Genomic DNA, 55,870 nt, shown 5'->3' on the forward strand with positions numbered 1-55,870 from the left:
AACCTTTGCCGCATCTGCATCATCGATGAGCGCGAGCAGCAAATGTTCAAGCGTCGCATATTCATGCGCACGGTCGCCAGCGTGTTTCAAAGCGTTGTGAAGCGTTGCTTCCAGCGACTCCGCAAATGATGGCATGTTATCGTCTCCCTTAAATGAGTCGCTGTCGCTTGAACTCTATATTGGCGCGGCCTTCTTTGCTTTCAAGCAACATGAGCGAGATAACGGTTTTCATCCCCAGTTTCTTAATCCTATGGGCCGGATTTACGCCATCTGCCGTTTATTTTTTGAACAAAGCGTCGGCAACACTGCGATGCTTGCTGGCAAAGGCTATCTTACCCTCACAGCGCACAATTTCCGCCTTTAAAGCCGCGATACGGAATTCAAGTTCTGCAACAGAAAGGGAATCAATATCTTGCTTAACAAGAGTATTGAGCGGGTCGTCCCGGCGTAACGGTAGATTGTCGTCGATTTCCATGGTTCATATTTTACCCATGAGCGGTTGCTGTCAATATGATGCTTCCCTAAAAGGCATCTCAATTGACATGGGGATGCAATAGACATGGAAAAACTGCCTGAATTGATGACGGCTATCGAGATTTCGACGTCGGGTGGCCCTGAAGTACTGATCGCGGCGGAGCGGCCAGTGCCAAGCCCTGGCGACGGTGAGCTGCTTTTGAAGGTCGCCTTTGCCGGCGTAAACAGACCCGATGTCATTCAACGCAAAGGTCTATATCCGCCGCCGCCCGGCGCGAGCGATCTGCCCGGATTGGAAGTATCGGGCGTGGTCGTTGCGGTGGGCGCGGGCGTGTCCCGCGAATTATTGGGCACGCGCCAATGTGCGTTGGTATCGGGCGGCGGATATGCCGAATATTGCATCGCCCGCGCCGACGTTTGCTTGCCCGTTCCAGCGGGAATGGACATGGCGCAAGCTGCGGCATTGCCTGAAACGCTGTTCACCGTGTGGCACAATGTGTTTGAACGTGGCTACGCGGCGTCCGGCGAAACGATCCTCATCCATGGCGGCACGAGCGGCATTGGAACCATGGCGATCAAATTGGGCAAATTATTTGATCTCAATGTCATTGTGACCTGCGGTTCGGACGACAAATGCGCCGCAGCAAAGGCGATTGGCGCGGATCATGCCATAAATTACAACAGCACAGATTTTGTCGCTGAAGTACAAACGATTACCAACGGCGCGGGCGTGCATCTCGTTCTGGACATGGTCGCAGGTCCTTATGTTGCGCGCAATCTTCAGTGCCTGCGCGAAGATGGCCGTCATGTGACCATTGCGGTTCAGGGCGGGATGATCGCTGAGCTCAATATGGCCTATATCATGTCCCGCCGGTTGATGCTGACCGGATCCACGCTACGACCGCGCACAAAAGAGTTTAAGGCATTGCTGGCGCAGGAAATATCAACAACGGTTTGGCCAATGGTGTGCGACGGCGCGTTGCGGCCCGAGATGGACCGGATATTTCCGTTGGCCGATGCCGCCGGCGCGCACGCCTATATGGAATCCGGCACGCATGTTGGCAAAATTCTGCTCGAAGTTTAGGTCCTGACTCTAAGCGGCTGGTGGCGGTAAGCCATCCAGCCATGCTTTTACATCGGCAGCGCTCTTCTCCGGAATTTCTTCCATCGGGATATGGCCCACGCCCGGATAAATAATCAGCTTGGCTTGCGGCAATGCGTCCGCGAACCACCGCGCAGCACTTACGGGGATGAGGTTATCCTCTTCTCCCCACATGATCATCGCGGGCACCTTGATCGCCGCCAGCTTCTCTGTGTTGCCGGCGTGCATGTTTCGCAGGTTTGCAAAGCGCTTCATGGTTGCTTCGCGGTTACCGGGATAGCGGTTAAGCTCCCAATAGCGGTCGACCAGTTGTGCGTCGATTTTCGATTGAACGCTCATGGAGGTTTTGACGCTGGCTTCAAAAATGCTGCGTGGGGCAATAAAGCGCGCAGCCTCTTTGATGACCGGCATCCGCATCAAACGGAAACCAATTGGTAAATTACCCGATTTGGCAGTAGGCTGGCCGCTGGCATCAACCAGCAACATCGCCTCGACCTTTTCGGGGTGCGTGAGGGTGTACATCCAGGTGACGCCGCCGCCCATTGAGTTGCCGCCGATTATGGCCTTTTTGACATTCAGCCGCGTCAGCAATCTGTCGACGACCCCGACATAAGTCGCGCTGTCATAGGTGCCGGATGGATTTTGCCCGGTAAGGCCATGGCCGGGAAGGTCCATCGAAATGATACGATATTCCTTGCTTAATATCTGGACCCACGGCTCCCACGTATGCAGCGAGGCGTTCGATCCGTGAATGAGGACAAGAACACGGCCGTCTCGATTGCCTTCATCGCGATAATGAACGCGCAGGCCGGGTTCCAGTTCTGCAAAGCGTGATGCGCTGCTGCTATATTTGGTTTCCATCGCTGCCGCATCGGTATCTGGCGCATATCCCCAGATAAAGACGGCGGCGACCGCGATCACGAGCGCAACAACGAGCCATTTGATAAGACGTTTCATTTCTTCCCCCAATCAGTGGCTGGATTGCATGCCAGGCGGGCAATGCGCAAGCCCCCACGCGCATTGTCGCTTGCCGATGCGGTAAAGTTCGCCTAATGCACTTTTCAAGATTTTCAGGCCGCTCCGTAAGGGGCGGCCCTTATTATTGGAGCAAAAGACATGGCCACCCCTTTGATGCCACATGCGACTGCCGCTTGGTTGGTCGACAATACTGGTTTGAGCTTCTCGCAAATTGCCGAGTTCTGCGGCATCCACATTCTTGAAGTTCAGGCTATGGCCGATGACATGACTGGCTCGAAATACACCGGTCGCGACCCAGTGCACGCTGGCGAATTGTCGATGGAAGAAATCGAAAAGGGTCAGGCAGATGAAGACTATGTCCTTCAAATGTCCAAGGGTCCGGATCAGGTGCGCCGCACAAAGGGGCCGCGCTATACGCCAGTTTCAAAGCGTCAGGATAAGCCAGACGGCATCGCTTGGCTGTTGCGTAACCATCCGGAAATTTCCGATGGCGCCATCTGCAAGTTGATCGGAACGACGCGCAACACCATCGCCGCCATTCGCGATCGCAGCCATTGGAACATTGCTGAAATCCAGCCAAAGGATCCCGTAACGCTTGGTCTGACTTCGCAACGCGAGCTTGATGCCATCGTTAATCGTGCCGCCAAAAAGGCAGGCATTGATAACACGGCGGCAAATGATGCCCGCCTTGGCACGGATCGTGACGCGCTGATCCAAGAATTGCGCGCAGAACGTACCGAAGCGGCGCGCCGCGCGGAAGCTGCTCTCAACGGTGAAGTAGAACCCACTGAAAAGGTCGAGCTGACCGCGGATACCTTGTTCAAAAAAGCTGGCGAATAAGGACGACGTCGTCATTGCCTTAATCGCTTGATTAAGGCACGGGTGGGCTATGGCTACCAAAGCAACCCCTGATTACGACGCGTCGCTTGCCGACCATGGATTTGAAGCAAAAGAGTTTAAGGGGCTAACATACCCCTTGGGGGATCATGCGCCGGCTTATGGCGAAATCTACCCCATCGCGCCGGACATTGGCTGGACGCGTATGCCGGTGCCCGGCAATTTGGCCCATATCAACCTGTGGCTGTTGGACGAGGGCGATGCTGGCTATGCGCTCGTCGATACCGGCCTGTTCATGCCGCCGACCATTGAACAGTGGAAAGCGATGTTCGCGGGCAATTTGGCCGACCGCGAGCTCAAGCGGATTTTTGTAACCCATTTCCACCCCGACCATGTTGGTTGCGCGGGATGGCTTTCAAACAAGTTCAAAGTCCCTGTCTGGATGAACCGGACCGAATGGTTGATGGCACGGATGCTCGTTGCAGATCAGGCGGATCAGCCGCCGGAAGATATACTGAACAACCGGCGTTTTGCGGGTTTTAACGAAGAACGCATCGACGCCGTGCGTAAGCGTGGTTGGGGCGGATTCGCGCGTGCAGTATCGCGGCTGCCGACCGGGCATGTGCGCATGGACGACGGACAAGTCATCCGCGTTGGTCAGCGGGATTGGACCGTGATGACCGGCGGAGGACACACACCTGAACATGCCTGCCTTGTTGATTTCGACAATGGCATGATCATTGCGGGTGACCAGATTTTGCCGCGTATAACCTCAAATGTCTCTGTCATGGACAGTGAGCCCAATGCTGACCCGTTGGGTGAATGGCTCGACTCCATAACAAAATTTCGGGCTGCGTTGCCTGCGGATATGCTCGTCCTGCCAGCGCATGGGGAACCGTTTACCGGGGTGCATGTCCGGTTGGACAGACTGGCGTCTGGCCACCATGAACGGCTCGACAAGTTGGAAGCTGCCCTACGACACACAGAAATGCGGGCGGTCGATACATTTGCATTGCTGTTCGACCGGGAAATTGATGAGACGGTTTACGGTTTGGCGACCGGCGAGGCGCAGGCGCATTTGCGCTACCTGCACTTTGCCGGTCGGATAAAATGTGAAATCCGCGATGGTGTTGGATGGTATCACGCGGCATAAAGGGCGCATGACCCAAAATATCTGGAACAGTCGTTACCTGCACCCTGTAAAATGGGACCAACATTTTGCGCCGTTGGCCTTGCACGATATGTTTTTCCAGTCCGCCGAACGGATGGGCCGTGCGGCAATCGCCGATTTCATGGGTCGTAAATATAGCTACGCCAATATGGCGGACACCGTCCGGCGGGTTGCCCGTGGTCTTCAGGATAAAGGTATTGGCAAGGGTGACCACATTGGTCTCTTTCTGCCGAACGTCCCGCAATATATCGCGGCTTATTATGGCGCGCTTGCCGCCGGGGCGACCGTGGTTAACTTCTCGCCTTTATATACCGTTGATGAACTGGCGCATCAGGTGGCGGACAGCGGCACGTCTATTTTATTCACCGTTTCAGCTGCGGCATTGCTGCCGACCGCTATCAAGGTTCTGGACAATAGCAGCCTGAAGGAACTGATTGTGGGCAGCGTCGCCGAAGCATTGCCCAAGGCGAAAAGCTGGGCCTATCGGTTGCTGAAACGCAGCGACATTGCCGCAATACCTGACGACAGCAGAATTACCCATTATGCGGCGCTGATCGCAAATGATGGCGATTATGCCGTCCAGCCTTGCGCGCCGGAACAAGACATTGCGCAGCTTCAATATACAGGCGGGACGACAGGTACGCCAAAGGGTGCGATGCTCAGCCACCAGAATATAACAGCGAATGCGCGGCAGATTAACATGCTTGATCCGCACAGCGAGGTGAACCAGCCCAATCGTCCCGCAGATGACCGGATTCTGGGTGTGTTGCCGTTCTTCCACGTGTTCGCCAATGCAACTGTACTTAATCGCACCGTCGTCAATGGCGGCGAAATTGTCATGCTGCCACGTTTCGAGGCGCGCGCTGCGTTGGCGGCCATTAACCGCACAAAAGTGACATCATTGCCCGGCGTGCCGACAATGTATCAGGCGCTGCTTGATTGCCCCGATATTGCAAAGACCGATTTCACCAGCTTGCGCGTATGTATCTCGGGTGGCGCACCTTTGGCGGCGGAATTGAAAGAACGTTTTGAAAAGATAACGGGCGCAGTGGTGATCGAAGGTTATGGGCTGACCGAAAGCTCAGGCGTTGTGTCTTGCAATCCTTACGAAGGTATCAACAAGATCGGCAGCATTGGTCAGCCCCTTCCCGGGACAGATGTGAAATTGGTCGACAAGGAAGACCCGAACAAGCCAGCGCCGGACGGTGAACCGGGTGAATTGGTGTTTTCAGGTCCGCAGACGATGTGCGGATATTGGAACCGCAAAGATGCGGATGCCGAGGTATTTCTAGGCAAATATTTGCGCACAGGCGACGTTGCGACGATTGACGAAGACGGCTTCATCCACATCGTTGACCGGTTGAAAGACATGATCGCGGTGGGTGGCTTCAAGGTGTTCCCAAGTCAGGTCGAAGATGTCCTCTACCAGCATCCTGCGGTCAAAGAGGCGCTCGTTATTGGCGTGCCGGATGCGTATCTCGGCGAAGTACCGCGCGCATTTGTAACATTGCACGATGGCGCTGAGGAGGATGGTGCCGAATTGACGACATGGCTGAACCCGCGTCTTGGCAAGCATGAACGGGTTCAAGGTGTCACCATCCTCGACGTCCTGCCCAAAACCATGATCGGAAAGCTTGACCGCAAGGCGTTGCGTTCCGCGGTCGGGTCCTAAGCATTCGGTTGCGTGGTGGCCGACACCGGAGAAATACGCAAAATCATCCATGTTGATATGGATGCGTTCTACGCCAGCGTAGAGCAGCGTGATAATCCCGAACTGCGCGGTAAGCCGGTCGCCGTCGGCGGATCGTCCAAACGCGGCGTTGTGGCGGCGGCTAGCTATGAAGCACGGGCATTTGGCGTGCGGTCTGCCATGCCTTCGGTAACTGCATTGCGGCAATGTCCGGACCTTATTTTCGTGAAGCCGCGGTTTGAGGCGTACAAGGCTGTGTCGCGTCACATTCGGGAGATATTTGCCCGGCACACCGATGTAATTCAGCCTTTATCGCTGGATGAGGCGTATCTTGACGTCACGCACGATAAACAGGGCATTGGGTCCGCCGTCAAAATTGCGAAAGCCATTCGCGCGGCCATTCGCGAAGAAACCGGACTGACGGCAAGCGCTGGCGTGAGCTACAACAAATTCATCGCCAAGCTGGCAAGCGACCAAAATAAACCTGATGGCATGTGCGTGATACTGCCCGAACAGGGACCGGAATTTGTGGCAAGCTTACCGGTGCGGCGGTTCCACGGTGTGGGGCCACGCACGGCTGAAAAAATGGCCAAGTTGGGCGTGCATACTGGTGCAGACCTTGCCCAAAAGGACGAGATTTGGCTGTCGCAGCATTTTGGCAGTTGGGGCGCTTATCTGTTTCATGCGGCGCGCGGGATCGACAACCGCCCCGTCAACGCAAATGCTGTGCGTAAATCCATCGGCGCTGAAAGCACCTATTTCGAAGATAAACGCAGCGAGGATGAATTACGCGAAGCGTTAGACGATATTGTCGAGATCGTTTGGGATCGTATCGACCGTAATCAGGCTCAAGGAAAAACCTTGGTCTTAAAGGCGCGTTATTCCGATTTTCGGACCGTCACACGGTCGCGGACGGTTGGGCACATATTATCTGACCGTTCGGCAATCGCGACGCTGGGGCATGCGCTTTTGGACCAGATTTTGCCCGTCGAAATGGGCGTTCGTTTGCTTGGGCTGACATTGTCGGGACTTGTTGATCAAGGCGAGATTGCAACAGCGCCAGCCATGCAAGGACAGTTCACATTTGATCACGTTGAAAAATGAAACAATCGGCGTTATATCAGAAAACTGTTATGCAGTTATAATACAGGAAGCAGAATGGCGCGGCCACAAACTGATATAGAAGCCGGTAGAACTGCGTTGCTTGAAGTCGTCGATGACCTTGTTCGCAAACGCGGTTCGGTCGATATTTCCATGACCGATTTGGCCGCGGCGGCGGGTATGTCGCCGTCGAACCTGTATCGCTTTTTCGACAACAAGGAAGCGTTGTTAGAGGCTGTAGCCGAGCGTTTCTTCGCGGAAAAAATCCGTATCATGGTGGAAGTGACCGAGTCCGACTTGCCGGTTCGCGACAAAATGTACCAATATTTTGCCCGGCGCTATTTGGCCTCGGTCGAGCAGTATGAGGCTGAGCCCGAGCTGTTAAAAAGCTATCTGGAAATTGGTCAGCAACATTTCGAAGTGGTGCGCGGTTACGTGGACCTTGGCGACCATTATCTTGCGATCATCGTGGCCGAAGCAATGGATCAAGGCTATTTCCAAGGCCTGTCTATTGACGAGGCGGTGTCGCTCATCAACCAAATGCTGCATTGCTATACAAACCCCGACATACTTTTTTACATCGGGACAACGAAGCTAAGCGTTACCAAATTGGCCATGATTGTGGACGCCGTGTTTCAAGGGCTGGGTAAAAAGATAGCGACGCAATCGGTGCCCGGTTCGCATATGAAAATCGTGTCTTAACCGCCCATATTGGCCTTCAAACTTATCGTCATCACGGCAATGTAGCGACCAGCACATATTCGCTTTTACAACACGCCTCCTCTGATTTAAGCAGATGATTAAATTAGGGGGAGCGAACAACGATGCGGGTAGAAAACGCCGTTTTTCCAGGCACGGAGCAAATCACGTCCTTTTTCGGCGGTCCTGAAAATGGACCCTTTGTGATGGTCAACCTTCTGAAATTCAAAGAGACCGCAGAATATGCCGATGGCAGCGATGCTGACCTTAGTGGCGCTAGGGCTTATGCCCGTTATGGCAAGGCTATTCAGGCATGTCTCGCCGCGGTCGATGGCAGGCAGATTTATGCCGGGCCCGTAACGGGCCTGATGATTGGCGAGGTTGAAGAGCTTTGGGACATGGTTGCGCTGGTCGAATATCCGTCGCTGGCGGCCATGCAGAAAATGATGTCCTCCCCGGAATATCGGGCGATTGAAGTTCATCGCAAAGCTGGCCTCGCCGGCCAACTCAACATCCGCACGAGCCAGATTGGACGCTGACATTATGAAACCTATTAAAAACCGCATCACCGAATTGCTTGGCGTTGAATATCCGATCATTCAGGCCCCCATGGGCTGGATCGCGCGGGCGCAACTGGCTTCGGCCGTTTCAAACGCCGGGGGACTTGGCATCATTGAAACGTCGTCCGGCCAATTGGAGGAAGTGCGCGCAGAGATCATCAAGATGCGCGAACTGACGGACAAGCCCTTTGGCGTGAACATTGCGCAAGCCTTTGTCCGTGATCCCGGCATCGTTGATTTTGTGGTCGATCAGGGCGTTAAGTTTGTCACGACGTCGGCAGGCGACCCGAACAAATATTGCGGTCCGTTAAAGGCTGCAGGGCTAACCGTATTTCACGTTGTGCCGACTTTGGCCGGCGCGTTGAAGGCGATTGAGGCTGGCGTCGATGGCTTGGTTGTCGAAGGCGGCGAGGGCGGCGGGTTTAAAAATCCCAAAGATGTTGCGCTCATGGTCCTGTTGCCGCTCATCCGCAGCAAAGTTGACGTGCCGATTGTCGCAGCTGGCGGTATGGTCTGCGGACGGACGATGGCGGCGGCTTTTGCGCTTGGCGCAGAAGCGGTGCAAATGGGCACGCGGATGGTCAGCGCGGCGGAATCCCCAGTTCATCAAAACTGGAAAGACGCGATCATCAATGCCAAGGAAACCGACACGCTGTTCCTGAACCGTCATGGCCCGGGCCCCGCGTTGCGTGCGTTGCGTACCGACCGGACCGAAAAGCTGGATGTGACGCCATCAGAAAATATTATGGGCGAAATGCGCGGCGTGCTCGATTTGTATTTTGGCGGTGACATGGAGGCCGCGATCGCGCTGTCCGGACAAGTTGCCGGACGGATTGATACGGTCAAGCCTGCCAAACAAATCATCGACGAAGTCATGGAAGAATTTCACGACGTGATGAACAATATGCGCAACGACTATCTTTAGGAGCCACTTTGGACCCTGTCCTTGAAGAATTTCTGAGCGATCCCGCGGCGGATGTTTCCGCGCTGCACGATGTTGCACGGATTAAGGCAATTCTGGAGCAATGCGCGCGCGATGGCCGGGCAATCAGCTATTCTGAGTTGCTGCTGAACCTTGGTTTCCGGTTTACACGGCCAAAGATGCGCGCGGTTTGCAAGACGTTGGATAAGATTGACCAGATTACACTTGCCGAAGGTCGACCCGCGCTTGCCGTGCTCGTGGTGCGCGAAGGCCACGGCCTGCCGGGGCAAGGGTGGTGGACCGGGCGCACCGACTATCAGGGCGAATGGACCGGGCCACAAGCGCAAGCCCATATCCGGCAGTTACAGGACGGCATATTTGCATATTGGCAAGGGCAACCCGTTTGAGCGACGATATCGCCTTATTGGTCACGGCCTTTGCGCGGCGGGTGTTCGGGGGAACCGCCGACGTTGAGAGCCTTGTCCGGCTGACTGGCGGCGCCAACATGGACAGCTGGTCGTTTGATTATGCGGGGCAGGGATATGTGCTGCGGCGGTCGCCATCGGCGGACATGATGGCGGGCAGAACTTATGGCCATGACGTGGAGGCGGCTGTCGTTCGCGCGGCCTTTGCGGCGGGCGTGAAGGCACCAGAAATATTGGGTGAGGTAACGGCCGCGGATAATCTTGGAACCGGCTATGTGATGCGCCGTGTGGAGGCAGAGGTTAACCCTGTAAAGATCTTGCCGTACGCTCCACCGGGATTGTTGCATGATTTCGCACGTGAACTCGCCGCAATTCATGCGGTGCGGTCTGATACGCTGCCGCAGTTACCTGAAACCAGCGCGGAGAGCTTGCTGGCCGAGTTGCGGGGACGGTTCATCAACTTTGGCGGCGATCGCCCGGTGATGGCGCTCGCGTTTAAATGGCTTGAGGACCATTTGCCTGCGCCCGTTCCCGCAGTCTTGCTTCATGGCGATTTTCGCATGGGCAATATCATGGCGGATGCTGATGGACTCGCAGCTGTTCTGGATTGGGAATTGGCGCATCTGGGGGACCGGCATCAGGATCTCGCCTTTGGCTGCATTAACAGCTGGCGGTTTGGATATATTGACCGGCCCGCATTTGGCATTGGCCCGTTGGACGAATTTTTTGCCGCCTATGAAAGCGTGAGCGGTACATCGGTCGAACCTGAACGCTTCCGTTGGTGGCTTGTCTATTCGACGTTGTGGTGGGGCGTCTGCTGCCTGCAAATGGCCGATATCTGGCGCAGTGGTCTCGATGAAGGGTTAGAGCGTGCCGTGATTGGACGGCGTACTTCGGAAACCGAAATTGATTTGCTGATGCTATTGGAAGAGGATGCGCCTGAAACCGAACGTGGCCCCATTGCGCTGCCGTCACCTGCAGCACCTCGACGGCTGGGGGAGCCATCCGCAACAGAAATGCTGGAGGCGCTCGCGCGTTGGATTGAGACCGATATCAAACCGCAGGCAAAGGGACGTGACCGTTTCATGGCTGCCGTCGCCGTGAACGCACTGGGCATGTTGCAGCGCGAAGCGACTGCGCAATTAAACGTGCATGATAGGTCGCTTTGCGATGCATTATTAGCAGGTCGACAATCACTCACCACCCCGGGGTTGCTGGCCCAGTTAAAGGCGCAATCGCTCGCCAAACTTGCGGCTGACCAACCCAAATATTCAGGCTTGGCCGCGGCCAGAAAAAAATGGACAATCTAATGCTCTTCGAAATTCCCACAGAGATTACCGACTATTTGGCCGAACTTGACGCGTTCATTGATCGGGAGATCAAGCCGATCGAGGCGCGCGACGACAATATACGTTTTTTTGATCATCGCCGGGAAAATGCGCGGACCGATTGGGAAAATGACGGCCATCCGCGTGCCGATTGGTGGGCATTGCTGGCCGAAATGCGGCAGGTGGCGGACAAGGCCGGGCACTATCGCTTTGCGATCCCGGAAGAATTTGGCGGGAAAAATGGGTCCAACCTGGCGATGGCGGTCATCCGGCATCATTTGGCGCATAAGGGGTTAGGGCTGCATAACGACCTGCAGAACGAAAGCAGCATTGTAGGCAATCTCGTGCAGGTTTTGATGCTGCGTGATTTTGGAACGCCGCAGCAAAAGGCCGCGTTTATTCCGCCGATGCTCGAGGGCAAAATGGGGTGGAGCTTTGGCCTGACCGAAGAAGATCATGGCTCCGACGCGACGCATATGGATACGCGCGCCGTGCCTGAAATGCGTGACGGCGTTGCAGGCTATCGCATCAATGGCAACAAGATGTGGACGACCGGACTGCCCTATACATCGCATGTGATGACCTTTACGCGCACCAGCGGCGAAGATGGCAAAGCACGCGGCATTACGTGCTTTGTCGTGCCAACGGACGCGCCAGGATTTGAAATTGGCGAATATATGTGGACGTTCAATATGCCCACCGACCACCCCAAGGTTAAATACACCGATGTCTGGGTGCCGGAAAGCGCCATCCTTGGGGAATTGGACAATGGCCTGGCTGTTGCGCAGCATTTTGTGCACGAGAACCGCATTCGCCAAGCCGCAAGTTCGCTCGGCGCGGCCCAATATTGCATCGATGAAGCGGTGAAATACGCACGTGAGCGTAAGCCATTTGGCAAACCTCTTGCGGTAAATCAGGCCATTCAGTTCCCATTGGTCGAACTGCAAACCGACGCGGAGATGCTGCGCCTTTTGATTTACAAGACCGCCGCCGAAATGGACAGCATGACCAAGCCTGAAGTCGCAGTGCGGTTATCGGACAAAGTCAGCATGTGTAATTACAAGGCAAATCGGTTGGTCTGCAACGCTGCGGACTTCGCGATGCAGGTGCATGGCGGGATTGGCTATTCACGCCATAAACCGTTCGAGCATATCTACCGACACCATCGGCGCTACCGCATTACCGAAGGTGCAGAGGAAATCCAGATGCGCAAAGTGGCGGGACATTTATTCGGATTTATGGGGTGATGGTGATGCAGCAGGCAACCGACTTTTTGGAAGAGAGCAGAGCATTGGCAGGGCTTCTTGCTGCACTGTCCGATTTGGATTTCGAAACGCAAACGCAGTTCAAAGGATGGACGATCAACAACATCATCCGGCATTTGCATGTCTGGAATATCGCGGTCGACCTGTCGTTGCAGGATGAAGCGGCATTTGGTGCATTTGTTACCGCGATGATGGAGGGAGTCCGGGGCGGGAAATTACCTGCTTTTGAGGCGTCCTATTTGGACGGACTCTCTGGACAGGCTTTGCTCCATGCGTGGCTGGAACGGGCTGAGGCCGTTGCTGCGGCTTTTGCCAAGGCCGATCCGAAACTGCGGCTGAAATGGGTCGGGCCCGATATGAGCGCGCTAAGTTCCATAACCGCGCGTCTCATGGAAACATGGGCGCATGCACAGGCGGTTTATGATGTTTTGGGCGTCGCGCGTGAGGATACGGACCGCATCGGCAATATCGTCCGGTTGGGCGTCAATACATGGGGCTTTACGTGGAAAAACCGGCGCCAAGACCCGCCGGGGCCAATGCCGCAGATCCGTCTGACTGCGCCATCCGGTACGATATGGGAATATGGCGAGGCGTCGGACAGTGGGATGATTACCGGCAGCGCGACCGAATTTTGTCAGGTTGTGACGCAATGCCGCAACATTGCCGATACGTCGCTTGCAGTCACCGGAGAAGTCGCGCATCAGTGGATGTCCGTTGCACAATGTTTTGCCGGTCCACCGCAAGATCCGCCGCCAGCGGGATCGCGCTGCATGGCCAATAGGGGAGTTTGAACGAATGAAGATGTTTGCTTTTGTTTCACTGAGTGCGGCTTTGTTGGCAAGCTCTCCCCTTGCGGCCCAGACGGTAGAACAAGTCACCGTCGTCCATGCCGGGCAATTGCTCGATAAGCCGGGAACAGCGCCGCGCGGTCCGTCTACGGTCATCATTCGTAATGGCAAGGTGGCCGAGATTTTGGTCGGGTATCAGGCCGGACCAGCGGGGGCAAAGTTGATCGATTTGAAGGACAAGTTTGTGCTTCCCGGTTTGATTGACAGCCATGTGCATCTCGGTAGCGACGCGGGCGGCAATGCAGCGTTGATTGAGGCTGTGACCGATAGTCCTGCCCGCGCTGCATACCGTACCGCCGGAAACGCAAAGAAGACGCTGATGGCGGGTTTTACCACGGTGCGCAATTTGGGCGATGGCAGTGGCGCGACATTGGCGCTCCGCGATGCCGTTGCCGCCGGTGAACTACCGGGGCCGCGGATCATCGATGCCGGGCGCTCTATTTCGACGACAAGCGGACATATGGATGCGACACTTTCGGTTTCGGAAGATCTGCACGACAGTATCAACCAAGACAATCTGTGCGATGGCGTCGAAAGCTGTCGTCAGGCTGTGCGTAAGCAAATTCGGCGCGGCGTAGATGTCATCAAAATTGCGACAACTGGCGGCGTTAACAGCCGCATCGGCTCGGGGCTTGGCCGCCAAGTGTTTGACGATGAAGTTAAGGCATTGGTCGATACCGCACATTTATATGGTAAGAAAATTGCCGTGCACGCTCATGGTGATGATGGCGTTAATGCAGCGCTTGCCGTTGGTGCCGACTCTATCGAACATGGGACGATGCTGACCGATGCGAGCATCAAATTGTTCAAAACGGCGGGCGCATATTATGTTCCGACGCTCTCAACCGTGAATGGGTACATTGAACGGCTTGCTGCGAACCCCAATGCCTATCCACCAGACGTGTTGGCAAAGGTTAAATGGCGCATTGGCGTTACGGGTAAAAGTCTTGAAAAGGCCTATCCTGCCGGTGTGAAAATTGCGTTCGGGACAGATGCTGGTGTCTCAAAACATGGAAAGAACGCTGACGAGTTCGAGCTGATGGTCAAGCATGGCATGCCCGCCAGCGCAGCCATTCAGGCTGCGACGATGAACGCGGCAACTTTGTTAGGCGTGGAGAAGGAAGTGGGCAGCCTTGAACCCGGCAAAGCTGCCGATCTTATTGCCGTTGCAGGTGATCCCACATCAGATGTCACCGTTTTGAAAGCGGTGAAGTTCGTCATGAAGGACGGCCGGGTTTTTAAGGACGAATGATAATCCCGATCGCGGGATCTGCTTTGCCCTGAAATGTGTCGGTGAACGCGGGAATAGCTGTCGTTATTCCAGTGCGTTCATCGATTTCCACGACACCGTCCACGGCGCCAAGGAAGCTTTTCCAGCTTGTGGCAACCGCTTCGCCAAAGCCTTTTGGACCAAGTTCCTGAATGGTGGCGACGGCGTGATCGGGTGCGAAGAAAAGAATGGGCTTGGGGCCTGGCATTGCGTCGCCGTTGCCGCCCGGGCTGTTCGCGCCGCGTGCATCGACATGCGTTGCGCCGACAAGGCAGCTATATTTTAGATGCTCCCCAAGCGCGTCATGAATGCCACGCAGCAATCCGCTGTTGCCGGCAAAATCAACGGCTACCGAGGCAGCAGCCGGCAAACTGCCAACGTCATCATAAGCGATGACTTCGTCATAGAGACCTGAATTGGCAACGAATGCGACATTGCCTTTTGATGTCAGGCCAATCCGCTTGATATGCGGCGACAAGTCCTTCGCAACGCTCGCGAGGCTCATGGACGTTTTCGATGACGCGCTGGTCATGACCAAATTCTGCGCGCCGAACCAATCTTCGCGGCGGAACATGGCTTCAATGAGAAAGCCCGTTTTGAACAAAGGCCCAAATAGCATGCGCTCTGCCTCTTTGGTGGGATCATGCTCGGGGTCCGCATTGATACGGCTATACTGGTTATAGATCGGGCTCATGGGCTGCCGATGGGCTGCGGTGTCGGTGAAGCCGCTGGCGCTCACTTTCCCGGGCAAGACGTCCAAATGCGTACCCATCGGAAGATAGCCGTATACGCGCTCACCAACCCCGATTTCGGGGTGGCGGGATTCGGTGACCACCGCGTGCCCCCACATGGGAACGACGCCCCACGCGCCTTCAGCCGGAAAGAAGTTCCAATATCCGAACATATCGCCAATGACGGCATAAGTGATGTTGTTTGCGGTTACCGAGAAGCTTTCGATTTTCAGCCGGAGCGCGCCATCCGCCAATATGGGCAGGTCAGCATCATGGACCATATTTTCCGAAAGCTTCGCTTTGTTTACCCATATTGTCTGCGCCATTACCGTCTCTCCAACACATCAATGTGATTCATGCTTTGACAATCACATTGCAGTGTGAAAATAGCGAATCATGTTTCGCTATTCTGCGAATGTTGGAGGTCATATGTCCACCCAGTTAATTGAAAAGCTTCGTAATCTCGTCAACGAAGGTGGCTTGTCCCGCTCGGGGCTTGCGCGTGCGGCGGGTCTTCATGCCAATACCTTGCGTGATCTGGATGACGCCGGCTGGAATCCAACGGCGGAAACACTGCGTAAGTTGGAAAGCTATCTCTTTTCGAACGATGACACGCCAGCGCTCGTTCCGATCGAAGAAATCATCGAAGAAGCCCGCAATGGCCGTATGTATATCCTTGTTGATGATGAAGACCGCGAAAATGAAGGCGACCTTATCATTCCAGCGCAAATGGCAACGCCGGACGCGATCAACTTCATGGCGACCCATGGCCGTGGCCTGATCTGTCTTTCGATGACAAAGCTGCGCTGCGAGCAGCTTGGCCTGACGCCGATGGCGCGCGAGAACCGCGAAAGCATGCAGACTGCCTTTACGGTGTCCATAGAAGCGCGCGAGGGCGTCACGACCGGCATTAGCGCCGCTGACCGCGCACGCACGATTTCGGTGGCTGTCGATGCCTCCATGGGGCCGGACGACATTGTTTCCCCCGGCCATGTCTTCCCGCTGACCGCGCGCGATGGCGGCGTTCTCGTGCGGGCAGGGCATACCGAGGCGGCCGTCGACATCAGCCGTCTTGCCGGTCTCAATCCGTCGGGCGTGATCTGTGAGATCATGAAAGACGATGGCACCATGGCCCGGATGGATGACCTTGTCGCGTTTGCCCGCATGCACAATTTGAAAATGGGCACGATCCGCGATTTAATCGCCTATCGCCGTCAGCATGACCATCTGGTCGAAAAGCGCGCGGAAATGAAGTTTCAAAGCAAGTGGGGCGGTGAATGGGTCGCAATGACCTTTTACAACAAAGCCACTGGCGACGAGACAATGGCGCTGGTGAAAGGGCGTATCGATCCCGAAAAGCCGACACTTGTCCGTATGCACACCATGTCGATGTTTGTGGACGTGTTCGGCGAAGAAAACGAGCGTTCCGGGCTTCTTTCGCGTTCGATGGAGTCCATTGCTGCCGAAGGCTCTGGCGTTATCGTCGTGATTAACAAGCCGATGAAGGGTATGGTTTCGCGTTTCATGCAGCTTCGCGCCGAAGGCAAGCAGGCTGGCGCGCCCGAAATCGAAGAGCTGCGCGATTATGGTGGCGGTGCACAAATCCTGACCGAGCTGGGTGTGCATGACATGATTTTGCTGACCAACACGCATCACACGCTGGTTGGCCTCGAAGGCTATGGCCTGTCCATTGTGGGCGAGCGCGCGATCCCCGGCACCGGAGGCGAATAACCGCGTGTCGGTCAGCGCCGGCCTTGCTCTGGCAGGGGTGTCCGCCTTTACAGCGGCGACATCGCACGCCTATTTAAAGGCGGGTGAAGACAAGTTGGCGGTGCGTGTCTGGTCGGCCTTGCTATGTGCAGCCTTGGCCTTGCCCGTGGCGCTATGGGCGGGAAATTTGTCGCCTAATTTGTGGCTGTTACTCGCGGGCTTTGCGCTGCTGAGTTTCATCAACCAACTTACGATGGTTGTGTCTTACGAACTCAGCGATTTCTCCCATGCTTACCCGGTAGCGCGCGGGGTGGTGCCGCTCGCAATGGCGATTTTGGGGGTTTTCTATCTCGGCGACACACTGACCATCCCTGCAATTTTTGGTATTTTCTCGATAACGTTGGGAATACTGGCGCTGGCGCTTGGTCGGGGGATGAGCCGTCATGGCTGGGGCGCGGCAGCGTTCACGGGGCTTACGACAATCATTTATAGTTTAGTCGCGGCGCAGGGCATGCGCGAAGCGGACGACATCGTTGCTTTTCTGGCATGGCTATTTGTTACCGACGGCATTTTGCTGCCGATCTATCTGGCGTGGCGGTTTCGGCGAGACGCTGTGCCGCGTTTGCGGTTGGCATGGCCAATCGGGTGGCAAGCCGGTTTGCTGACGTTGATTTCTTTTGCGACTTGGTCGTTCGCTGTCCGGCTCGCTCCGGTCGGCTTGGTGGCTGCCATTCGCGAATCCAGCGTGTTAATTGCGCTTGTCTTGGCGTCGCTGATGCTAAAAGAGCGTTTAGATCAATGGCGCATCGCCGCGGGATTACTGATAGTATCTGGTGCCGCCGCAATCATTTTGGGAGCAGGATAATAATGGCAAAGTTTTTAATAGTTGAAGCGCGGTTCTACGACCATTTGAATGATATGCTGGTCGCCGGTGCAAAAGCCGCGTTGAAAGCCAAGGGGCATGAGGTCGAAGTCATCACCGTTCCTGGTGCGCTGGAAATTCCCGGCACGATTGCGATGGCCGCCGAAGCGCAATTATATGACGGCTTTGTCGCCATTGGCGTCGTTATTCGCGGGGAAACCTATCATTTCGAAATCGTCGCTGGCGAAAGCGCGCGCGGTATCATGGCGTTGACGATGGACGGCATTGCCATCGGTAACGGCATCCTCACCGTCGAGAATGAAGAACAAGCCATTGTTCGCGCTGATCCCAAGCAGAAAGACAAGGGCGGCGAGGCAGCTGTTGCTGCGATGGCCTTGCTAAATCTGCAAAATCGTTTCAACTGAAACGATGAGCGCACCGACTTTATCGACCCAAATCAACACCGAATCTGACGACTACAAAAAACGTGTCGCGCACAACCGTGCGCTGCGCGATGAACTGTGGGCAAAGGTTGCCGAAGCCGCATTGGGCGGCAATGAAAAGTCACGCGAGCGGCATACATCGCGTGGCAAACTGCTACCGCGCGAGCGTGTCGAACGTCTGCTTGATCCCGGCTCACCATTTTTGGAAATCGGCCAGCTTGCGGCCAATGACCTTTACGATGGCGAGATTCCCGGCGCGGGTTTGATTTGCGGGGTAGGCCGTGTTTCCGGGCGACAGTGCATGATTGTGTGCAATGACGCGACGGTGAAGGGTGGAACTTATTACCCGATGACCGTCAAAAAGCATTTGCGCGCACAGGAAATTGCCGAGGCCAATCACCTGCCGTGCATCTATCTGGTCGACAGCGGCGGTGCGAACCTGCCGCATCAGGACGAGGTCTTTCCGGACCGCGAGCATTTCGGGCGTATATTCTTCAATCAAGCGAATATGAGCGCCAAGGGCATTCCGCAAATCGCCTGCGTCATGGGCAGTTGTACCGCGGGTGGCGCCTATGTTCCGGCGATGTCCGACGAGAGCGTCATTGTTCGCAACCAAGGCACAATCTTCTTGGCCGGCCCGCCATTGGTCAAGGCCGCGACGGGTGAAGAAATCAGTGCCGAAGATTTGGGTGGCGGCGATCTGCATGGCCGCAAATCGGGCGTGGTCGATCATGTCGCGGAGAATGACGAACATGCGCTGACCATCGTGCGCGATATCATCAGCCACTTAGGGCCAACCTACAAACCCGGCATTGATTTAAAGGAACCACGGGCCCCCAAATACGACACCGACGAACTTTACGGCGTCATCCCCGACGATGTTCGCGCGCCTTATGATGTGCACGAAGTCATCGCGCGGTTGGTCGACGGCAGCGAATTTCATGAGTTCAAGGCGCTGTATGGCACGACCTTGGTCTGCGGCTTTGCGCATATCTGGGGCATGCCCGTCGCGATCCTCGCCAATAACGGCGTGTTGTTTTCGGAAAGCGCGGTCAAAGGCGCGCATTTCATTGAACTTGCCTGTCAGCGGCGGATACCGTTGCTGTTCCTGCAGAACATCAGCGGCTTCATGGTCGGCGGCAAATATGAGGCGGAGGGCATCGCCAAGCATGGCGCAAAACTCGTCACCGCCGTCGCCACCGCGAGCGTGCCCAAAATCACCGTCTTGATCGGCGGCAGCTTTGGCGCGGGCAATTACGGCATGTGCGGACGGGCTTATAGCCCACGCTTCCTGTTCACTTGGCCCAATGCGCGGATTTCCGTGATGGGCGGCGAGCAGGCCGCGAGCGTACTTGCGACCGTCCACCGCGACGCTGCGACATGGACGCCAGAAGAAGCCGAAGCATTTAAGGCGCCCATCCGGCAGAAATATGAAGACGAGGGCAACCCCTATTACGCGACATCGCGCCTGTGGGATGACGGGATTATCGACCCGGCGCAGACACGCGATGTGCTGGGGCTGGCCTTTGCCGCAGCGCTGAATGCACCCGTCGAGGAGGCGCCCCGCTTTGGGGTGTTCCGGATGTGAGTCAGATGATCAAATCCCTCCTCATCGCCAACCGTGGCGAAATTGCCTGCCGGATCATCCGCACGGCGCGTTCGATGGGTATTCGCACCGTTGCGGTCTATTCGGATGCCGATGCCAAGGCGCTGCATGTGCGGGAAGCCGATGCGGCGGTGCATATCGGGGCGTCTGCGGCGCGTGAGAGCTATTTGGTGGGTGAGAAGATCATCGCCGCGGCAAAGGCCAGCGGAGCCGAGGCGATCCATCCGGGCTATGGCTTTCTTTCCGAAAACGCCGAATTTGCGCAGGCCGTGATCGACGCTGGCCTCATCTGGGTCGGGCCGGCACCGGCCAGCATCACCGCAATGGGGCTGAAGGATGCGGCGAAGGCATTGATGGCGGAGGCGGGCGTGCCCGTCACCCCCGGCTATATGGGTGCAAATCAAGACCCGGCGTTCCTTGGGCAACAAGCCGCAGAAATCGGCTATCCCGTGCTTATTAAGGCCGTCGCGGGCGGCGGCGGCAAGGGGATGCGCAAGGTCGATGACGCGGCGGACTTCGCCGACGCGCTCGCCTCTTGTCAGCGCGAAGCCACCGCGTCTTTCGGCAACGCGCATGTCCTGATCGAAAAATATATCCAGCGCCCGCGCCATATTGAGGTGCAGGTGTTTGGCGACACGCACGGCAATATCGTCCATCTGTTCGAACGCGATTGTTCGCTGCAACGCCGCCACCAGAAGGTGATCGAGGAAGCCCCTGCGCCAGGCATGGACGAAGCAACGCGCGAACAGCTTTGCGCGGCGGCGGTTAAGGCCGCCAAGGCGGTCGATTATGTCGGCGCAGGTACAATCGAGTTCATCGCCGACGCCTCCGAAGGCCTGCGCGCCGACCGGATATGGTTCATGGAAATGAACACGCGGTTGCAGGTCGAACATCCCGTGACCGAGGAGATCACTGGCGTTGATCTTGTCGAGTGGCAGTTGCGCGTGGCGAGCTGTGAACCGCTTCCGCTTCGGCAAGATGAGTTGCGCATTGATGGTCATGCCATCGAAGCGCGGCTTTATGCCGAAGATCCGGCGAAGGGCTTCTTGCCGAGCGTTGGCAGGTTAGAGTTTTTTGAGCTCGACGGCAGTGTCCGGATTGATACCGGCGTTTGTCAGGGGTCCGAAGTCTCACCATTTTATGACCCAATGATTGCCAAAATGATCGCCCATGATTTGGACCGCGAAGGCGCGATACAGTCGCTTGCATGGGCTTTGAACGACAGCAAAATTTGGCCGGTTAAAAACAATGCTGCGTTTCTTATCAACGCGCTTGAGCATCCTGATTTTGCGTCCGGCAACGTCGATACCGGCCTGCTACAGCGCGCGGGCGACGATTTGATGCCTGACGAGAACGCGGATATTAATGATCTGGCGCGGAGCGCAGAGCAGTATACCCATCAGGCCATTGCGGGGTTCAGGCTCAACGGGGATCGCAATCACAAGGCGGTTCTGTCGGTTGACGGGATTGCAACCGAAGTCGACATTCCAATTGTTGAATATGTCGACCCGCGGCCGTTCGTTTTTAGCCAGAACGCCCCAAGCGGATTTTTCCAGACTGGAAATGGGCAGACTTGGTGGGTCGAACCTTATCGCTATGCAGGCGGCGCGCATGCTTCAGCGCATGACGGAGGCATACTCTCCCCCATGCCGGGCCGGATCATCGCGGTGGACGTCGCGGCGGGCGATGTGGTGACCAAGGGTCAGAGGCTCCTCACGCTCGAAGCAATGAAGATGGAACACAGCCTAACCGCCCCCTTTGACGGGGTGGTTGCGGAGCTAAACGCAGAAGCCGGCGCGCAGGTGCAGGTCGAGGCCTTGTTGGTGCGGATCGAGGCGGCGGAGTGATGGATAAACGTCTCGTCATCCTGAACGTGTTTCAGGATAGCGGATCACCGTCGCGTGTTATCCCGAAACACGTTCGTGATAACTAACTAAGAAGCGGGAGCTGACAGTGGCAGGCAAATATTTCAATCAATGGCAAATCGGCGACACTATCGTCCATGACATCCGGCGCTCGGTGACTGAGACCGATAATCTGCTGTTCTCGGTCATGACCCATAACCCACAGCCGCTGCACATTGATGCAGAGGCAGCAAAGGCGAGCGAGTTTGGTCAAATCCTCGTCAACGGCACCTTTACCTTTGCCCTCATGGTGGGGCTGTCCGTTGGCGACACGACCTTGGGTACGCTCGTGGCGAACCTTGGCTATGACAAGCTGATCATGCCTAAACCGGTGTTTATCGGAGATACGCTCCGCGCCGAAACCGAGGTGATTGGGCTAAAAGAAAGCAAGTCGCGTCCTGATGCCGGCGTTGTAACGTTCCTGCACCGATGCCTCAATCAGCGCGACGAGGTAGTATGCAGTTGTGAGCGCGCGGCGTTGCTAAAGAAAGCGCCGGCTGATATCTAGGCCGTAGTGCTGAGCCTGTCGAAGCACGCCCCGCCGATAAGCGCCCTTCGACAGGCTCAGGGCTATGATGAAGTTGAAAGGCGTCGCCTCCATGAAACTGCGTTCACTGCTCTTCGTCCCGGGCGACCGGCCTGATCGTTTCGCCAAGGCATCCGCCAGCGGTGCCGACGCGATTATCATCGACTTGGAAGACTCGGTTGCCGTGGACCGCAAGGTTGCTGCGCGTGAGGCGACTGCGGAGTTTTTGTCAGGGGACCGGTCCGTGCCGGTGTTTGTCCGCGTAAATCCGCAGGATAGCCATTTGACCCATGACGATCTGGCGTCGGTTTTGCCCTATATGCCGGACGGCATTGTCCTGCCCAAGGCGGAGGGGGCACGTTCGGTCCATTGGCTCCGCGCAGAAGCCGCAGCGGTGGCGGACAGTCAGGATGGCGAAGCCCCGCTGATCTTGCCGATCGCGACCGAAACCCCCGGTGCTGTATTTGATCTGGGCACTTTGCGCGAAGTTTCGCATTATCTGGCGGGTGTGAGCTGGGGGGCGGAGGATTTGCCCGCGGCGGTTGGCGCCGCAACGGCGCGTGAGGCCGATGGTCGCTACACAGCGCCGTATGAGATGGTGCGCAGCCTGACGCTCTTCGCGGCGCATGCCGCTGGCGTTGCGGCCATCGATACGGTCTTTCCGAATATCAGCGATGAGGCTGGGTTGTCAGCCTATGTTTCGCGCGCGGCGCGGGATGGCTTTACCGGAATGCTTGCCATTCATCCATCGCAAGTAAAGTCGATTAACGCCGGCTTCACACCATCGCCCGAGCAGATTGCGCATGCCCAATCGATCGTTGATGCATTCGCCGCCAACCCCGGAGCGGGTGTGTTACAAATCGACGGGAAAATGATCGACGCGCCGCATTTGAAGGCGGCGCTGTCGATCTTAGCGCGCGTTTAGGCGGCTAGTTTCCGCAGCACATAGTGCAGGATGCCGCCGTTCATGAAGTACTCAACCTCGTTCGCGGTGTCGATGCGGCACAGCGTGTCGAAATTGAACGTGCTGCCGTCCTTACGGGTGACCATGACGGTGACCGTCTGGCGCGGCTGAAGCTTTCCGACGCTGGTGATCGTGAAGCTGTCATCTGCGTTTAGGCCCAAGGTCGTGCGGCTTTCGCCTTCCATGAACTGCAATGGCAAAACGCCCATGCCGACCAGGTTCGAACGGTGGATGCGTTCGAAGCTTTCGACGATGACTGCGCGGACGCCGAGGAGGTTGGTGCCTTTTGCGGCCCAATCGCGGGACGAACCGGTGCCATATTCTTTACCGGCGATGACCACCAGTGGCGTGCCGTCGGCTTTATGCTTCATGGCGGCGTCGTAGATGGGCATGACTTCGCCATTGTAGCTGCTCATGCCGCCTTCGATTCCGGGGACCATTTCGTTCTTGATGCGGATGTTGGCGAAGGTGCCGCGCATCATGACTTCGTGGTGGCCGCGGCGGGCGCCGTAGCTGTTGAAGTCAGCCTTGCTAACCTGATGTTCCATAAGGAATTTTCCGGCCGGGCTGTCCGCTTTGATGCTTCCGGCGGGGGAGATGTGGTCGGTGGTGATGGAATCGCCCAAGATCGCCAACGGCTTTGCCTCGATGATATCCATCACCGGTGCCGGCGTCATGCTCATCCCTTCAAAATAGGGCGGGTTAGCGACATAAGTCGAACCGGCACGCCATGTGTAGGTGTCCGAACCTTCGACCTGAATTTTCTGCCAGTGCGCATCGCCTTCATAGACGGTCGCATAACGCGCGGTGAACATCGAACGGTCGATGTTTGCGGTCATGACATCATGCACTTCCTGATTGGTGGGCCAGATATCGCGTAGATACACGTCCGAACCGTCGGTCGCCTGACCAATTGGCGTGGTGGTGAAGTCTTCGGTCACGGTGCCCTTCAGCGCATAGGCAACCACCAAGGGCGGCGATGCGAGGAAGTTCGCGCGTACATCGGGCGACACGCGGCCTTCAAAGTTGCGGTTGCCCGAAATGACCGAGGCGGCAACAATGTCATGGCCGTTGATCGCGGCGGAGATAGGCTCTGCCAACGGGCCGGAGTTACCGATGCAGGTCGTGCAGCCATAGCCGACAAGGTTAAAGCCAACCGCGTCGAGATCCGCGGTCAGGCCTGCACGGTCGAGATAATCGGTCACAACTTGGCTACCGGGGGCAAGCGATGTCTTCACCCATGGCTTGGGCTTCAGACCAAAGGCATTCGCCTTGCGCGCAACCAATCCGGCGGCCACCAGAACGCTTGGGTTCGATGTGTTGGTGCACGACGTAATCGCCGCAATCACCACGTCACCGTCGCCAATATCGTGCGATTTGCCCTCAACCGCGACGCGCTTTGCGCTGTCATGCTTGTAGACGTTGATAAGATCGTCGTTGAACACATTGTCGACCTGCGTGAGCACAACCTTGTCCTGCGGACGCTTTGGTCCGGCAAGCGATGGGACAACGCTGCCCATGTCGAGTTCAAGCGTGTCGGTGAAGATCGGGTCCGCCATATCGGCATAGGCCCAAAGGCCCTGTTCCTTGGCATACGCCTCAACCAATGCAATCTGGTCTTCGGCACGGCCGGTGAGGCGCAGATAATCGAGCGTCTTGTCATCAATGCCAAAGAAGCCACAGGTCGCGCCATATTCGGGCGCCATGTTGGCGAGCGTCGCACGGTCGGCCAGCGACAAGGACGCAAGGCCGGGGCCATAATATTCGACAAAGCGGCCAACCACGCCCTTGGCGCGCAGCATTTGGGTGGCGGTGAGCACAAGGTCGGTCGCGGTCACGCCCTCGGCCAACGCGCCGGTCAGTTTGAAACCAACAACTTCAGGGATCAACATCGACACCGGCTGGCCAAGCATCGCGGCCTCCGCCTCAATCCCGCCAACGCCCCAACCCAGCACGCCAAGGCCGTTGATCATCGTCGTGTGGCTGTCGGTGCCAACGCAGGTGTCGGGATAGGCGATGGTCGTGCCATCTTCGGCTGCGCTGGTCCAAACCGCCTGCGCGATATGTTCAAGATTTACCTGATGGCAAATGCCGGTTCCAGGAGGGACAGCCTTAAAGTTATTCAGCGACTTTGAACCCCATTTCAGGAAGTCGTACCGTTCTGCATTGCGCTGATATTCGATTTCCACATTCTGTTCGGCTGCCTTTGGGTGGCCGAATTCGTCAACCATGACGCTGTGGTCGATGACCAAATGCACAGGGACGAGCGGGTTGATCTTCGACGGGTCCGCCTTCAACGCGGTCATCGCGTCGCGCATCGCGGCCAAATCAACCACGCACGGCACGCCAGTGAAATCCTGCAGCAAAACGCGGGCAGGGCGATATTGAATTTCGCGGGTCGATTTGGGGTCTTTCTGCCAATCGATCAGGGCTTGCACGTCCTGCACCGAAACGGTGAAGCCGCCATCTTCAAAACGCAGCAGGTTTTCGAGCAATACCTTCATCGAAAACGGCAGGCGGGACACATCACCCAATTTTTCCGATACTTTTTTGATCGAAAAATAATCCACCGTCTTGCCGCCAGCGGTCAAGGTGGAACGGGTTTGCAGGCTGTCTAATCCGATTGCGGTCATGTTGGTACTACCCCTTCAAAATTGAGGCTTTTGGCCGGATGGGGAAGACGACACGGTAGGCGCTTGCTGCAACCCATGAAACGCGCGTCAAACCAGCGTAAAAGCGGGAGATTCGTTTGCTGGCCGCGCCTTAGCGCGGATGGGGTGGGGGTGCAAGGTGGCGGCGGGGAAAATTGCCGGTGGGTGGATGGAGGATTTTTGGCGCGGGGAGGCACGAAGAGTAGGAAGGGAGGGTGGGGAAGGGGCGTGGCGGCGGCGGGCCATGTTACACCCCACCTCGTCACCCTGAACTTGTTTCAGGGTCTTAATTCTGGACGGTGTGGGAAAAAGTAAGACCCTGAAACGAGTTCAGGGTGACGGTGTGGGGAGGTGATGGAATGTGTGGGTGACGGAGGGGAGGCGGCCGAGTTTGTGGGTGACGGTGTGTGGGCGCGGTTGCGGCGTTGTCTGGCAGTGCCGCCCCGCACGCGTTTTGGCTCTGCCCGCATCAGTAAACCGGCAGCGGAGGAAAACCCAAATCCTCTGCCAGATCGCGCCATGTCGGGTTGGTTGCGGTGACATGGTTTATCTTCCATTGGCGGTGCCAGTTTTTCAGCTGCTTTTCCCGCGCGATGGCGGCCTCCATTGTCGCGAATATTTCAAACAACACGAGCCGTTGGATATTGTATTTCTTGCTATGCCCGTCGAAAAATCCTTCGCGATGCTGGCTTATGCGTTTCATCAAATCCGATGTCACGCCGATGTAGAGCGCCTGATCATTGAAGCTGCCCATGATGTAGACACAGGGCTGAAAATCGAGGCGTTTGGTCATGTTGGTTCCAAATTTTGCATGGTCGTGCGGGGGTTTTCCAACATTGGGGGTTTAAGAAAAATTAAGATGCTGAAACAAGTTCAGCATGACGGGGTGGGTGTTGAACGGCCGTGCCTTTGCCCTTCCTCGCCGCCTTCTATTGCCCCACCTCGTCACCCTGAACTTGTTTCAGGGTCTTAATTCTGGACATCGCAAAAAATAAGAAACAGCACGGCCATGTCCAATTTGTCACAAATATTGACAAATTAGACGTTCGCTTCATCATTATAATCAGAGGGAGCTGATGATGCGTTTTTCCAACATATTGGTTACGGCATGGTAGAAGATTCGGAACTGTTCGATGCGATGTGGCGTTGGACGCAAACTGCAATCAATAACCTTCACAATATTAGTAGCGACGGTTCAGTCATAGTCGCCGGAGGGCAGGGATGGGCTTGCGATCCAGATGGTCGAATTGTCCTTGGACATCGACACGTTCTCTTCCATCCACCGATGATCGAAAACCTACTTTACGAAAATGCAGAGTGGAAAACTCTTGAAGAAATGTCGCGCAATCACACTCGGATGGCAATGCATTGCGATATACCAGTTGGCACACCCTATGACGGTACAAGCCAACATTCAGCTAAAGATTTCTGTTATAGCCTGCTTCCCACGCCATATATTGGCGGACAAGGTTTTTCTCTAACCGACGTTGAAGGCACAGCGGATCGAATTACCAATTTGATCAACGAATTTAACGATGATTACGTTACAATGACGACGGTTTGGCCAATCTGTGGAATGCGCGTGCGCCAGCCACTGTACCTAGATGATGAGCAATGTTTTCGACCTTTGACCGAGCAAGAAAAACTGTCGGTATTGAATTTCAAAATAATCGACGTTTATGAGGGGCAAACGGTTCTCGATCCAAATCAAACAGATTGGTATGGTTTTGTTTTAAATGAACGCTTCGAAAAATTGTTGGGCCACATCGAAACGACGCCAGACGATTTGGCGGAGAAGTGTAATCGTCGCGACAAATGCCTTGAAATGTTTTTATCCGTCGCACCGGTCGTTACCGACTTCGTTGCTTATCATGGCGGTGGAAATTCCCACGCACCTCGATTTTCATCGCGCGGGATTTTAAGTCGAGGCGAAACTGGCTATTTGGCAGGGCCTGGCGGAATTAGATTTCTATTTCCTGATTACGGCGTGACGTTGACAGACGACCAATCGGCAAGGTTCATTCATGTCTGGAAGCTGGTTTCTGGTACCGGTCCCAACAACAATAAAACCGCCAAAGCGTTGCGTAACGCCATGCGCCGCTTGTTTTACGCAGAAACTCGGGTTTTACCTCAGGATCGCCTCGTCGATCTTATGATCGCCGCAGAGTCTATTTATACGATAGACAGTAAGGCCGAACTGTCGTTTCAATTATCGCAAAATGCCGCGCTCTGGCACGATGGAACCAACATGGAGCGACGCGCTGCCTTTAAGGTAATGCGAGACGCGTACAAACTACGCAGCGATATTGTGCATGGTTCGATGGTCGATGACGATAAGGTTGCTCTGGCTGCATCGAACGTTCGAACTCTGTTAAAGGCCGGAATTGCCAAGGCAATTGATGCTCATCTCTCTGATGGATTTCGGCCGAAATGGGAGGAATTGGTGTTTCCTCTGACGGAATGATTAGGTGCGTGCGCTTCGCAGTTTCCTGCTAGTCACCGTGGTCGGGAAGTAAGACCCTGAAACGAGTTCAGGGTGACGGAGTGGGATGATTCACTAAGGGTAACGGAGTGTGCTGATTCACGACGGCTGCGGCCCGTCCCTCACACCAAAACCCGCACCCTTTTGTCCCGCGCGGTTTGGCCGTGGGTGATTTCCAACTGGCTGACCGATACTTCCAGCAACTTGGCCAAGATGGCCAGCACGGCCTTGTTCGCCTTGCCATCTTCCGGTGCGGTGCGGAGCCAGATTTTGAGGGCGCCGTTTTCAATCGCGGCCTTTTCCACCTTTGCCCCCGGCACCACGCGCAGCGATAGCTCGTTTCGGTCGGATATCAGCGCGGTGATCGCTTCCGGGGTCAATGTGGGTGCAGCCATGTTGGTGCGATAGCGCAGGAACCGCTTTCCTACAACATTCCATATAGGTTATTATATTTTATATAATGAACCAATGGAGTTTATATGGCACGCAAAACCAACGCTTCTGACCTTGTTTTGACAATATTGCCCGATTCGGCGCAGCGCATTCCGTCCGGGCCGCGGGTGAACCGCAACCGGTTGATGCCCGGATTGCGCGTGCGGCATGACGGGTGGACGGAGGAGCGGACGCAGCGCTTTTTTGACGCCTTGGGCCATACCGGTTGTGTGCGCGATGCGGCGCGGGTGGCGGGGGTTTCCAATGCGGCGGCGTACCGGATGAAGCGGCGCTTTCCGTTATTCGCGCAAGCATGGGAGGATGCGCTGGACCGGGCGGGGCAGGGGCTGTTGGCGATTGCGTATAAGCGCGCGGTGGAGGGGCGGGAGACGGTGATCATTCGCGGCGGGCAGGAATATGAACGGCGGATTACGCCGTCGGACGCGATCCTTGGCCTGTTGCTCAAACGCGGCGATATGGCGGGGACGGGCGCGCTGCCGGGGGGCAAATTGCCCGATGATCTGTTAAGCTTTGACGAATGGCAACGGCACAAGCGCTTTGACGATTATGGGCGGAAGATCGAGATTGAGGACCCCGAAACATCGAAGGATAAGTTTATCGCCAAGCTGACCGAAATCCGCAACCGGTTGAAAGAATATGGGCGGCAGGGCGTGGCATGCCCCACTTGTCATCAGCCATTGCCCGACGGGTGGCCGAACCAGTCCATGGCGGTGCTGGTTGCGTCGGGATTGGTGGGCCCCAATGAGCTGTTTGATGATTAGTCGGGGCAATATGCGGTGCATCGCCCGCGTGGTCTATCCCTGACGCAAAAGATCGGTAACTTCATCCAACGTGCCGCGCACGCGCAGCAGCTGATCCTTGCCAAAGACGATCAGGCATTCATTATCGCTATTGTCGGCGGTGCGGACGAATTGGACGATTTCGGGGTTCACCGATATGCGCTGGCCGCGGTTATCGGTCATCATAACGAAGGGGATCATGGGCTGTCCTTTGGAGAGATTTTCAGCGCGTCCTTAACATAGGTGCACCCTGCGCTCTAACACTTCCGTCCGCCGCGCCTTTCGCACGCAAGCTGGTTCAGCCGCGCCCATTGGTTTGGCTGGCTTTTCCGCGCAAGCGCCGCTACAGCGACGGCGATGAATCCCGTAATCCTTGTCATGTCCGGCGGAGCGATAGGTGCAGCACTGCGCTATGGCCTGTCGCGTGCGATGCCGATGAACGTCGGGGGTTGGCCGTGGCCGACCTTTGCCGCGAACCTGCTTGGCGGGTTGGCCATGGGGTTGCTGGCGGCGTGGTTGGTGCGCGGCGATGGAGCTGCAGAGCCCTTGCGTCTGTTTTTGGGTGTGGGTGTTTTGGGCGGCTTTACGACGTTCAGCGCATTTAGCCTTGAAATGGCGCAGATGGTGCAACGCGGGCAGGGAATGATGGCGGCGGCATATGCTGCGGTTTCGGTAATATTGGCATTGGGTGCGGTCTTCGCCGGAATGATGCTGGCAAGGACAATTTGGACATGAGTAAGCAAGACGAAAAAGGCATTCGGCAATTCGTCGTCGCCCCTGATGATGACGGCATTCGCCTGGACCGTTGGTTTAAGCGGCATTTGCCCGACGCATCGTTCAACATCGTATCGCGTTGGGCGCGCACGGGGCAGTTGCGCGTTGATGGCAAGCGCGCGACGCCGGGCGATCGGCTGTTGGCGGGGCAAACGCTGCGCGTGCCGCCTGCTGATGTGTCGGCATCGTCCAGCGCGCGTCCGGTGCGCAAGCGCCGCGATCTGACCGAAGACGAAATGGAATTTGCGCTGAGCATGGTGATCCACAAGGATGACGCGGCGCTGGTGATCAACAAACCCGCTGGCCTTGCGACGCAGGGCGGCACCAAGACCGAGAACCATGTTGATGGTTTGCTCGACGCCTTAGGATTTGAACTCGATAACCGGCCAAAGCTGGTGCACCGGTTGGACAAGGACACGTCGGGCGCGCTTTTGTTGGCGCGCACGTCGCGGTCGGCAGGGCATTTTGCCAAGGCATTTTCATCACGCACCGCGCGCAAGGTATATTGGGCTTTGGTCGTTGGCGTGCCCGATATCGCCGATGGTTTCATCGACCTGCCGATTGGCAAGCAGCCCGGCAGCGGCGGCGAGAAAATGCATGTCGATGAAAAGGACGGGCAGTCGGCCCGCACCCGTTATCGCATTGTCGAACGCGCCGGAAACGCCACCGCATGGGTCGAATTGCAGCCCTATACCGGCCGCACCCACCAGTTGCGCGTGCATATGGCCGCCATTGGGCACCCGATCGTTGGCGACGGCAAATATGGCGGCAAGGACGCGTTTCTGACGGGCACGATCAGCCGCAAAATGCATTTGCACGCGCGCCGCATCCGCATCGACCATCCATCCGGGCACCAGATTGACGTGCGCGCCGACATGCCCCCGCATATGAAGTCGAGCTTTGACGATTTGGGCTTCGACATCGAAATGGGCGATGCACTGGTGCTGGATGCACCGAAGTTCAGCGAAACGGCGGAAGGCAAAAAGCGCGTTGCCGCCAATATCGCCAAATCTGCGCGCAAGGAACGCAAGGGCGAACGCCGCTCGCGCGGTTCCGTGTCGGACAAGCCCAAGGACAACAAACGCAGCCAAATGGCCGCCGGCAAGAAAATCGCCGCCAAAAAGCCAGTGATCAAAAAAGTCGCCAGCAAAAAACCGGCGGGGAAGAAGGTCACGTCAAAGGGTAAGCCCTGATGCATCCCAATGCTGCATTTCGTTGGGAAGATCGCGCCGCCATGCGCGCTTTGGCCAAGGATATCAGCTTTGGCATGTTGTTCCTGAATACCCCCGATGGGCCGCATGTCGCGCATCTGCCATTTGTATTTCTGGACGATGATCGCATCGGTTTCCATATGGCGCGCAACAATGCGATAGCGCGCCATCTAGACGGCGCAGAGGCATTGTTCGTCATCAACGGGCCGGACGGGTATATCAGCCCCGATTATTACGGCATTCCTGACCAGGTGCCGACATGGAATTATGTCGCGGTTGAGCTTGTGGGCGCCGTTCGGAAAATGGACGAAGCCGCGTTAATTGCCCAATCGGACGCGCTGTCCCATCATCAAGAATTGAAGCTGGCGCCCAAACCCGTTTGGACGCGCGCCAAAATGGCCGACGGCATGTTGGAAAAAATGCTGCGCGGGATTTACGGTTTTGAAATGCAGATCACGACGTGGCGCAGCACGTTGAAGCTGGGTCAAAATAAAGCCGAAGCTGTCCGGTTATCGGCAGCAGATGGCGCAGAGGAAGCGGGCAACGGTGCCATCGCCAATGCTATGCGTAACCTAACCTAACCCCATGACAAAACTCGCCATTTTTGATTGCGACGGCACGCTGGTCGACAGTCAGGCAAATATTTGCATGGCGATGGAGCATGCCTTTGAAGAGGCGGGGCTGACGCCGCCGATGCGGCATGAAACGCGGCGGGTGGTCGGATTGTCTTTGGTGGAATCGATGCGGATGTTGTTGCCAGAGGCAGCAGATGATCTGCACCATGATTTGGCCGAAAAATACCGCGCGGCGTTCTGGGCATTGCGCAGCAACGGGCTGGTCGATGAACCATTATATGACGGCATCGCCGCGCTTTTATCGTCTTTGGATGAAAGCGGCTGGATGCTGGGCGTCGCTACCGGAAAGTCCGACCGCGGGCTGACACGTTGCCTCGACCATCATGCACTCCGGCCCTTGTTCGTCACATTGCAGACCGCTGACCGCCACCCGTCAAAGCCGCATCCGTCGATGGTGTATCAAGCCTTGGCCGAAGCAGGGGCCGACGCCGCCAATGCGGTTGTCATTGGCGATACGGTATATGACATCCACATGGGCCGTGCGGCGGGGACACGCACTGTCGGGGTCAATTGGGGCTATCACAGCGTCGCCGACTTGCGCGAGGCAGGCGCCGATTACATCGCCGAAAGCATGGACGAACTTCAAATCTATCTGGAGAATTTTGCATGACGCCGCACGATGACAAGGCGCGCGACGATACGCAGGCGCAATATCGGTTTCTGGTCATCAATCTGTGCCGGATTGGCGGCGCGATCATGTTGGTGATAGGGCTGGCGGTCATCGCGCGTCAGGCATTTGGCCTACCCATCGCTGCGGGTTATGTGCTGTTTCTGATCGGCATGTTCGCCTTCCTGCTCGTGCCGGTGTTTCTGGCCAAAAAGTGGAAGAGCAAGCCGCAGCCATGAGACGATTTTGGAAAGACGTTACCCTAGAGCCAAGCAGTTTTGGGCATGCAGTGCGGCTGGATGGCCGGCCGATTAAAACACCCACGCACAATGTGCTGGCATTGCCGACGCAAAAGCTGGCGGATGCGGTGGTTGCCGAATGGGACGCCGTGGAAAAGACCGTCGATCCGCTTTTGATGCCGATGACGGGCTTTGCCAACGCGGCGATTGATCGCATTGGCCCCGATAGGGATGGCTTTGCCGCCGCGATTGCGGCCTATGGCGAAACCGATCTGTTCTGTTACCGCGGCGCTGCGGGTGAAGCATTGGCGGATCGGCAAGCCGAAATCTGGGACCCGTGGCTTGATTGGGCACGCACCCGTTATGATGTCAGCTTTGTGATTGTGGAGGGCATCATGCACCAGCCACAGCCCGAAGCGACGCTGGAAACCCTGCGCACCGCGGTGTCGGCGCGCGGCACGTTTGAACTGGCCGCCATGGCAAAGCTGGCGCATCTGTCGGGCTCGCTGATCGCGACGCTGGCCATTGTCGAACGCGCAGGAACGCCGGAGGATATCTGGAACGCCAGCTGCCTTGATGAACTGTGGCAGGAAGAATTGTGGGGTGAGGACCATTGGGCGCAGAAAAACCGTGATGACCGCGCGCGTGAATTCATGGCCGCCGTCCGGTTTCTCGACCTGCTAACACCGGGTATGTAAGCGCAACCATAGGTAAAAGCCCATCTTGGGGCAAAGTTGGTCCGAGTTTATGTGCACGCAGCATGTAAGGAAACCCCGATGACAGACGCTTCGCCCAAAAATACCGCGATATTCACGTTAAGGCCCTTGCCCAAGGCGGCATTTGTCGCGGGCTATGCCGGTTTGTTGCCGCAGATTTTTGCCGCTTTGCTGGTGTTTTCGGGATCGGAATATCGCTGGACCGGGCTTGCTGCAGCTTATGGCTATGCGGCGTTTATCTTCAGCTTTTTGGGCGGCATGTGGTGGGGACTGGGCGTCACCACGCGCCGCGATGATGCGTCTGCGACCGCGATATTTGCGCTGGCTGTGGCGCCAAGCCTGCTGGCGTTCGCCACTTATCTGCCGTGGATATGGGGCTGGGAATGGCCCGGACCGTCGCTGGCGTGGCTTGGGTTTTTTGTGCTGGGTTCACCGCTGGCGGATCGCTGGCTTTCCGCGCGCTGCCAGTTACCGGACGGCTGGATGAAGCTGCGCTGGCACCTGTCGATCGGCTTGGGCGGGATTACGCTGTTGCTCGCAGGTGTTGCCCCGACCGCTTAAGACGCTGCAAGGTCGCGCACGAAACCAATGAGGCCCTTTTGCCGGCGACGCTTCATGCGTTCTGCGGCAAGAATCTGGCGGACCTTTTCAAAGCAGGTCTGCACATCGTCATTGATAAGGACATAATCATAGCCGTCCCAGTGGCCGATTTCGGCCTTGGCGCGGCTCATCCGGTCGGCGATGACCGCTTCGCTGTCTTGCGCGCGGCTATGTAGGCGGCGTTCGAGTTCTTCGATCGATGGCGGCAAGATGAATACGCGCACCACGTCGGGGCCAGCTTCCTGATACAGTTGCTGCGCGCCTTGCCAGTCAATGTCGAACAATACATCGCATCCGGCGGCAAGCTTTTCTTCCACAGGGCCCTTTGGCGTGCCGTAGCGATGGCCAAAAACATGCGCCCATTCGAGGAATTCGCCGTCTGCGGCCATTTTCTTGAACGTCGCCGTGTCGGTGAAATGGTAATGGACGCCCTCAATCTCACCGGGCCGCGGTTCGCGCGTGGTGTAGGAAACCGATAAGGCGATTTTTTCGTCCGCTTCCAACAACATGCGTGAAAGCGTTGATTTACCTGCGCCTGAAGGTGACGAAAGCACGAATAGAAGGCCCCGGCGTTCCAGTTCGTGCGGCTTATGATTGTCGGTGTTGCCCATAGCCGCTAGTGCGCGAAAGGGCAGGGCGACGTCAAGAGGGAAGCTTTAGTGGCGATGAAAGCGCGTTAGCCCTCTTTGCGGCCCTTGCGCTGATCATATATGCTTTTCGCCACGATCGCGCCGCCGACAAGCAATAGGCCCGGAATGGAGCGCGTCGCCAAACGGGTCGCCACCACGCCAATGCCTGCACCCAGCAAGCCATGGCCACGTTTGCGGCCAATCACTTCGCCGACAACGGCACCTGCGATGGATTTTAGGATTATCGACTTCCTTCTCACTTCGTCATCCTGAACTTGTTTCAGGATCTTACTTTATCACCGTCCCACGAAAATTAAGATGCTGAAACAAGTTCAGCATGACGGTGTGCGATACGGTGTGCGATCAAACCATATCTTCCGGTCGGACATGGGCATTGAACATCGCTTCGTCAACCAGTCCGGATGCTAACGCGGCTTCGCGCAGGGTGGTTCCGTTTTTGTGGGCGGCCTTGGCAATGTTGGCCGCATTGTCATACCCAATGACGGGCGCAAGCGCGGTGACGAGCATGAGCGAGCGTTCGACAAGCTCCGCAATGCGATCGCGATCCGGTTCAAGCCCGGCGACGCAGTTTTTGGCAAAGCTGTCCATGCCGATGCTGAGCAACTCCACCGAACGCAGCACATTGGCCCCGATAAGCGGTTTGAAGACGTTGAGCTGCAAATGTCCCTGCAGCCCGCCAATCGTGACCGCCTGATGATTGCCCATAACTTGCGCCGCGACCATCGTCAGCATTTCGCACTGCGTCGGGTTGACCTTGCCCGGCATGATCGAGCTGCCCGGCTCGTTTTCCGGCAGATGCAGCTCGCCAAGGCCCGAGCGCGGGCCTGACCCAAGCAAGCGGATGTCGTTGGCAATTTTTGTGAGGGACACGGCAAGCGTGTTGAGCGTGCCCGACATTTGCACCAGCCCGTCATTCGATGCCAGCGCCTCAAATTTGTTGCGGGCGGGTTCAAAGGCGATGCCCGTCGCCATCGAGATTTCGGCGGCAATCGCGCTGTCAAAACCCGCTGGCGCATTCAGGCCCGTGCCGACCGCCGTGCCGCCCTGCGCAAGCTTTTGTACATTATGGACAATTGTCCCTTCGATCCGCGCACGGTTTGCAATCAGTTGCGCGACAAAGGCGGAAAATTCCTGACCCAAGGTCAGCGGCGTTGCGTCCTGCAAATGGGTGCGGCCGATTTTGATGATCGCGCCCCACGCTTTGCACTTTTCGGTCAGCGCATCGGTCAGGCGTTGCAACGCGGGGAGCAGATCGCGCCACACCGCGATGGCGACCGCGACATGGATTGCGGTGGGAAAGCTATCGTTCGACGATTGGCCCATGTTGACATGGTCATTGGGGTGCACCGGCGTTTTTCCGCCGCGTGTGCCCGACAACGCTTCATTGGCGATGCCGGCGATGACCTCGTTCACATTCATGTTCGACTGCGTGCCGCTGCCCGTTTGCCAGATGACGAGCGGGAATTGATTGTCATGCTTGCCCGCCAATATGGCGTCTGCGGCGGCGATGATCGCGTCGGCAATGTCCGCAGGCAGCGCGCCCGATGCTTTGTGCGTTAACGCGGCGGCACGTTTTACATGGGCAACACCGTAGATAATGCCAATCGGCATCCGCTCATGCGCCGGAAAGGGAAAGTTCGCGATACTCCGCTGCGTCTGCGCGCCCCAAAAAGCGTCGGCGGGGACCTCTATCGGTCCAAAACTGTCGGTTTCAGTGCGGGTTTTCCCCGTCACTTTTTCCGTCCGAAGTCCACGCTTACGACGTTTGAGCCGTCTTCGACGACGACGGTGGGGCCGTCATTGCCGGCTTCTTCATGCGGTTCGGGCTCGCTTTCGCCTGCATCGACATGGAATTGCAGCGCGAAATCCACGGCCGGGTCAACGAAGGCGGTGATCGCGGAGTAGGGGATAAACAAATGCGACGGGATCTGGCTGAACGACAGGCCAACTTCGAAATGTTCGGCCTCAACCTTCAGGTCCCAATATTTGTGCTGCAGCACAATGGTCATTTCATCGGGGAAACGTTCGTGCAGATGCTGCGGAATGGCAACACCCGGGGCTTGCGTCTTGAACGTGATGTAGAAATGATGGTCGCCGGGCAGGCCATCGCGCGCCACATCGCCCAGCACGCGGCCAACGACGGCGCGCAATGCCTCTTGCACGACATCATCATAAGGAATCAGGCTATCTACATGCTCTTCGGTCATGGGCGCTTGGTGGACTTCCGCGCGTGTGAAATCAAGATACTTGTTGCCTTAAGCCAACTTGCCAAATGCGTGCATGTGGCTATATCGGCGGCCATGCGTACAGGCTCCATAAGTCGCAAGACGAACGAAACGTCCATTGATGTTGAGGTCAACCTCGACGGCACTGGTGTGTATGACGTGTCAACGGGCATCGGTTTTCTCGACCATATGCTTGAGCAACTGTCGCGCCATTCGCTGATCGACCTAAAGGTGAAGGCCGTTGGCGACCTGCATATTGACCAGCACCACACCACCGAAGACACCGGCATCGCGATTGGCGAGGCGGTGTTGCAGGCATTGGGCGATAAACGCGGCATTACGCGTTATGGCACGGCCTATGCACCGATGGACGAAACGTTGACGCGTTGTGCGCTCGACATTTCTGGGCGCCCCTATTTTGTATGGAAAGTATCGCTTGGCATGCCGCGTTTGGGCGAATGGGATACCGAGCTGATCGAACATTGGTTCCACAGCTTTGCGACCAGCGCCGGCATCACGCTGCACATCGAAAATCTCTATGGTTCGAACAACCACCACATCGTCGAAAGCTGCTACAAGGCTTTGGCCCGCGCCTTGCGCCAAGCGGTCGAGATTGACCCGCGCAAGGCGGACGCCATCCCGTCGACCAAGGGCACGCTCTAGGCCGTGTCACTTGCGCTGATTGATTATGGCGCGGGCAATCTGCATTCGGTGCACAATGCGTTGAAAGCGGCGGGCGCAGGCGACGTGCATGTCACCGCCGACCCTGATATTGTTGCCAAAGCCGACCGTATCGTGCTGCCCGGCGTTGGCGCCTTTGCGCATTGTATGGAGGCGCTGTCCGCGATTGACGGCATGATCGCCGCGATGGAGCAGCGCGTGCGCGTTGCGGGCATTCCGTTTCTGGGCATTTGCGTCGGTATGCAGCTGTTGGCCGATGCGGGCGTTGAGCACGGCACGACGCGCGGGCTCGGCTGGGTCGGTGGCACCGTGCGCGCGATTGCACCGGCTGCGGATTTGAAAATCCCGCATATGGGCTGGAACGACGTTGTTCCGGCGCAAGGCGCGCCGCTCATCGAAGCAGGCGAGGCGTATTTTCTGCATAGCTATCATTTCGATGCAGCCAATGCGAACGATGTACTGGCTACGACGGACCATGGCGGCACGCTCGTCGCGGCTGTGGGCCGTGACAACATAATGGGGGTGCAATTCCATCCCGAAAAAAGCCAGGCTTATGGCATTAATTTCCTTAAACGCTTTTTGGAGTGGATGCCGTGATAGTCTTCCCCGCGATTGATCTGAAGGGTGGCGAAGTTGTGCGCTTGGCCGAAGGCGATATGAACCGCGCGACGGTCTATGCCGATGATCCCGCTGCGCAGGCGATGCTGTTTGCCGAACAAGGCGCAGAGTTCCTGCATGTCGTGGATTTGGATGGCGCCTTTGCCGGCCGCCCCGAAAATGCCGAGGCGGTTGAGGGCATCATCGAAAATTTCCCCGGTTACATCCAACTGGGTGGCGGCATTCGCAATACGCAGACCGTCGAACGCTGGTTCGACATGGGCGTCGCGCGGTTGGTGATTGGCACCGCGGCGCTCAAAGACCCACAGTTCGTCAAAGAGATGGCACGCGAATTTGAAGATGGCATTGTGGTTGCCGTCGACGCGCGCGACGGCTTTGTCGCGACCGAGGGCTGGGCCGAAAAATCCGACATGCCGGTAATTGATCTGGCACGCCGGTTCGAAGATGCGGGCGTGGCGTCCATCCTGTTCACCGATGTCGGCCGCGACGGGATGCTGACCGGATGCAATATCGACGCGACCGTTGATCTGGCGCGGCGCGTAAACATTCCCGTGATCGCCAGCGGCGGGGTGAAGGGCATTGATGACATCCACATGCTCGCGCTGCATGCCAAGGACGGCATTGAAGGCGTGATTACCGGCCGTGCGATTTATGATGGCCGGCTGGATCTGGCCACGGCGATTAAAGTGGCGGAGCGGGCGTGATATTTGGCGCTTGCTTGGTTCCCCTCCCGCAGGCGGGAGGGGCTAGGGGAGGGCATCTACCCTTCGCCGGATTTCGCTCGCCTTCGGCTCGCCCCACCCCCAACCCCTCCCGCCTGCGGGAGGGGAGAGTATGACCGTCCGCGTCCGTGTCATCCCCTGTCTCGACGTCTCCAATGGCCGCGTGGTCAAGGGTGTGAACTTTGTCGACCTGCGCGACGCCGGTGATCCGGTGGAGCAGGCACAGGCATATGATGCGGCGGGCGCAGACGAACTTTGTTTTTTGGACATTGGCGCAAGCCATGAAGGGCGCGGCACGATCATCGACGTGGTCCGGCGGACGGCAGAAGTATGCTTCATGCCGCTGACTGTCGGTGGTGGCGTACGCAGTGCAGAGGATGCGCGGGCATTGCTGCTGGCAGGGGCTGATAAGGTCGCGGTTAACAGCGCAGCGGTGGCGCGGCCAGAAGTCGTTGCGGATATCGCCGCACGTTTCGGCAGCCAATGCGTGGTGGCTTCGGTCGATGCGCGGCGGACGGGTAATGGATGGGAAATCTTCACCCATGGCGGACGCAAGCCAACAGGCATTGACGCGCTCGAACATGCCGTAAAGCTCGCCGAACTTGGCGCAGGTGAATTGCTCGTCACCAGCATGGACCGCGACGGCACACGTGACGGCTATGACCTCGCGCTCACCCGCGCGATTGCCGATGCGGTCAACATCCCCGTTGTCGCCAGCGGCGGTGTCGGTAATCTTGCCCATCTGGTCGACGGCGTGCGTGAAGGCCATGCGAGCGCGGTGCTCGCGGCATCGATTTTCCATTTTGGCCAGCACAGCATCGCAGATGCCCATGCGGCATTACGGGCGGCGGGATTACCAGCCCGCGCTTGACCTCCGACGCGAAAAAAATTCGCTTCCCGAGTCCTTGACCTGTCATAAAAACACCCTATCTGGGCTCCGTTAGCACTCGTCCTGTATGAGTGCTAATGCACATTCATTGCCGTCCCCTGCTTGTTGTAGGCGTGGCGGGATGGCGAAACAGAAAAAGGATAGTTCAACATGGCATTTCGTCCATTGCATGATCGCGTTCTCGTCCGTCGGGTCGAGGCCGAAGCAAAAACCGCTGGCGGGATCATCATCCCTGATACAGCTCAGGAAAAGCCACAGGAAGGCGAAGTCGTCTCCGTGGGTACCGGTACACGCGCCGATGACGGCACTGTAACCGCACTCGACGTCAAAGCTGGCGACAAGATCCTGTTCGGCAAATGGTCGGGCACCGAAGTCAAGATCGACGGTGAAGACCTGTTGATCATGAAGGAATCGGACATCTTGGGAATCGTTTCCTAAACGCACCGCAAATTCCGTCACCCTGAACTTGGTTCAGGGTCTTAATTAAGATGCTGAAACAAGTTCAGCATGACGGCTTTGAAAAGTAGAGTTCAAACTAAAGGAAAAATATCATGGCTGCTAAAGACGTGAAATTCGGCCGCGATGCGCGTGAACGCATCCTGCGCGGCGTAGACATTCTTGCTGACGCTGTAAAAGTAACGCTTGGTCCAAAGGGCCGTAACGTTGTTATCGACAAAAGCTTCGGCGCACCACGCATCACCAAGGACGGCGTTAGCGTCGCCAAGGAAATCGAACTGAAAGACAAGTTCGAAAATATGGGTGCACAGATGGTTCGCGAAGTTGCTTCGAAGACCAACGACGTTGCCGGTGACGGCACAACCACTGCAACTGTTCTGGCGCAAGCGATCGTTCGCGAAGGCATGAAGTCGGTTGCAGCGGGCATGAACCCAATGGACCTGAAGCGCGGCATCGACACGGCGGTTAACGCGGTTGTTGCTGACCTTGTAAAGCGTTCGAAGCCAGTTGCTGGTTCTTCGGAAATCGCACAGGTCGGTACGATCTCTGCCAATGGTGAAGCTGAAATCGGTAAGATGATTGCAGACGCCATGGAGAAGGTCGGCAAGGAAGGCGTTATCACCGTCGAAGAAGCTAAGGGCCGTGAAAGCGAGCTCGAAGTTGTCGAAGGTATGCAGTTTGACCGCGGTTACCTGTCGCCTTACTTCATCACCAACACCGAAAAAATGTCGGTTGAGTTGGACAACCCATATATCCTCATCCACGAAAAGAAGCTCGGCAACTTGCAAGCCATGTTGCCAATCCTCGAAGCTGTGGTGCAGTCGGGCCGTCCATTGCTCATCATCGCTGAAGACGTTGAAGGCGAAGCGCTTGCAACTTTGGTCGTCAACAAGCTGCGTGGCGGCTTGAAGATTGCTGCGGTTAAGGCACCTGGCTTTGGCGATCGTCGCAAGGCGATGCTGGAAGATATCGCGATCCTCACCAAGGGTGAAATGATCAGCGAAGATCTGGGCATCAAGCTTGAAACCGTTACCTTGGGCATGCTCGGCCAAGCCAAGCGCGTCAGCATCGACAAGGACAACACCATCATCGTCGACGGTGCTGGCGAAACCGATGCGATCAAGGGCCGCGTAGAAGCGATCCGTGCGCAAATCGAAAACACAACCAGCGATTATGACCGTGAAAAGCTGCAAGAGCGTTTGGCGAAACTCGCCGGCGGTGTTGCCGTGATCAAGGTCGGTGGTTCGACCGAAGTTGAAGTGAAAGAGCGCAAGGACCGCGTTGATGACGCGCTGCACGCAACCCGCGCAGCCGTTGAAGAAGGCATCGTCCCAGGCGGTGGTACTGCACTTCTGTACGGTACAAAGGCTCTCGAAGGCCTCAAGGGCGTCAACGACGACCAGACACGTGGTATCGACATCATCCGCAAGGCGATTGTTGCTCCATTGCGTCAGATCGCAGCCAACGCCGGATATGACGGTGCAGTTGTCTCGGGCAACCTGCTTCGTGAAAACGACGAAACCATGGGCTTCAACGCATCGACCGACGTTTACGAAAACCTCGTAGCATCGGGCGTTATCGACCCAACCAAGGTTGTCCGTACAGCGTTGCAAGACGCGGCATCGGTTGCTGGTCTGTTGATCACCACCGAAGCTGCCATTTCCGACGCGCCAGAAGATAAGGCTACTGGCGCCGGCGGCATGCCAGGCGGCATGGGCGGAATGGGCGGCATGGGCGGTATGGACTTCTAATAGTCCAACGCTTTTTGAAGCACAGAAAATGGGCCGGAGGGGAAACCTTCCGGCCTTTTTTGTTGTGTTGTTACTTTGCGCCGCGGCGCTGTTCGGCGATGCGTTCGGCGGTGAGGAGCAACGCTTCTAGGTCAGCCAAGTTGATGTCGAACGTCTCTTGGGTTTCCTGCACGGCTTGATCGATATCGGCGCGCAAGAGTCCCACGGGCAGGGCGGGTGTAACCGCCGCGCGATGCGGATAGCTATGGCTGCTGAAACGGTGGAATAACCATCCTGCCGCAAGCAATGCCGCCGAATTCGCAGCGACGATCGACATTGGGTATACATAGCCCGCGTCGACAATGGCTTGGCCACCCAAAATGGTCGTGATTGCGACAGCGCCGCTGGGCGGATGAAGGCAACGCAGCAACGACATCAATAATATCGACGCAGCCACTGCAATGGCGATGGCGGCAAAGGTGACGGGTACCATATGCAGCACCGTCACGCCGACCAACGCGGAAATGACATTGCCGCCGAATACGGGCCATGGCTGCGCCAAGGGGCTGGAGGGCACCACAAATACCAGCACCGCCGATGCGCCAATGGGGGCAATCAGGAACGGCAAAGCAGGGAATATGTCCTGAACGCCAAGTCCCGCAAGCGCCGCGACAAGGACACCAAGGCCAGCACCGGCACATGCGATCACCCGGTCATGCAAGCTTGCGCCGGCAAGTTTCGGCACGAACAGGCGCCACCGGCGTGATGTGTCTCCGGTCGCCATGCCTTTAGGCGCTCATGCGCTGCAGCATCTCGCCCATTTTCTGGTGGAGCATATTCATTGCCTTCAATGGGCGAACCATGACCTTGAAATGGGTGATGAGGCCATCATCATCGCAGCTGATCATGTCGATGCCATTGATCGCGATACCGTCGATCACGGTTTGAAATTCCAGAATGGCGCTGTTTTCGCGGTGCCATTCGCCGACATAGGCAAATTCGGCATTGCCCAGCGTATGCCCTGCAGCGGCGAGATATTTGGCGGTGATCGCCTTGCCCATTTGCGGTGAGTGGACAACCGGGCTTTCAAACACACAATCGTCGTGCAGGACGGCGGATATCGCATCAACATCGCGTGACAGGGCAACTGTGTGCCAGATTTCGGCGGGGTTATGGGGCATGTTCAATATCCCAGATCGAGGTTTACCATTGGCTCAAGCGGTGCGCCTTGGCGGTAGCGTTCGAGATTTTCGAAAAAGCGCGTGGCGGAACGCACGAACATTTTGTCCTGCGCGCGGCCCGACAGGTGCATGGTGATATGCGCGTTGTCGAGGCTCCATAACGGGTGATCGGCGGGCAAGGGTTCGGGCGTCGTCACATCAAGGAAGGCATTGGCGATGTGCTTGTCTTGCAACGCAGTGACCAATGCATCCTGATCGATGACGGAACCGCGCGCGATGTTGATGAGCGTTGCGCTATTCTTCATCGCGGCAAGTTCATCTGCGCCAATCATGCCGTCGGTTTCCGCGGTGGCAGGAACGGCAAGGATGACCCAGTCAAAATCGCCCAATTGCGCACGCCATTGATCGGGCGTCAGCGTGTTTGGACCCGCCGAGCGGCGCACAATGGTGACATCAACGCCAAAGGGCTTCAACCGCTCTTCAATCAGCTTTCCAATCGCGCCATAGCCCAGCAGCAAAGCCTTGGAACCGAACAGTTCAACCTTGCCGGGCGAATCGAGCAGCCATTCGCGGCGTTCCTGTGCACGGACAACTTCGCGATAGTTCTTCGCGACGGTCAGCATGCCCATAACGACATATTCGGCGATGGTTATCGCGTTAATGCCTGCACCATTGGTGACAACACAGCCCTGCGCCTTCAACTGCACCAGCGGCATGCCGTCGACGCCGGCATAGATGCTGTTCAGCCATTTCATGTTGGTCGCGGCATTGATGACCGTGGCCATATCGCCCTTGTCATACATGTCGAACCAGCCAATCTCTGCCTGCGGTGCGAGTGCGAGCGCCTCTTCCTTCGACATGAAGAAATGCGGCTCGATCCAATCGGGCAAGCGCGGTTCAATCAGGGGGCGCACAAGCCCCGACATCACAAGTTTCGTTTTGGTCATTTTCTTCTCCCCTCCCGTAAACGGGAGGGGCCGGGGGTGGGCATCTCCCATGTTAAAAACATGACGTGATCGCATTCGGCCAAGCCCACCCCTAACCCCTCCCGCCTGCGGGAGGGGAATGCTGGCAGCTCAAACATCCAACTTCCAATCCCAACCAAGCGGGTCGCCGTCCATGACTTCAACGCCTTTGGCGATGAGGTCGTCGCGGATGGCATCGGACTTGGCGAAGTCTTTTGCGGCGCGCGCGTCTTTGCGCAGCAGCAGGGCGGTTTCGATTTCGGCCTCGGTAATGACGGCGGCTTTGGGCCGGATGCGGAGGTCGGCGCGTTCTAAACGTCCGAGATTCAGGCCCATTACCCTGTCCATGTGTACGACGGCCGTCGCTATACATTCGGGGGCGGTACCTCTTAGGCCAAGCATCTCTTCCAGCACCGTCAGGGCATCGGCAGTGTTGAGATCTCCGCATATCGCTGCATTGAAGCGGGCAACCAAGGCATTGGTTACACGCTCACGTTCCCAGCTATCGCCAGGGGTCATGCGCCCTTCTTTTAGTTGATCAGCCCATTTGCGATACGCCATCACCATCCGCTTCAATCGCACCAGAGCGGCTTGCAATCCCTCCCAGCTAAACTCCAGCTCGCTGCGGTAATGCGCTTGCAGGCACATCAGGCGGTAGGCGAGGGGGTGGAAGCCCTTGTCGATCAGCAATTGCACACGCAGGAACTCGCCCGATGATTTACTCATCTTGCCGCTGCGTTCGATCAGGAAATTGTTGTGCATCCAAAATTGTGCGCCGCTGTGGTCACCGCCGCAGCGCGCCTGATTTTGCGCGATTTCATTGGGGTGGTGGATTTCGCGATGGTCGATGCCGCCGGTGTGGATGTCAAACGGCAGGCCAAGCAGTGCCTCTGACATTACCGAGCATTCCAGATGCCAGCCCGGCGCGCCTTTGCCCCATGGGCTGTCCCATTCCATTTGCCGCGTTTCGCCCGCGGGCGTCTTGCGCCAAATGGCAAAGTCGGCGGCGTGACGTTTGCCTTCGACCTCTTCGATGCGGCCTTCTCCGTCCTCGGTCTTGGCACGGGCCAATGCGCCATAATTGGCAACGGTAGAGGTGTCGAAATACAGGCCCGATTCCAATTCATAGCAATGCTTGTCGGCAATGCTTTTGGCGTACTCGATCATCGCGGGCACATATTCGGTCGCAATCGACCAATGCGCGGGCTGACGGATGTTCAGCGCCTTGATGTCGTCCCAATAAGCTTGCGTATAATGCTTTGCGATGTCCCAGATCGACTGCGCCTTTTCCGCCGCCATCTTCTCCATCTTGTCCTCGCCCGCGTCGGCGTCGTCGGTCAGATGGCCGACATCGGTGATGTTGATGACATGGGTGAGCTTATAGCCCTTATATGACAGCACCCGGCCAAGCGTGTCGGCAAAAACATAGGCGCGCATGTTGCCGATGTGCGGATAATTATACACCGTCGGGCCGCAGGTATAAACGCGCGCCTCGCCAGCGTGGACGGGGGAGAAGGTTTCCAGTTGCCGGGTCAGGCTGTTGAAGAGTTTAAGCTCGGACATGGATGGTTCCTTGCGTTGCCAAACTGGAATCGTCAACACTCACCGTAGCCCTGAGCCTGTCGAAGAGCGTTTATCGGTGTTGCGCTGTGGTCGAGAGGCGCCCTTCGACGGACGCAGGCGTTGCCTGCTGCTCAGGGCTACGGTAATATTTAGAACCCGTCCCAGCGGATCGCTTGCCCAAATCGTCAACACCCACCGTAGCCCTGAGCCTGTCGAAGGGCGTTTATCGGTGTTGCGCTGTGGTCGAGAGGCGCCCTTCGACGGACGCAGGCGTTGCCTGCTGCTCAGGGCTACGGTAATATTTCAAAACCCGTCCCAGCGGATCGCTTGGTCGCGCCACGGCGTAGCTGCGCGAAAGGCCGGCCTATTCTTCGTCAAACAAGCCGGCGAGTTGTTCGATCATCGTGCCGCCCAATTGTTCAACGTCCATGATGGTGACGGCGCGTTTGTAATAACGGGTGACGTCATGGCCGATGCCGATCGCGACCAATTGCACGGGCGATCGCGTTTCGATCATTTCGATAACCTTGCGCAAATGCTGTTCCAGATAGCCGCCATGGTTGACCGACAAGGTGCTGTCATCGACTGGTGCACCGTCGGAAATGACCATCAATATGCGGCGGTCTTCGGCGCGGGCGATCAGGCGGTTATGCGCCCATAGCAAAGCTTCACCGTCGATATTTTCTTTCAGCAAGCCTTCGCGCATCATCAGGCCAAGGTTGCGCTTGGCATGACGCCATGGCTCATCGGCTTTTTTGTAAACGATGTGGCGCAAGTCGTTGAGGCGGCCGGGCATGGGCTGCCGTCCAGCGGCGAGCCAATCCTCACGCGCTTGACCGCCCTTCCACGCACGGGTGGTAAAGCCCAAAATTTCGGTTTTCACGCCGCAGCGTTCCAGCGTGCGTGCCAATATGTCGGCGCTGATCGCCGCTATGCTGATCGGCCGTCCGCGCATCGATCCGCTATTGTCGATAAGCAAGGTCACAACCGTGTCGCGGAAATCGGTTTCGCGTTCGACCTTGTACGACAGCGAGCTGCCCGGCGAGACGACGATGCGCGCGAGCCGCGCTGCGTCGATCATGCCTTCTTCCTGATCGAAATCCCAGCTGCGGTTTTGCTGCGCCATCAGGCGGCGTTGCAGACGGTTGGCGAGCTTTGTCACCACCGATTGTAGGTTGGACAATTGCTGGTCGAGATAGGCGCGCAGCCGGTTCAGCTCTTCTTCGTCGGCAAGCTCGGTCGCGGTGATCGTTTCGTCATATTTGGTCGACCAGATTTTGTAATCGCTTTGCGGCAGATGGTCCCAATTGCGGCGCTGCGGGGTGACGGGCTGCATGCCGTCATCGCCCATTTCGCCGTCGGCACCGTCCTGGTCGTCCATATCCTGGCCGTCATAATCGGCCTCGGTTTCTTCGCCTTCGCCCTGTTGTGGTTCGGCGCGCGCTTCGGCTTGGCCAGCTTCGCCTTCACCATCATCGTCGCTGTCGCCATCTTGGTCTTGGCTGTCCTCGGCATCATCGCCGCCTTCATCGGCGTCGGACGGGTCGACGTCGCCTTCGGTCAGGTTCAGATGCTCCAGCATCGATTGCGTGAGCGCGGCAAATGCACCCTGATCGTCGAGCGCGAGGGCAAGCGCATCAAGATCGCTGCCTGCCTTTTCCTCAATCCAGCCACGCAGCATATCGACGCCAGCAACCGCGGCGTCAGGGATAGGCGCGCCCGTCAGGCGTTCGCGCACGATGAGCGATAAGGCGGTTGAAATCGGAACTTCGTCAGCGGACTGTGCGCGGCTGATCGGGTCGGTGCGCAATTTGAGTTCAAGCGCGTGACCCAGATTTGCAGCGATGCCCGCCATATTGCGGGAACCCAATGCCTCAACGCGCGCATTTTCGACGGCATCAAATGCAGCGCCGGCAACGACTTCGGATGGACGCAAGGCGGCGTGGCGAGCGGCATTATGGTGCTTGAGCTTCAGTGAGAAACTATCGGCAAAGCCACGCGCTTCGGCCACTTGCTCTGGCGGCAGCAACCGGCCGGGCATAGGCACTTTGAAATTTTTGCCCGCTTGCGTCGGGGCGTCGGCGGTGAACGCAAGTTCAATCTCCGGCTCATGCGCGAGCGCGCGGGCGGTGCCGGTCAGGACTTGCTTGAACTGTTCAAGTGGAGATTCGTTCGCCATTAATCCGCCACCCGCTTACATACCGCTGCAATGTCTGCTTTCGTCGGCTTAACCGGCGCACGCAGCGTAAAGACATGGGCCTGCGCGGTGGCCACGCGATCGTCGGTTGTCCGCGCGCCATTCACGACAGCCGCAAAATCCTTGCACACGGCAAGGCTGCGCAAATAATCGCTATGGCCAGCGCCGCCGCCCGATAGGTCGGTGGTGTCAATGATGGTAAAGCCCGTTTTGGCAGGCTCAGTCTGATATTTGGTCTTTGTCGCAAAGCAACGCTGCGGCAGTCCTTTGGCTTTCAAATCCTTGGCTTCGAACGGACTGAAGCAATAAGGTGATCCCAGCCGCGGATAGCCATGAACAGCACGCGACACGGCAAGGGCGCGGTCGCTGAGCGAGGCGTAGACGGTCACGCGCCGGTCGTTATTGACGCGGCGGGCGGCCAATACTTCTTCAGCGATATCGCGTTCGAAATCTTCACGATCAACATCAGGTGCGGCCAATATGATATTGGAAATATTGCTGGAATCCGCATTCGTCGATGTCCGGTCGACATATTCCACGGCAGGGGTGACAAGCCGTGCGCCAAGCGAATGCGAGACAATCACGATCTCCTTGACCCATTCGGCGCGCGCCAATTTGGTCAAGAAGGTCCGGAAATTGCGCTCGTCCCAATACATGTTGGTTTCATCAACGGCGTAGCTCAACAGATTGCCCTGTGATGGCCAGCTATAATGGATAATCGGGCCGTCAAAATTGCTCATCGCGCCAATTTGGACGGTGTCGCGGGCGGTGGTTTGCAATGTTTCGCGATAGCCATGCACATATAAAAGGACGCGGCCCTTGCGCAGGTTCGCGGCATCACGCAAGCCATCCCACCACGCGTCTTCCGGCTGAAACGCTAACGGCACCACCAACTGCTTGTCGCCCTTGGCGGGCTTGATCGTTTCTGGCGGCGAGAACCGGCCAAATCGAACGCGGTCGGCGCGATGGTTGGTCAGTTTGATGGTGTCGCCGCGGCAATCAGGCAGCCGGCTGGTGACGATGAAATAGTCTTTTCCGCCAACCGATGCGCTGTCATTTTGCGCCGGGTTACAGCGCGGGTTTTCCGCCAGCACATTGTGGGGAATGTCGCCATATTCGACAGCCACAGTGCAGCCAGCCAGCAGCATCGGCAAAAGGAGAAGGGGAACTTTGCGCATTATTTCCCTTTAGGATTGGCTGCGCGCCATGCCTTTACCGCGTTTAGTGCGCCGGATACATGTCCCTTCACGCCCAGTTCGGAATAAGCGAACAGCACCTTTCCATCAGGCGCAATCACATAAGTCGTGCGGTTTGATCCGCCCATGATGGGCAGGCTGACCTTGTAGTTTTTGATGACTGGTTTGGATGCGATGCCAACGGTGAACTTGTTGCGGCATGCCTCCACCGAAAAACGCTTCAACGTGTCGATATTGTCCGCCGACATGCCAATGATGGATGCACCATAGGCCGCAAAATCATCGGCTGCTTCCGAAAATTCATGCGCCTCGACGGTGCAGCCCGATGTGAATGCCTTGGGATAGAAATATAAAACGACAGGGCCGCGTTTCAGGGCCTTGTTCAAATTATAGGTGTATACGTCGCCCGCCAAAACAGCCTGCGTGGTGAAATCGGTCGCGCGTGTGCCGGGCTTGAGCGCAGCGAATGCGGGCGATGCGCTAAGTGCGAGCGCCAGAATAAGAGCAGTGCGTTTCATAAATGGTCCCTTCAACGGTGTTTCGGCGAAATGGCCAACGTGCTTATGACTTTCCAACAACGCTTTCGGGCAAATCCTGACCAAAGACGCGCTGATAATATTCTGCCACCAAAGCGCGTTCGGCATCGTCACATTTGTTGAGGAACGACAGGCGGAACGCAAAGCCGACATTTTTGAAAATTGCGGTATTTTGTGCCCATGTGATGACGGTGCGTGGGCTCATGACGGTCGAAATGTCGCCATTGATAAAGCCCTGACGCGTCATTTCTGCGACCTTGACCATGTTGGCGACGGTCGCGGCATCGGTGCCCGATGCCTTGGCCAAAACGATTTCGCTTTCGACCTGCGCGGGCAAATAGTTCAGGCCAACAACAATGTTCCAGCGGTCCATCTGACCCTGGTTGATCGCTTGCGTGCCGTGATACAGCCCGCTTGTATCGCCAAGGCCAACGGTGTTGGCGGTCGCGAACAGGCGGAAATAAGGGTTCGGGCGAATGACGCGGTTCTGGTCAAGCAACGTTAGCTTGCCCTCGGTTTCCAACACGCGCTGGATCACGAACATAACGTCCGGACGGCCAGCGTCATATTCGTCGAACACCAAAGCAGTCGGTGTCTGCAGCGCCCAAGGCAACAGGCCTTCACGGAATTCTGTGACTTGCTGTCCATCGCGCAGAACGATCGCATCGCGGCCGATAAGGTCGATACGGCTGATATGCGCGTCGAGGTTGATGCGGATGCACGGCCATTTCAAACGCGCGGCCACCTGTTCGATATGCGTCGATTTACCTGTGCCATGGTATCCCTGAACCATAACGCGGCGATTATGGGCAAAGCCGGCAAGGATCGCGAGCGTGGTGTCGGGGTCAAAGACATAGCTGTCGTCGGTGTCTGGAACGCGCTCATCGGCAACGGAAAAGGCAGGACATTCCATGTCGACATCGATGCCGAACATTTCGCGCACGCTGACGGTTTTGTCAGGGGCAGCTAGAATGGTCGTGTCGCTGCTGTTGGGCTGGATATTCGGAATGTCAGTCATGTCGTTCTCGTCAAATAAAGGCGGGAGATGTTTTAAGGTGCGTATAGGCAGCAATGACGTCTTGCAAAGCCTTTTCATAAGACCGGTTGCCGCCATTTTTGTCAGGATGATAGGCGCGGACCTTGGCGGAATAGGCGCCGCGTAATGCGTGCCTATCCGCATCCTCGCCAAGCCCTAGCGTCTTGAGCGCTTTGCGGTCCTCAGGCGACAGGAACTGCCCGTCGGCGCGTTCCTTGGGCATGCGTGACCGGAAGCGCGTGGATATGGCATCCAACGGGTCTTTGAAGTCCGCCCATTTGGGCGGCGAATCGACGCTGCCGTTGGCACGAAAGGCACGGGTTTCGCTTGGCCATACATTTATCGGGCTTTGCGCTTCCATGATTTCTTCGGCGGTCATGCCCGCGAACCAGTTATAGCCTGCATTAAACTGCCGGACATGTTCAAGGCACAGATATTGATAGTCGCCGGGGCCATTGGCCGACGCAAGCTGGCCATGTGGGTCAGGCGCGCGAAATTCGCCTGCTTCACGGCAGTGCGGATGCGCGCAATGCCGCTGCGCACCGCGAACGCGGCCGTGAAATCGGTCAAAGGGCTGCCGCGAATCCATAATTCCCCTTGGCGAAAAACTGCGGATATGGGAATACAGAGCTTATGGAAAAAGGCCCTGCACATATTGAAATGGAAACGCTGCTGACGGCGGCATTTGCGCCCACACATCTCGCGGTCATCAACGACAGCGCAAAACACCACGGCCATAGCGGTGACGATGGCTCGGGTGAATCGCACTTCACCGTGGAAATAGAGAGCGCGGCGTTTGCGGGCGTATCCCGCCTGATGCGGCAGCGAATGGTGAACAAGGCGCTGGGGGATATTCCGGGAACGCGCGTCCACGCGTTGGCGATCAAGGCCCGTGCACCGGGCGAATAGCCGATAGCCTCAAGTGCAAACGAAACGACGGTCCAATGCGGGAGAGACGAAAATGCCAAAGCTGACCTATGCAGTTCTTATCGCCGGCCTATGCGCGTCATCAGCGCACGCAGCCGAAACGACGGTCGATCGTCCCAAAGTGTATAGCGACATCGTTGCGTGCCGTGCCTTGGCAGATGCCGCTGCGCGCTTGGAATGCTTCGACGTCGCCAGCAAGTCGTTGGAAGAGGCAACCGAAAGCCGGCAGGTCGTGTTGCTTGATCAAGGCGAAGTTCGGAAAACCAAGCGGTCGTTATTTGGTTTCTCCTTGCCCAAAATTCCGTTCTTCGGCGAAAGCGACGAGGCGCAGGACGAAGAGTATAAGCAGATTGAAGGCGAAATCGACGGTATTCAGGCACTTAGCAACGGCCGATATCAGTTTGCGGTAAACGACGCGGGCACATGGCAAACCACTGAAGGCAGTTGGATCATTCTGAAAAACGGACAAAAGTTTAAAATCAAACGTGGCGCGGTTGGCAGCTATATGCTTGTGGTTAACGGCAGAGCGATACGCGTTAAGCGCGTTAACTAAAGCCAAGTTTGGCGTATATTATGCCGGGGCGAAGCGCCGAGATGTTCCACCTGCGCGCCGATTTCCTGCAATCAAAATGGGCGTGTTGGCGGTTAGAAAAATACGCGGTCCAACACCTGTCGCAATTCTATAAGGCACAACATCATGACTGAACTAAAGCATCACCGTTTTTCCCTTTCAACCGGGATTGAAATGGATGCGTTTACGGCAGGCGATTCCGCTAATCCTGCGATCATATTCTTGCACGGATTTCCGGAATCGCACCGCACATGGCGGCACCAGATGGCCCATTTTTCGGACCGGTTTTTCTGCATCGCGCCCGATCAGCGCGGTTATCGCAATTCATCAAAGCCCCAAAATGTTGATGCCTATACGGCGGACAAGTTGACCGCAGATATCTTTGCCCTGGCTGACGCGCTTGGCATCCACAATTTCATCATTGCGGGTCATGATTGGGGCGGCGCGATTGCATGGAGTGTTGCACTCAATGGTCAACCGGGCGGGCCTAACCCCGCATGGGCAGGCCGCGTGACGCGTGCAATCATCGCCAATGCGCCGCATCCCTATCTATTCCAGCGGCTGATGATCAACGACATGCAGCAGCGGGCAGCCAGCCAGTATATCCGTGCGTTCCGTGACCCCGCAAATGATGCTGTGGTGCGTGAGGCCGGGCTGACAGGCTTGCTGCTGAAGACAATTAGCTGGGATAAACCAAGCGCAATGGAGCCCGAAGAGCGGTCTGCGTTGCTGAAAGATTGGCAAGACCGCGATGCGTGCTTTGGCATGCTCAATTGGTACCGCGCATCGGCATTATATGTGCCCGCGATGGATGAAGATGCCGAAATGCCTGCCTTTGCCGCAAGCGAATTTCCGAAACTTACGATCCCGACGTTGATTGTCTGGGCGATGGATGATCTCGCGCTGCCCGCAAGCAACATCGACGGCATCGAAGCATTGGTGCCCAATGTGACGATTGCGCCCGTCGAGGATTGCGGCCATTTTGTCATCTGGGAGCGGCCGGACGCGGTGAATGCGGCCATGGAGGAGTTTCTAGGCTAACTGGCCCGCCAGTGTACCCACACGCCATGGGCCTGCGCTTCGGCCAGCAGGTGCCATGTGTCGGGCCCGGGCCAATATTTGACCAATAGCTCATGTTTGAATGTCTCTCGGTTCGTTTCGAGCATGATCCACGCCAACGGACGTTCGGCGGTTGCATCTTGTCCTGCCGCTTCAATGGCCGCACGAATTTTCCGCCGTCTTTCTTCGGGGATATATTGCCAGACGATTGAGTGGTTAAAGATCCGGCCGACATGCGGTTCTTGCGGTGCGGAAAGACGTTCCGAAACCCAGTCGAGCGCATCTGCGTGCACAACATAGGGAGGCGACTGCGCAGCAAGCGCGATTGCTGCGTCCATGCGCTCCAGTCGGTCTGCATTTTCGGGCCAGACATAGCTTTTAACCCGCAGCGCAGCATCAGGGTCCGACAAATCAACGGGTGCCTGATCACATCCGCTAATTTGCACTATTTCGACGGATGCGTCGGGTGGTGTAGAACCTTTCCACTCCGGCTTGATCTGCATAAGCGATTGCGCTGGCCCTGCGGTTACGCCGCCAAGGTCATAATGATAGCGCTCCATCATCGTATTAATACCGGCGCTGGCACCGATTTCGTTCAATTCGAATGTGCCGCCGATTCTTGGCGATAGCCAGAGCAACGCAGCCATGAAGCTGGCGGAGCGTCCCGCTTCGTTGGTCTGTGGCGGACCATCAAGCCATGGCAGTAACCGGGCATCATGGTCAGCGGTCACGGCCGTCAACACGGCGTCGACATCGGCTTGCGCGCGGATTTCGCCCTGATAAATTGGCGCTAGGCGTTCGTCCGCGCCGGTGAGATGCAAATGGTGAAACCCGCCAGCGAGCCGCAAGGGCATGGCGTCTTCAAGCGGAAGGCCTGGCCACTGCGCAATGCGCTGGCCGCACATATTGTTGCCATGCATCAGCGCCAATTGCGCCTCTACTATGCGGGCGGTGATAGGCGCACCATTGCGCCGACAGTGTTCGGCCTGCACCTTAATGCCTTCGGCAATACGGCTGTCATCCATAACACCCTTGCCAAAATCGTGCGACTTCGTGGTTTCTGCCATATTGCCCTTTCTGCGCGCGGCCCCTAAAGCGCGGGCATTGTGACTGAACGCATCATCTTTGCAATCCCCAAGGGACGGATTCTCGACGAGGCTTTGCCGCTTATGCAAGCGGCGGGTATTGAGCCTGAGCCTGCGTTCTTTGACGAGAGCAGCCGCGCGTTGCTTTTTGCGACCAACAATCCCGCGATCAGCATCATTCGTGTGCGCGCTTTTGATGTTGCGACCTTTGTAGCCCATGGCGCGGCGCATATTGGCATTGTCGGGTCCGACGTGATCGATGAATTTGATTATTCGGAGCTTTACGCACCCGTTGATCTTGGCATTGGCCGCTGCCGCATTTCGGTCGCGATGCCGCGGGACGCCGTTGATGATGTTCAGGCTGGGCATATCCGCGTCGCAACCAAATATCCGGCGACCACCGCGCGCTATTATCATGCGCGCGGCATTCAGGCGGAATGCGTCAAGCTGAACGGTGCGATGGAGTTGGCGCCGTCGCTTGGCCTTTCCGGACGCATTGTCGATCTCGTGTCGTCGGGCAAGACGCTCGCCGAAAATGGTTTGGTCGAAACGGCGATCATCTCGCACGTTTCGGCGCGGCTGATCGTCAATCGTGCGGCCTTTAAAATGATGAGCGGCACTATTCCTGCATTGGTGCAGGCGTTCCGCGAATTGTCGGGCGCACGTGCAGCGGCTTAACGCATCTGAGGCGGGCTTTGCTGACGCATTTGATGCGCTGGTAAATGGCCGGCGTGAGGCGGATGCCGATGTCTCCAGCGTCGTCACGCAAACCATCCGCGATGTCCGTGCGCGCGGCGATGTGACTTTGGCCGAAATGACCCAGCGTTTTGACGGCTTTGACCTGAATGCGGCGGGTTGGCAAATCGATGCCGCCCAGTGCAAGGCGGCCTATGAGGCCCTTGCGCCGGATCTGCGCGATGCGTTGACGCTCGCGGCAAAGCGGATAGAGGCCTATCATAAGGCGCAATTGCCCGAAAACCGGGACTATCGCGATGCCGACAATGTCCGTTTGGGCGCGCG

The 55,870-nt window shown here is 57.0% G+C and carries 62 protein-coding genes (2 of these 62 only partly in view); 40 read left to right on the forward strand and 22 right to left on the reverse strand.

Features of this window, described 5'->3' with window-relative positions; genetic code table 11:
• Both clpA and GGR91_RS03540 read right to left on the reverse strand, forming a co-directional pair.
• Positions 1-135, reverse strand: partial view of an ATP-dependent Clp protease ATP-binding subunit ClpA gene (gene clpA, locus GGR91_RS03535; RefSeq protein WP_183940103.1) — the 5' end (the start) only. The gene continues 2,208 nt to the left of window position 1, outside the view; 135 of the gene's 2,343 nt are visible here — the first part of the coding sequence; its start codon is at positions 133-135; the stop codon falls past the left edge of the window.
• 142 nt (positions 136-277) lie between these two features.
• Positions 278-475 carry a DUF1192 domain-containing protein gene (locus tag GGR91_RS03540; protein ID WP_183940105.1) on the reverse strand — a complete coding sequence of 66 codons (198 nt, stop codon included), beginning with the start codon at positions 473-475 and terminating at the stop codon, positions 278-280.
• 84 nt (positions 476-559) lie between these two features.
• On the opposite strand from GGR91_RS03540, the gene GGR91_RS03545 reads away from it, so the two are divergent.
• Positions 560-1,558 carry an NAD(P)H-quinone oxidoreductase gene (locus GGR91_RS03545; RefSeq protein ID WP_183940107.1) on the forward strand — a complete coding sequence of 333 codons (999 nt, stop codon included), beginning with the start codon at positions 560-562 and terminating at the stop codon, positions 1,556-1,558.
• Positions 1,559-1,567: 9 nt separating this feature from the next.
• Here the strand turns inward: GGR91_RS03545 and GGR91_RS03550 are convergent, their stop codons facing one another.
• A complete protein-coding gene (locus tag GGR91_RS03550; protein ID WP_183940109.1) occupies positions 1,568-2,533 on the reverse strand; it encodes an alpha/beta fold hydrolase in 966 nt (321 codons plus the stop codon).
• Between the two features lie 159 nt (positions 2,534-2,692).
• Here GGR91_RS03550 and GGR91_RS03555 point away from each other — a divergent pair, with 159 nt between their 5' ends.
• The 12 genes from GGR91_RS03555 (at position 2,693) to GGR91_RS03610 (ending at position 14,652) form a co-directional block, all read left to right on the forward strand.
• On the forward strand, positions 2,693-3,394 hold the full coding sequence (locus GGR91_RS03555; protein WP_183940111.1) for a DUF1013 domain-containing protein: 702 nt from the start codon (positions 2,693-2,695) through the stop codon (positions 3,392-3,394).
• 49 nt (positions 3,395-3,443) lie between these two features.
• Positions 3,444-4,544, forward strand: coding sequence for an MBL fold metallo-hydrolase (locus GGR91_RS03560; RefSeq protein WP_183940113.1), 1,101 nt, complete (start codon positions 3,444-3,446; stop codon positions 4,542-4,544).
• A gap of 7 nt (positions 4,545-4,551) precedes the next feature.
• A complete protein-coding gene (locus GGR91_RS03565; protein WP_183940115.1) occupies positions 4,552-6,234 on the forward strand; it encodes an AMP-binding protein in 1,683 nt (560 codons plus the stop codon).
• 57 nt (positions 6,235-6,291) lie between these two features.
• Complete coding sequence (gene dinB / locus GGR91_RS03570) at positions 6,292-7,356, forward strand: DNA polymerase IV (RefSeq protein WP_221204245.1); 1,065 nt, start codon at positions 6,292-6,294, stop codon at positions 7,354-7,356.
• Between the two features lie 54 nt (positions 7,357-7,410).
• The gene (locus GGR91_RS03575; RefSeq protein WP_183940119.1) at positions 7,411-8,055 is read left to right on the forward strand and encodes a TetR family transcriptional regulator; all 645 of its coding nucleotides are present in this window, start codon (positions 7,411-7,413) and stop codon (positions 8,053-8,055) included.
• 122 nt (positions 8,056-8,177) lie between these two features.
• A complete protein-coding gene (locus GGR91_RS03580) occupies positions 8,178-8,591 on the forward strand; it encodes a DUF1330 domain-containing protein (RefSeq protein ID WP_183940121.1) in 414 nt (137 codons plus the stop codon).
• 4 nt (positions 8,592-8,595) lie between these two features.
• The gene (locus tag GGR91_RS03585; protein WP_183940123.1) at positions 8,596-9,537 is read left to right on the forward strand and encodes an NAD(P)H-dependent flavin oxidoreductase; all 942 of its coding nucleotides are present in this window, start codon (positions 8,596-8,598) and stop codon (positions 9,535-9,537) included.
• Between the two features lie 8 nt (positions 9,538-9,545).
• On the forward strand, positions 9,546-9,941 hold the full coding sequence (locus GGR91_RS03590) for a ribose-phosphate pyrophosphokinase (protein ID WP_246337035.1): 396 nt from the start codon (positions 9,546-9,548) through the stop codon (positions 9,939-9,941).
• Positions 9,938-11,269: a phosphotransferase family protein gene (locus GGR91_RS03595; protein ID WP_246337036.1), complete on the forward strand. Its 1,332-nt coding sequence runs from the start codon at positions 9,938-9,940 to the stop codon at positions 11,267-11,269. Before GGR91_RS03590 ends, GGR91_RS03595 begins: the two co-directional genes overlap by 4 nt.
• A complete protein-coding gene (locus GGR91_RS03600; RefSeq protein WP_183940127.1) occupies positions 11,269-12,534 on the forward strand; it encodes an acyl-CoA dehydrogenase family protein in 1,266 nt (421 codons plus the stop codon). The genes GGR91_RS03595 and GGR91_RS03600 overlap by 1 nt, the downstream gene beginning before the upstream one ends.
• A gap of 5 nt (positions 12,535-12,539) precedes the next feature.
• Entirely contained in the window at positions 12,540-13,343 is an 804-nt protein-coding gene (locus GGR91_RS03605; protein ID WP_183940129.1) for a TIGR03084 family metal-binding protein, read from the forward strand.
• A gap of 4 nt (positions 13,344-13,347) precedes the next feature.
• Positions 13,348-14,652 carry a metal-dependent hydrolase family protein gene (locus tag GGR91_RS03610; RefSeq protein ID WP_183940131.1) on the forward strand — a complete coding sequence of 435 codons (1,305 nt, stop codon included), beginning with the start codon at positions 13,348-13,350 and terminating at the stop codon, positions 14,650-14,652.
• Here the strand turns inward: GGR91_RS03610 and GGR91_RS03615 are convergent.
• Positions 14,639-15,727, reverse strand: a complete 1,089-nt coding sequence (locus GGR91_RS03615) for a DUF2855 family protein (RefSeq protein WP_183940133.1) — start codon at positions 15,725-15,727, stop codon at positions 14,639-14,641. The two genes, GGR91_RS03610 and GGR91_RS03615, sit on opposite strands and share 14 nt — an antisense overlap.
• A 103-nt stretch (positions 15,728-15,830) precedes the next feature.
• On the opposite strand from GGR91_RS03615, the gene ribB reads away from it, so the two are divergent.
• From ribB to GGR91_RS03650, 7 genes are all read left to right on the forward strand, one after another.
• Positions 15,831-17,132 (forward strand): 3,4-dihydroxy-2-butanone-4-phosphate synthase, encoded by a 1,302-nt coding sequence (gene ribB / locus GGR91_RS03620; protein WP_183940135.1) that lies wholly within the window; start codon positions 15,831-15,833, stop codon positions 17,130-17,132.
• Between the two features lie 4 nt (positions 17,133-17,136).
• Positions 17,137-17,976 (forward strand): EamA family transporter, encoded by an 840-nt coding sequence (locus GGR91_RS11725; protein WP_183940137.1) that lies wholly within the window; start codon positions 17,137-17,139, stop codon positions 17,974-17,976.
• A gap of 2 nt (positions 17,977-17,978) precedes the next feature.
• Positions 17,979-18,398, forward strand: coding sequence for a 6,7-dimethyl-8-ribityllumazine synthase (gene ribH, locus GGR91_RS03630; RefSeq protein WP_183940138.1), 420 nt, complete (start codon positions 17,979-17,981; stop codon positions 18,396-18,398).
• A gap of 4 nt (positions 18,399-18,402) precedes the next feature.
• Positions 18,403-20,004: a carboxyl transferase domain-containing protein gene (locus GGR91_RS03635; RefSeq protein WP_183940140.1), complete on the forward strand. Its 1,602-nt coding sequence runs from the start codon at positions 18,403-18,405 to the stop codon at positions 20,002-20,004.
• A gap of 5 nt (positions 20,005-20,009) precedes the next feature.
• Positions 20,010-21,869: an acetyl/propionyl/methylcrotonyl-CoA carboxylase subunit alpha gene (locus tag GGR91_RS03640; RefSeq protein WP_183940142.1), complete on the forward strand. Its 1,860-nt coding sequence runs from the start codon at positions 20,010-20,012 to the stop codon at positions 21,867-21,869.
• Positions 21,870-21,975: 106 nt separating this feature from the next.
• Complete coding sequence (locus GGR91_RS03645) at positions 21,976-22,434, forward strand: MaoC family dehydratase (protein ID WP_183940144.1); 459 nt, start codon at positions 21,976-21,978, stop codon at positions 22,432-22,434.
• A gap of 91 nt (positions 22,435-22,525) precedes the next feature.
• Positions 22,526-23,377 (forward strand): HpcH/HpaI aldolase/citrate lyase family protein, encoded by an 852-nt coding sequence (locus GGR91_RS03650; RefSeq protein WP_183940146.1) that lies wholly within the window; start codon positions 22,526-22,528, stop codon positions 23,375-23,377.
• On the opposite strand, the gene acnA is transcribed toward GGR91_RS03650, so the two are convergent.
• Both acnA and GGR91_RS03660 read right to left on the reverse strand, forming a co-directional pair.
• Entirely contained in the window at positions 23,374-26,049 is a 2,676-nt protein-coding gene (acnA, locus tag GGR91_RS03655; protein WP_183940148.1) for an aconitate hydratase AcnA, read from the reverse strand. The two genes, GGR91_RS03650 and acnA, sit on opposite strands and share 4 nt — an antisense overlap.
• Before the next feature lie 487 nt (positions 26,050-26,536).
• Positions 26,537-26,860, reverse strand: coding sequence for a GIY-YIG nuclease family protein (locus GGR91_RS03660; RefSeq protein WP_183940150.1), 324 nt, complete (start codon positions 26,858-26,860; stop codon positions 26,537-26,539).
• A gap of 315 nt (positions 26,861-27,175) precedes the next feature.
• Here GGR91_RS03660 and GGR91_RS03665 point away from each other — a divergent pair, with 315 nt between their 5' ends.
• A complete protein-coding gene (locus GGR91_RS03665) occupies positions 27,176-28,531 on the forward strand; it encodes a HEPN domain-containing protein (RefSeq protein WP_183940152.1) in 1,356 nt (451 codons plus the stop codon).
• Between the two features lie 140 nt (positions 28,532-28,671).
• On the opposite strand, the gene GGR91_RS03670 is transcribed toward GGR91_RS03665, so the two are convergent.
• Positions 28,672-28,944, reverse strand: a complete 273-nt coding sequence (locus GGR91_RS03670; protein WP_183940154.1) for a DUF167 domain-containing protein — start codon at positions 28,942-28,944, stop codon at positions 28,672-28,674.
• Between the two features lie 84 nt (positions 28,945-29,028).
• Here GGR91_RS03670 and GGR91_RS03675 point away from each other — a divergent pair, with 84 nt between their 5' ends.
• On the forward strand, positions 29,029-29,763 hold the full coding sequence (locus tag GGR91_RS03675) for a hypothetical protein (RefSeq protein ID WP_183940156.1): 735 nt from the start codon (positions 29,029-29,031) through the stop codon (positions 29,761-29,763).
• 33 nt (positions 29,764-29,796) lie between these two features.
• Here the strand turns inward: GGR91_RS03675 and GGR91_RS03680 are convergent, their stop codons facing one another.
• Positions 29,797-29,982, reverse strand: coding sequence for a hypothetical protein (locus tag GGR91_RS03680; RefSeq protein ID WP_183940158.1), 186 nt, complete (start codon positions 29,980-29,982; stop codon positions 29,797-29,799).
• A gap of 156 nt (positions 29,983-30,138) precedes the next feature.
• On the opposite strand from GGR91_RS03680, the gene crcB reads away from it, so the two are divergent.
• From crcB to GGR91_RS03715, 7 genes are all read left to right on the forward strand, one after another.
• Positions 30,139-30,516 (forward strand): fluoride efflux transporter CrcB, encoded by a 378-nt coding sequence (gene crcB / locus GGR91_RS03685; protein WP_183940160.1) that lies wholly within the window; start codon positions 30,139-30,141, stop codon positions 30,514-30,516.
• Entirely contained in the window at positions 30,513-31,748 is a 1,236-nt protein-coding gene (locus GGR91_RS03690) for an RluA family pseudouridine synthase (RefSeq protein WP_183940163.1), read from the forward strand. Before crcB ends, GGR91_RS03690 begins: the two co-directional genes overlap by 4 nt.
• Entirely contained in the window at positions 31,748-32,347 is a 600-nt protein-coding gene (locus tag GGR91_RS03695; RefSeq protein ID WP_183940165.1) for an FMN-binding negative transcriptional regulator, read from the forward strand. The genes GGR91_RS03690 and GGR91_RS03695 overlap by 1 nt, the downstream gene beginning before the upstream one ends.
• Positions 32,348-32,351: 4 nt before the next feature.
• Positions 32,352-33,011, forward strand: a complete 660-nt coding sequence (locus GGR91_RS03700) for an HAD-IA family hydrolase (RefSeq protein WP_183940167.1) — start codon at positions 32,352-32,354, stop codon at positions 33,009-33,011.
• Complete coding sequence (locus GGR91_RS03705; protein WP_183940169.1) at positions 33,008-33,247, forward strand: hypothetical protein; 240 nt, start codon at positions 33,008-33,010, stop codon at positions 33,245-33,247. The genes GGR91_RS03700 and GGR91_RS03705 overlap by 4 nt, the downstream gene beginning before the upstream one ends.
• Entirely contained in the window at positions 33,244-33,945 is a 702-nt protein-coding gene (locus GGR91_RS03710) for an ATP12 family chaperone protein (RefSeq protein WP_183940171.1), read from the forward strand. The genes GGR91_RS03705 and GGR91_RS03710 overlap by 4 nt, the downstream gene beginning before the upstream one ends.
• 78 nt (positions 33,946-34,023) lie before the next feature.
• Entirely contained in the window at positions 34,024-34,524 is a 501-nt protein-coding gene (locus GGR91_RS03715; protein ID WP_183940173.1) for a DUF3429 domain-containing protein, read from the forward strand.
• On the opposite strand, the gene gmk is transcribed toward GGR91_RS03715, so the two are convergent.
• From gmk to GGR91_RS03735, 4 genes are all read right to left on the reverse strand, one after another.
• Positions 34,521-35,174, reverse strand: coding sequence for a guanylate kinase (gmk, locus tag GGR91_RS03720; protein WP_183940175.1), 654 nt, complete (start codon positions 35,172-35,174; stop codon positions 34,521-34,523). The two genes, GGR91_RS03715 and gmk, sit on opposite strands and share 4 nt — an antisense overlap.
• Positions 35,175-35,239: 65 nt before the next feature.
• Positions 35,240-35,452: a hypothetical protein gene (locus GGR91_RS03725; protein WP_183940177.1), complete on the reverse strand. Its 213-nt coding sequence runs from the start codon at positions 35,450-35,452 to the stop codon at positions 35,240-35,242.
• Positions 35,453-35,555: 103 nt separating this feature from the next.
• Positions 35,556-36,947 carry a class II fumarate hydratase gene (gene fumC, locus GGR91_RS03730; RefSeq protein WP_183940179.1) on the reverse strand — a complete coding sequence of 464 codons (1,392 nt, stop codon included), beginning with the start codon at positions 36,945-36,947 and terminating at the stop codon, positions 35,556-35,558.
• Positions 36,944-37,420, reverse strand: coding sequence for an SspB family protein (locus tag GGR91_RS03735; RefSeq protein WP_183940181.1), 477 nt, complete (start codon positions 37,418-37,420; stop codon positions 36,944-36,946). Before GGR91_RS03735 ends, fumC begins: the two co-directional genes overlap by 4 nt.
• 93 nt (positions 37,421-37,513) lie before the next feature.
• Between GGR91_RS03735 and hisB the strand changes: the two genes are divergently transcribed.
• From hisB to groL, 6 genes are all read left to right on the forward strand, one after another.
• Positions 37,514-38,101, forward strand: a complete 588-nt coding sequence (gene hisB, locus GGR91_RS03740; protein ID WP_183940184.1) for an imidazoleglycerol-phosphate dehydratase HisB — start codon at positions 37,514-37,516, stop codon at positions 38,099-38,101.
• A gap of 3 nt (positions 38,102-38,104) precedes the next feature.
• Entirely contained in the window at positions 38,105-38,716 is a 612-nt protein-coding gene (hisH, locus tag GGR91_RS03745; protein ID WP_183940186.1) for an imidazole glycerol phosphate synthase subunit HisH, read from the forward strand.
• Complete coding sequence (gene hisA / locus GGR91_RS03750; protein ID WP_183940188.1) at positions 38,713-39,441, forward strand: 1-(5-phosphoribosyl)-5-[(5-phosphoribosylamino)methylideneamino]imidazole-4-carboxamide isomerase; 729 nt, start codon at positions 38,713-38,715, stop codon at positions 39,439-39,441. Before hisH ends, hisA begins: the two co-directional genes overlap by 4 nt.
• A 130-nt stretch (positions 39,442-39,571) precedes the next feature.
• Complete coding sequence (gene hisF / locus GGR91_RS03755; RefSeq protein WP_183940190.1) at positions 39,572-40,330, forward strand: imidazole glycerol phosphate synthase subunit HisF; 759 nt, start codon at positions 39,572-39,574, stop codon at positions 40,328-40,330.
• A gap of 168 nt (positions 40,331-40,498) precedes the next feature.
• Positions 40,499-40,786, forward strand: a complete 288-nt coding sequence (gene groES / locus GGR91_RS03760; protein ID WP_125230447.1) for a co-chaperone GroES — start codon at positions 40,499-40,501, stop codon at positions 40,784-40,786.
• Positions 40,787-40,899: 113 nt separating this feature from the next.
• Positions 40,900-42,555, forward strand: coding sequence for a chaperonin GroEL (gene groL, locus GGR91_RS03765; protein ID WP_183940192.1), 1,656 nt, complete (start codon positions 40,900-40,902; stop codon positions 42,553-42,555).
• 70 nt (positions 42,556-42,625) lie between these two features.
• Here the strand turns inward: groL and GGR91_RS03770 are convergent, their stop codons facing one another.
• From GGR91_RS03770 to GGR91_RS03810, 9 genes are all read right to left on the reverse strand, one after another.
• Positions 42,626-43,318, reverse strand: a complete 693-nt coding sequence (locus GGR91_RS03770) for an HPP family protein (RefSeq protein WP_183940194.1) — start codon at positions 43,316-43,318, stop codon at positions 42,626-42,628.
• A 4-nt stretch (positions 43,319-43,322) separates the two neighbouring features.
• On the reverse strand, positions 43,323-43,715 hold the full coding sequence (locus GGR91_RS03775) for a nuclear transport factor 2 family protein (RefSeq protein ID WP_183940196.1): 393 nt from the start codon (positions 43,713-43,715) through the stop codon (positions 43,323-43,325).
• 2 nt (positions 43,716-43,717) lie between these two features.
• Positions 43,718-44,662 (reverse strand): D-2-hydroxyacid dehydrogenase, encoded by a 945-nt coding sequence (locus GGR91_RS03780; RefSeq protein WP_183940198.1) that lies wholly within the window; start codon positions 44,660-44,662, stop codon positions 43,718-43,720.
• A 129-nt stretch (positions 44,663-44,791) separates the two neighbouring features.
• A complete protein-coding gene (cysS, locus tag GGR91_RS03785; protein ID WP_183940200.1) occupies positions 44,792-46,243 on the reverse strand; it encodes a cysteine--tRNA ligase in 1,452 nt (483 codons plus the stop codon).
• A gap of 364 nt (positions 46,244-46,607) precedes the next feature.
• A complete protein-coding gene (gene cobT / locus GGR91_RS03790) occupies positions 46,608-48,422 on the reverse strand; it encodes a cobaltochelatase subunit CobT (RefSeq protein ID WP_183940202.1) in 1,815 nt (604 codons plus the stop codon).
• Positions 48,422-49,618 (reverse strand): alpha/beta hydrolase, encoded by a 1,197-nt coding sequence (locus tag GGR91_RS03795; protein WP_183940204.1) that lies wholly within the window; start codon positions 49,616-49,618, stop codon positions 48,422-48,424. Before GGR91_RS03795 ends, cobT begins: the two co-directional genes overlap by 1 nt.
• Complete coding sequence (locus GGR91_RS03800) at positions 49,618-50,154, reverse strand: peroxiredoxin (protein ID WP_183940206.1); 537 nt, start codon at positions 50,152-50,154, stop codon at positions 49,618-49,620. Before GGR91_RS03800 ends, GGR91_RS03795 begins: the two co-directional genes overlap by 1 nt.
• Before the next feature lie 43 nt (positions 50,155-50,197).
• Entirely contained in the window at positions 50,198-51,190 is a 993-nt protein-coding gene (gene cobS, locus GGR91_RS03805) for a cobaltochelatase subunit CobS (RefSeq protein ID WP_183940208.1), read from the reverse strand.
• A 10-nt stretch (positions 51,191-51,200) separates the two neighbouring features.
• On the reverse strand, positions 51,201-51,797 hold the full coding sequence (locus GGR91_RS03810; protein ID WP_183940210.1) for a DnaJ domain-containing protein: 597 nt from the start codon (positions 51,795-51,797) through the stop codon (positions 51,201-51,203).
• Between the two features lie 44 nt (positions 51,798-51,841).
• On the opposite strand from GGR91_RS03810, the gene GGR91_RS03815 reads away from it, so the two are divergent.
• From GGR91_RS03815 to GGR91_RS03825, 3 genes are all read left to right on the forward strand, one after another.
• On the forward strand, positions 51,842-52,117 hold the full coding sequence (locus tag GGR91_RS03815) for a BolA family protein (protein ID WP_183940213.1): 276 nt from the start codon (positions 51,842-51,844) through the stop codon (positions 52,115-52,117).
• Between the two features lie 52 nt (positions 52,118-52,169).
• On the forward strand, positions 52,170-52,688 hold the full coding sequence (locus tag GGR91_RS03820) for a hypothetical protein (RefSeq protein WP_183940215.1): 519 nt from the start codon (positions 52,170-52,172) through the stop codon (positions 52,686-52,688).
• Positions 52,689-52,832: 144 nt separating this feature from the next.
• Positions 52,833-53,747: an alpha/beta fold hydrolase gene (locus tag GGR91_RS03825; RefSeq protein ID WP_183940217.1), complete on the forward strand. Its 915-nt coding sequence runs from the start codon at positions 52,833-52,835 to the stop codon at positions 53,745-53,747.
• On the opposite strand, the gene GGR91_RS03830 is transcribed toward GGR91_RS03825, so the two are convergent.
• Entirely contained in the window at positions 53,744-54,832 is a 1,089-nt protein-coding gene (locus GGR91_RS03830) for a DUF2332 domain-containing protein (RefSeq protein WP_246337037.1), read from the reverse strand. The genes GGR91_RS03825 and GGR91_RS03830 overlap by 4 nt on opposite strands.
• Positions 54,833-54,871: 39 nt before the next feature.
• On the opposite strand from GGR91_RS03830, the gene hisG reads away from it, so the two are divergent.
• Entirely contained in the window at positions 54,872-55,528 is a 657-nt protein-coding gene (gene hisG / locus GGR91_RS03835) for an ATP phosphoribosyltransferase (RefSeq protein ID WP_183940219.1), read from the forward strand.
• Positions 55,515-55,870, forward strand: partial view of a histidinol dehydrogenase gene (gene hisD, locus GGR91_RS03840; protein WP_183940221.1) — the 5' end (the start) only. Its footprint extends 934 nt past the window's final position; only the first 356 of its 1,290 coding nucleotides appear in the window; the start codon lies at positions 55,515-55,517; its stop codon lies beyond the right edge, outside the window. Before hisG ends, hisD begins: the two co-directional genes overlap by 14 nt.

Origin of the sequence: Sphingorhabdus rigui, from assembly GCF_014196595.1 — a bacterium.
Lineage (GTDB): Bacteria > Pseudomonadota > Alphaproteobacteria > Sphingomonadales > Sphingomonadaceae > Sphingorhabdus_B > Sphingorhabdus_B rigui.

Bases quoted from the DNA above. Each gene is read 5' to 3' on its own strand.
- GGR91_RS03670 (WP_183940154.1), bottom strand. From the start codon at position 28,944: ATGGCTGCACCCACATTGACCCCGGAAGCGATCACCGCGCTGATATCC.
- crcB (WP_183940160.1), top strand. From the start codon at position 30,139: ATGAATCCCGTAATCCTTGTCATGTCCGGCGGAGCGATAGGTGCAGCA.
- acnA (WP_183940148.1), bottom strand. From the start codon at position 26,049: ATGACCGCAATCGGATTAGACAGCCTGCAAACCCGTTCCACCTTGACC.
- GGR91_RS03565 (WP_183940115.1), top strand. From the start codon at position 4,552: ATGACCCAAAATATCTGGAACAGTCGTTACCTGCACCCTGTAAAATGG.
- GGR91_RS03665 (WP_183940152.1), top strand. From the start codon at position 27,176: ATGGTAGAAGATTCGGAACTGTTCGATGCGATGTGGCGTTGGACGCAA.
- GGR91_RS03650 (WP_183940146.1), top strand. From the start codon at position 22,526: ATGAAACTGCGTTCACTGCTCTTCGTCCCGGGCGACCGGCCTGATCGT.
- GGR91_RS03710 (WP_183940171.1), top strand. From the start codon at position 33,244: ATGAGACGATTTTGGAAAGACGTTACCCTAGAGCCAAGCAGTTTTGGG.
- GGR91_RS03815 (WP_183940213.1), top strand. From the start codon at position 51,842: ATGGAAAAAGGCCCTGCACATATTGAAATGGAAACGCTGCTGACGGCG.
- hisB (WP_183940184.1), top strand. From the start codon at position 37,514: ATGCGTACAGGCTCCATAAGTCGCAAGACGAACGAAACGTCCATTGAT.
- GGR91_RS03635 (WP_183940140.1), top strand. From the start codon at position 18,403: ATGAGCGCACCGACTTTATCGACCCAAATCAACACCGAATCTGACGAC.
- GGR91_RS03575 (WP_183940119.1), top strand. From the start codon at position 7,411: ATGGCGCGGCCACAAACTGATATAGAAGCCGGTAGAACTGCGTTGCTT.
- GGR91_RS03690 (WP_183940163.1), top strand. From the start codon at position 30,513: ATGAGTAAGCAAGACGAAAAAGGCATTCGGCAATTCGTCGTCGCCCCT.
- cobT (WP_183940202.1), bottom strand. From the start codon at position 48,422: ATGGCGAACGAATCTCCACTTGAACAGTTCAAGCAAGTCCTGACCGGC.
- GGR91_RS03820 (WP_183940215.1), top strand. From the start codon at position 52,170: ATGCCAAAGCTGACCTATGCAGTTCTTATCGCCGGCCTATGCGCGTCA.
- ribB (WP_183940135.1), top strand. From the start codon at position 15,831: ATGTCCACCCAGTTAATTGAAAAGCTTCGTAATCTCGTCAACGAAGGT.
- GGR91_RS03705 (WP_183940169.1), top strand. From the start codon at position 33,008: ATGACGCCGCACGATGACAAGGCGCGCGACGATACGCAGGCGCAATAT.
- dinB (WP_221204245.1), top strand. From the start codon at position 6,292: ATGGATGCGTTCTACGCCAGCGTAGAGCAGCGTGATAATCCCGAACTG.
- GGR91_RS03800 (WP_183940206.1), bottom strand. From the start codon at position 50,154: ATGAAACGCACTGCTCTTATTCTGGCGCTCGCACTTAGCGCATCGCCC.
- GGR91_RS03640 (WP_183940142.1), top strand. From the start codon at position 20,010: ATGATCAAATCCCTCCTCATCGCCAACCGTGGCGAAATTGCCTGCCGG.
- GGR91_RS03780 (WP_183940198.1), bottom strand. From the start codon at position 44,662: ATGACCAAAACGAAACTTGTGATGTCGGGGCTTGTGCGCCCCCTGATT.
- cobS (WP_183940208.1), bottom strand. From the start codon at position 51,190: ATGACTGACATTCCGAATATCCAGCCCAACAGCAGCGACACGACCATT.
- GGR91_RS03825 (WP_183940217.1), top strand. From the start codon at position 52,833: ATGACTGAACTAAAGCATCACCGTTTTTCCCTTTCAACCGGGATTGAA.
- GGR91_RS03715 (WP_183940173.1), top strand. From the start codon at position 34,024: ATGACAGACGCTTCGCCCAAAAATACCGCGATATTCACGTTAAGGCCC.
- GGR91_RS03615 (WP_183940133.1), bottom strand. From the start codon at position 15,727: ATGGCGCAGACAATATGGGTAAACAAAGCGAAGCTTTCGGAAAATATG.
- cysS (WP_183940200.1), bottom strand. From the start codon at position 46,243: ATGTCCGAGCTTAAACTCTTCAACAGCCTGACCCGGCAACTGGAAACC.
- groES (WP_125230447.1), top strand. From the start codon at position 40,499: ATGGCATTTCGTCCATTGCATGATCGCGTTCTCGTCCGTCGGGTCGAG.
- GGR91_RS03580 (WP_183940121.1), top strand. From the start codon at position 8,178: ATGCGGGTAGAAAACGCCGTTTTTCCAGGCACGGAGCAAATCACGTCC.
- hisF (WP_183940190.1), top strand. From the start codon at position 39,572: ATGACCGTCCGCGTCCGTGTCATCCCCTGTCTCGACGTCTCCAATGGC.
- GGR91_RS03700 (WP_183940167.1), top strand. From the start codon at position 32,352: ATGACAAAACTCGCCATTTTTGATTGCGACGGCACGCTGGTCGACAGT.
- GGR91_RS03675 (WP_183940156.1), top strand. From the start codon at position 29,029: ATGGCACGCAAAACCAACGCTTCTGACCTTGTTTTGACAATATTGCCC.
- ribH (WP_183940138.1), top strand. From the start codon at position 17,979: ATGGCAAAGTTTTTAATAGTTGAAGCGCGGTTCTACGACCATTTGAAT.
- GGR91_RS03735 (WP_183940181.1), bottom strand. From the start codon at position 37,420: ATGACCGAAGAGCATGTAGATAGCCTGATTCCTTATGATGATGTCGTG.
- GGR91_RS03555 (WP_183940111.1), top strand. From the start codon at position 2,693: ATGGCCACCCCTTTGATGCCACATGCGACTGCCGCTTGGTTGGTCGAC.
- GGR91_RS03540 (WP_183940105.1), bottom strand. From the start codon at position 475: ATGGAAATCGACGACAATCTACCGTTACGCCGGGACGACCCGCTCAAT.
- GGR91_RS03660 (WP_183940150.1), bottom strand. From the start codon at position 26,860: ATGACCAAACGCCTCGATTTTCAGCCCTGTGTCTACATCATGGGCAGC.
- GGR91_RS03600 (WP_183940127.1), top strand. From the start codon at position 11,269: ATGCTCTTCGAAATTCCCACAGAGATTACCGACTATTTGGCCGAACTT.
- GGR91_RS03680 (WP_183940158.1), bottom strand. From the start codon at position 29,982: ATGATCCCCTTCGTTATGATGACCGATAACCGCGGCCAGCGCATATCG.
- GGR91_RS03610 (WP_183940131.1), top strand. From the start codon at position 13,348: ATGAAGATGTTTGCTTTTGTTTCACTGAGTGCGGCTTTGTTGGCAAGC.
- GGR91_RS03545 (WP_183940107.1), top strand. From the start codon at position 560: ATGGAAAAACTGCCTGAATTGATGACGGCTATCGAGATTTCGACGTCG.
- groL (WP_183940192.1), top strand. From the start codon at position 40,900: ATGGCTGCTAAAGACGTGAAATTCGGCCGCGATGCGCGTGAACGCATC.
- GGR91_RS03560 (WP_183940113.1), top strand. From the start codon at position 3,444: ATGGCTACCAAAGCAACCCCTGATTACGACGCGTCGCTTGCCGACCAT.
- GGR91_RS03830 (WP_246337037.1), bottom strand. From the start codon at position 54,832: ATGGCAGAAACCACGAAGTCGCACGATTTTGGCAAGGGTGTTATGGAT.
- GGR91_RS03585 (WP_183940123.1), top strand. From the start codon at position 8,596: ATGAAACCTATTAAAAACCGCATCACCGAATTGCTTGGCGTTGAATAT.
- GGR91_RS03550 (WP_183940109.1), bottom strand. From the start codon at position 2,533: ATGAAACGTCTTATCAAATGGCTCGTTGTTGCGCTCGTGATCGCGGTC.
- gmk (WP_183940175.1), bottom strand. From the start codon at position 35,174: ATGGGCAACACCGACAATCATAAGCCGCACGAACTGGAACGCCGGGGC.
- GGR91_RS03770 (WP_183940194.1), bottom strand. From the start codon at position 43,318: ATGGCGACCGGAGACACATCACGCCGGTGGCGCCTGTTCGTGCCGAAA.
- GGR91_RS03810 (WP_183940210.1), bottom strand. From the start codon at position 51,797: ATGGATTCGCGGCAGCCCTTTGACCGATTTCACGGCCGCGTTCGCGGT.
- GGR91_RS03695 (WP_183940165.1), top strand. From the start codon at position 31,748: ATGCATCCCAATGCTGCATTTCGTTGGGAAGATCGCGCCGCCATGCGC.
- GGR91_RS03795 (WP_183940204.1), bottom strand. From the start codon at position 49,618: ATGCGCAAAGTTCCCCTTCTCCTTTTGCCGATGCTGCTGGCTGGCTGC.
- GGR91_RS03775 (WP_183940196.1), bottom strand. From the start codon at position 43,715: ATGCCCCATAACCCCGCCGAAATCTGGCACACAGTTGCCCTGTCACGC.
- GGR91_RS03605 (WP_183940129.1), top strand. From the start codon at position 12,540: ATGCAGCAGGCAACCGACTTTTTGGAAGAGAGCAGAGCATTGGCAGGG.